The following is a 57,671-nucleotide window of genomic DNA, read 5'->3' on the forward strand; positions in this document are numbered from 1 at the left end:
GTTTATCAATGAGGATACTATAAAAAGCCAATTGAAATGCCAGATTAATTGGTGGCTTTCATTATCATATTACGTAAAGACCTTGCGTACGCCATGGATATTGCAGCATCTTGATAAAAATACCGCTTTTGCGGGCATAGGATATAGCGTAAGAAGCAGTAAGGAAGAAAACGGTAGCATTGTTTTGGGATGTAGTCACATATACAATTCCCAGGGTCAGGGCCTGAAGTATAAGCTATCAAAAGTCGAAGATCAATTGTATTGGGACAAGCAGGAACGCCCACATTTAAGTTATAATGACGCATTTCGTTTCGGTTTGTCTATCAAAGAATTGTTCTTTACGGCGATGAATGAATTACCCAAACGTGTGGTGGTACATAAAAGAACTTACTATACTGATGACGAAATAAATGGATTAAAAGACAGCTTGCTTCACAATGGTGTGCAGGAACTTGATCTTATAGAAATTAACTTCGTGGACGATATTCGGTTTGTAGCCACTAAGATGAAAGACGGCATGCCCGTCGCAGATAATTTTGCGGTACCTCGCGGCACCTGTATGCAGTTTGATGATTATTCTGCTTATTTATGGACACACGGCATTGTAGCGTCTGTGCGGAATCCTAACTATAAGTTTTATTTGGGTGGAAAATATATACCTGGCCCGTTAAAAATCACCAAACATCATGGCAAAAGCAACATCGGAGTTATCGCCAATGAAATACTTGGACTTACGAAGATGAATTGGAATTCATTTGATCTTTATAGCCAACTCCCGGCAACCGTAAACTCGTCTAATGAGATTGCTAGAATTGGTCGGCTATTGTCCAAGCGAGAAGGCATAACTTATGATTATCGATATTTTATATAGTTAATAATTTATCTATTCTCATTTGAACGTTTATTATATTTGCTATAAACCAATCTTGTCATGAATAATAATACGGAGATTATACTTATTCCAAAAGATGCAACTCCCGAGAGGATTGAAACTTCTATAGCAGCTTTTAATCAACCTTTAGCAGATCTGTTGACTCACGTTGGACTACCGACCGAAAATCTATTATCCCCCATTGACGAAAGAAGAAAAGTAATTTTTTCTTTAGAGGCGGCCATCTCGATTTTGCCTGTTGAAGCTCGTGAAAAGGCAGCCTATTTATCCAAATTTACAGTGGCGGTGGCGGTAGGTTTATTTGACGGCGCGATCAATTTCTTATGGGATGAAACAATAAAGGCCTTGCGTTTACTTGTATCTGAATTTGATCTACCTTATTTTCTATTTGTCGCACAATCGGTTAACAGCAAGTATAAATCTTTTACAACAGCTGATGATTTGGAGGGAATCAGTGATCATGACCTGTTAGATATTTGCCGACGGATAGGTTTTATAAATGATATTAATTATAAAAGGCTTGAATACGTTAATTATTTAAGGAATCATGCTAGTGCAGCCCATCCAAATGACAACGCTGTTACTGGGTTTGAGATGGTTAATCTACTGGAAACTTGTTTGAAATATGCTATAACAGCGAAGCCGGATCATTCAGTTATTCAAATCAAACAGCTTTTCAATAACATCCGAACGAAGGAAATTCCAAAGGAAGATTTCGAAGCTATCGGTGATGATCTAATAAAACAACCTCAAGAGCGGCTTGATGATTTTCTCTATTCGATATTCGGCCTTTATATAGATACAAGAACCGAACAACCTGTTAGAAAAAACATTGACCGCCTTACGCCGCATATTTGGGATGCAGTATCTGAAGATATTAAATATAAAATCGGAGCAAAATTCGGGGTTTATCGACTAAATGGTGATGTAGAAAGGAAAGATTTTGTTCAAAAGTTTTTAGAGACAGTTGGAGGACTAAAATATAAAGACGAAGATAGTTTAGCAGGTGAGTTGTTGGAGAAATTACAGAATTTAAAGACTGTGCACTTTGAATGGAATAATTTTTATAATGAATATTCTCATGCAAAGTCAATTGCAAGTTCATTACCAGCAACCGGGCTGCCAGATTCAATCAGAAAGCTATTTGTTAAAGTAATTGTAATTTGCTATGTGGGCAATGGAAAAGGATATAAACAAGGGATAGACGAAAGAGCTGCACCATATTACAATGAATTCATAGAGCGATTTACAATTGCTGAAATAAAAGAATTTCTGGGTTTATTCAAAGATGCCGAATTCGTGACGGATTTTGATTATACAATACCGGATCGACGCCTTCGGAACCTAGTAAAATTCTTTAAAACGAAGACAAGTGACATTTACATTAATCGAATTTTAGACTTGATGCTCTCTTATCCAGCTAAAAAACTGCAAGCGCTTGCAGATGATAAACGTTATCATGAGGCAATGAAATTCATAAAATAAAGGTCATTCTTGCAGTTAAATAAGCATTGTCCTTTTTTTGCCAATGCTAAATTCAAGCCTGCATTTTGAATCATTGCTTCAAAAGCCTCGTTTTCTGTAAGATTACTTAATGTGCAACTTCCTTCCTCATCGAGGGGACCAGAAATAACATCTTCCAGATTGATTTCGTTGGTGTCCAGCAATTCAAATACTGAATAACTACCATCCGATAATTCGACGGCATACATTCCGCGATTATGGTTAAGAATGCAGACGGTTCCTTTGGGCATTGTTAAAAATTATTTGTAATATATTTTATTCGTAAATGTAGTCAAAAATACTTCGAGTTGTGCTAATGGCAGTGAGGTCATCGATATCTAATGTTATTCGAATATCTCAGCCTTCGAATTCCTCCGTTCTCGTCCAAGAATAATTTGGAAAAAGTGTTTAGCGTAAATAGCGATTTAATGAAAATATCCTGCGCTACCTGTCGATAATTATGCTCGGTAAGGCCGAAATAAGTCAACGCCTTCTGACAGTTTTTATTGGACTTACTAAAACGGTGCGCCATCATGCCCGAGCGCAGGTCCTGCAGATTCCGGAGGAAAGTGATCATGTCCGGGATCTGTATTGAGCGAATGTCGAGGAAACGCTCCAGTTTAGCGATACCTTTTTCATTCTCGATCTTTGACAAGCCTTTGACCAACATTTCTTCGTTTAGACTGTCTACCGTTGCTTTGACCAGGATGAGAATCTGCTCGCAGAAGGCCCGCACATTATTCTCTGAAGGTAAATGCAGGGCACTAAAGTGCTGTGGATCGCTGCCAGTCAGTTCTTTATAAAAATGCCAGCCGAATTTCCCGAACCATTTTTTGTTGAAGCGGTGATATTTAGCTTTGAAACGCACGTCTACTGAATCCGAATCTCGCGCCCAGTTACCGAGAACCATCGTATCATAATAAGCCCCACTCATTCCCATACCAGTTTGGGGCGCGATATTATGGTGCTTCCAGTGCAACTGCTCCTTTTGTGGCAGCATGGTTAGGTCGTTAAGAAACACCATCACATAGTCCGTATTATTGTTATCCATCTTGAGACTGATGAAGCTGGACTTAATGTGAAAGCCGTCGACCTCGTATTTCTGTGGATTATCATAATACTTGTTTAGCACTTCCTTTTTGAAATAAACCGGCGTAAAGAATTTATAATCCTCCGAATCGCAACGCACTAGTTTTTCTGTTCCGTCATCATCATAGCCGATAATAAAACTCTCATGCGCGTCCTCGTCAAGGTCGAACCAAAACTTACCACTTTTGGCCGCGTCGAACTTGAGCATCGTCTTCCCAATGATCCAGCTTTGCAGCGGCTTGTCGCCGATTCCGGGCACAACACGAATCAAGTGGTTGTAGTGAAAACTGTTGCTGATAAAATCTTCATCCTTCGGAATAAACGCAGAACCGGCGCCAGCCTCGTCGGTCACGATCATAAAGTCAAAGCATAGGGAAAGATGCATTTTCCTAACAGCCAGGTATTCGTTTAGGAACTTTAACTTGATACGCACCTGTCGCTCGGTCACATGGATTACCTCTTCAGTATCGCCAGAGTCATCAATAAAGTAATAACTGCGCTTCTGTTTGGATGACGCCTGTTCATACAGTTTGAAATAATTTACGAACTCTTGCGAAACATCAACATAACGCTCTTTCACGTGTGTGAACCATTTGGGATAAATGAAAGGCTCCAAGCCCTCTTCTGCAAAACGGAAATACTCAGTCACTTTCCCGCCATCTCTGAAATGTGTGATAACACTGGGATGCCCCTCGCTACCCCAGTGGATGCCCCAGTCTCGGTCCTCCAGGTATTTATTTAAATTATCTGGACTGACTAAACAGCAGTAAATACCAGCCTCTATCTCGCTATCATTGCCACTACGGTAGACCTCGATCCAGCCATTGTTGATAAACCGCTTAGTGATTTCGACATGCTGGGCCCTTAATCTAAATAGCTCTTCATTCATGTTGATAATAGGTATAATCCCCTGTAAGTTTGCAAACCATGTGCGCACCCTAATTGCGTAGCAATAAATTATTTGTCAAAACAGTAATCGCGTGAGGTTGAGCGAGCCGCCCAGTTCATCATCAAATACATTATCGGGAGCCTCAATGGTCTGTTGGGGCAATATGCTAGAAAAGTTTGCAGGTAAACTATTAATATCCACCACGCCTTTCAATTCACGAATAAACGAGTAGAGCAACTTAAAGAGAGTATTCATACGATTTAAGCCCTGCGCTCCTTCACCGAAGACCAGGCGTTCATTCTGACGCCGACTATCTTCGATTCGCCGGAACTCGAACGAAGGCGGGTTAAAATATTCAAAGGGTTCACCAACCAGTTCAAAAGGATCAATGCGTAGTTCCTCGCAAAGCGCTACCACGAGGTAATCTCTTAAACGATCTTCTCGGATATCGTCGACCACTTCATTCCAGACTCTAGCCAGTCGCACTTGCATATATTCTCGCAATATGTTTACTGATTCGATCTCCCCCGAGAGCGCGAATGGCTCCGATGATATCTCGCGTCGGCGTTCGTCAATATAGCAAGACCGGAAAGAATGCTTATCTCCATCGTAAAGGTTCGCATGATTGTTCCCTGCCTCCTGGTCCATTTCCTTTAGGCTCATGAAAGTGGTATAGTAGATCAATGGTTGGGTCAACATCGACATCGCTTGCCGGTCCTTAATACGCGGGAACGCGTAAAGCACTGAGCGATCCGTACAACCATTTTCGATCAAGTAGTTGTTTAATACGCCCAACGCATTGTGCTGATTGCCGGGCTTGCTCGCCGCGGGCTTGCCGTTGTCATTGAAGGAAAATTCAATATGGGGGTTAGGATTATGAACACCTAAGCTGAACATGCTGCCATTGATATGGTTACCTTCGCTATGGGTTCCGCATTTGAATTGAATATAAATGGCCCGTTCATCCGCCGTACTGTCCTGCGGAATAGTAATCTTGGTATCCCAACCGCCGCCGGTACCTTCTTCGCGTGGTGCCAATTTCTCGCTCCATGCTCGGCGTCGCCAGAAACGGGTAATCCCGAAAGGCTGGATGTCAAAGATACGCCGTAGTCGCACCGGGTATAGAAGGCCGAAAGGACTGTCGAACATATTACAAAGTTCCCTGGTGATATTCATTTCCAGCGTCCATTCGTTAAGACTTTTCGGGGCTAATTTAGGAGTTAAGGACATGTGATAAAATTGGTTAAAACGCAATTTACCAATTTGTCGCATTTAATTCGAAGATTCTTTATCCCAGAAAGATAGTAAACCGGACGGTGGACGGTATACAACCACCTCAACAACGAAATGATATTTATTGGTCCTCCAAATATGTTTACTTTCTAAAAGATTAGCGACACCCCGTAGTTTCCCTATTCGGTAGATGTAACTTTCTCTCATTTGCATAGGGCAACTGCGTTTAATTAAAAAATAGCAGATTTAAATATAGGCAAGGATCAATACTATAAGGCAAACCCCGATATGGTTGAGAGCAGCCAATTTTTTAGTTAAAAAAATTGGAGCGAGCGGAAGTTGGGCAGAGCCCAACTTTGCTCGCCGTTTGCGCTGCAAACGGGGTATCGCGCATCCTCCGGGGATGCTTGGACAAGTTAGCGGCTGGTTTAAACAAGTTTTCAGCATTCCACGCGGAATGCCTTTAAAGAGGGACGTATGGCAGATGAAACCATTTATAAAAAGACGATCAAGTATTCCGACGCAACGGATGCTAAGCTGCAAAAGCTGGCCAATGCGGCCGGCTGTACCAAGCGTGAGTTCTTCATCCGGATGGTGGAGTATTTTTATAAAACGAAGAAAGACCCTACGGACATCAGCGACGAGTTGCTGAAAACCACACTGGTTAAAAATCACGATACCTATATCCGCTTTATCCGTGCACAGGAAGAAAAGATTTTGATCCCGGTTAAGCTGGAAGTTGACCGCATGATACAATCCCAAATCAAAATATTGGACTGCTTCAACACACAGATACTCAAGGCCAATACCGACCTGCAAAATAATCAGCAGGCGCAGATCAGCAAGTTTTCAGAAACAGACAAACTATTACAGATCATCGTGGGAAAGCTGGATGCCAAAGAAAGCCTGAAAACTAAATTCCTGCATATTCTGAACTACTATATCAAGATCAGGGATACCTTCAGCTTTACCACCCCTACAAAAGAGAAAGAGGAATTGGCGCAGGCAGCCCGGCAGCAGGTCACTAAAATATAGCGCGATGTTTATCAATATCACCGACAGCGATACAGCGGACAACAAAGGCAGTAGCGGCGCGCTCATTCATTACCTGGATAAAGAAAACAGGCTGGATAGGAATACTGCGCCCGAACTATGGTTCAATGGTGGACAGCAGGCGATTTTTTCTCATGAAGCACAATTGGCGCTCGATCACAATGTGGCTAAATTAAGCCGGGCGGATGCGAAATTTTTCCTGATCAATATCAGCCCCAGCCAAAAAGAGATTGCTTGGCTCAAAGAACAATTTGGCGATAAAGGCGTGGAAGGACAGTTGAAAGCCTATGCGATTAAAGTGATGGATGAGTACGCCGGCAACTTCAAAAGGCCGAGCATTGAAAGCAATCAAGATCTATTGTGGTTCGGTAAGTTGGAGCATTACCGTTATTACAGTCATAAGGATACCGAAGTGAAAAACGGGCTGCAAAAACGCGGTGACCGCAAACCTGGTGAACAAATGCACGTCCAGGTCATCGTCAGCCGCAAGGATATCACCAATTCGATCAAACTCAGCCCTATGAATAACTCGCGGGGCAAAAATACGGAGCATTCCAAAAAGGTTGGTCAGTTCGACCGTTCGGTGTTCAAGCAAATGGGCGAAACCTTGTTTGATAAACAATTTGATTTCGACCGGAGCTTGACGGAGACTTTTAAATACGCCAACTCGCAAAAGAAAGGTACGCTGGAAGAACGGCTGAAAATACGCACAGCTGCTGCAAATGCCCATAAACAGAACCGGCAGACGACCAAAAAACAACAACCTCCATCACAAAGGTTGCAGCCCGCATTCAAACTGATCCTGCCTTCAGGCAAATATCAGCCGGGCGTGGCGCCAAGTATTACCAATAAGAAGAAACGCAGGAAAAAAGGCCAGGAAGCCGATAACGGACTGACCTTATAAAATATCAAAAGACATCATTATGCAAACTGGGGAAGACACACAGGGATTAAGAAAGATCGTCGATTTTACACGACTGATCAGTATTTTTATATTGGCCATTCACTTTTATATCAGCTGTTATAAAGCATTTGAGCAATGGCACTGGACAGCGAATATTACCGATAGGCTGATCGCAAACATTGCCAGGACCGGTTTATTCAATAATTGGTGGAAGCCCAAGTTGGCCGGACTGCTTTGCCTGGCGATCTCCTTAGTGGGTATAAAAGGCAAAAAAGATGAAAAGGTCAATTACAAAAGCATTGTTGCCTATATCAGCAGCGGTTTGCTGGTCTACTGGATCAGTATATTATGTTTTTATCTGCCTGCCAATATCAACTTAATAGCTACCGCCTATATCGTGCTTACCGCTGTAGGTTATTTACTCATGATTACCGGCGGCACCTGGTTATCACGTTTACTAAGGGATAAACTGCACAAAGATATATTCAATACCGAAAATGAAACTTTCCCACAAGAGGAAAGACTACTGGAAAACGAATATTCGGTCAACCTTCCGGCTAAATACCGGCTGAAAGGCAAAACCCGTGATAGTTGGATCAATTTTATCAATCCGTTCCGGGGAATGTTGGTGGCGGGTACACCCGGCGCGGGTAAATCTTATTTTGTGATCAGGCACATTATTGACCAGCACCTCAAAAAGGGATTTTCGATGTTTCTTTATGATTTCAAATTTGATGATTTGACAAAGATCGCGTACAATAAACTGTTACAATACCGGCAGGATTACGCGGTAAAGCCGCAATTTTATATGATCAACTTTGATGATCTGAACCGTTCACACCGCTGTAATCCCCTTGATCCAGTGGGAATGCTCGATATTACAGACGCTGCCGAGGCTAGCGTGACGATTATGTTGGGCCTGAATCGCGAATGGCTCAAAAAACAAGGTGACTTTTTCGTAGAAAGTCCGATAAATTTCTTGACGGCTATTATCTGGTATTTGCGCAAATACCAGAACGGCAAATATTGTACGCTGCCGCACGTAATCGAATTGATGCAGGTAGATTATGACCAGTTGTTTCCGGTTCTAAACACACAGCCAGAGGTACGGGCACTGGTCAATCCATTTATATCTGCCTATAATCGCAACGCGACGCCGCAATTGGAGGGCCAAGTGGCCAGCGCCAAGATCGGTTTGGCTCGTCTGGCTTCGCCTCAGCTGTATTATGTTCTGTCGGGTAATGATTTCACCCTGGATATCAATAATCCGAAAGAACCAAAAATTGTTTGTGTGGGCAACAACCCGCAGAAATTGCAGATTTACGGCGCTGTATTATCACTTTATATTTCCCGAATGATCAAGTTGGTGAACCGGAAGAACCAGTTAAAAAGCAGCTTAATCTTTGATGAATTCCCGACGATTTTCTTCAACAATATGGATGGACTAATTGCCACAGCGCGAAGCAATAAGGTGGCTACCACTTTAGCCGTGCAGGATTTTAGCCAGTTGACTAAAGATTATGGCGCGGAACAAGCGGACGTAATTACTGGTATTGTGGGTAACATTATTAGCGGCCAGGTAACAGGCGATACTGCCAAAAAGCTATCAGAGAACTTTGGAAAGATCGTTCAGAATAAAAACAGCATGACCATTAATAGCAGTGACACTTCGATTTCTAAGGCCACACAGTTAGACTATGCAATCCCGGCTTCTAAGATAGCTTCACTTTCATCGGGTGAGTTTGTGGGCATTGTAGCTGATAACCCTGATCAGAAGATTCAGCTTAAAATGTTTCATAATGCGATACAAAATGATCATGAAGGAATTGCCAAAGAGGAAGCAGCCTACAAACCCATTCCAGTAATCAGTCGGGTTACTGATGAAGATATTATGGAGAACTACCAAAATATCAGGTCAGATATTGAGGATTTGATCAATTGTGAGATAGTCTTATTGGAAGCAAAAGACATATTGACTAAGGCTGAGAAAACAACTGACGAGAACACCCCTACAAGAGTCTTTAAATAAGACTAGCCAAATCATTCAAAAAGTATCAAACGATCAAATAGTAATGTGATCGTTTGATACTTTTTGAAGATTACAAGGGAAGTTTAATCGGGCAATAACAATTTAAACATTAACCGTCTCCAATTTGATGGCCTTGTTATTAGTCAAACGATATTTTACATTTTCGATAATGAGATACATCGCCGGAACGACAAATAAAGTTAACACCATTGAACTGGTCAAACCACCGATGACCACCCAAGCCATGCCACTTTTTATCTCAGCACCCGCTCCACTTGCTATAGCAATAGGCAACATACCTAAGATCATCGCTAATGTGGTCATTAGAATTGGCCTTAAACGCTCTTTCCCTGCTTCCAATAAGGCTTTTTCCACGGGATATCCATCTTTATCTTTGAGTTGATTGGTAAAATCGACAATAAGAATTGCGTTTTTAGACACCAGCCCCAGCAGCATAATCATACCGATGATGGAAAATATGTTTAGTGTCTCCATGGTAAGGGCAAGCGCCAGCAAAGCGCCGATAAGAGCAACAGGGATGGAAAACAATACAACAAACGGATAAATCAGGCTTTCATATAGAGCAACCATGATCAGATACACCAAAAGAATAGCGATGATCAGTGCCAACCCCAGGCTGGCAAAGGCATCGCCCTGATTTTTAATATCACCAAGATATTCTACGGTGATCCCAGGCGGCAAGACAATTGCTCCCGCCTTGGCTTTGATTTCATCCGCTACAGTGCCAGTCGGTCTGCCCGATACATTAGCATTCACAGTGATGGCCCCTAAACGGTCATTTCGTTGAAGGACACTTTCTCCCAATCCTTCCTTTACCTCCGCAAATTGGCTAAGTAAAAAGGATTGGCCGTTATTGCTCGCAAAAGAAAGGTTGCGGACACTATTAATGTTAGAACGATCAGCACGATCCAAGCCGACCATGATCTTATAATCATTACCGGCTTCTTTGTACAGGGTTTTATTATTGCCACTAAAGGCATTTAATAAGGCAGCACCAACCTGGCTTGCATTGATACCTAAAAGGGCCATTTTGTCTCGATTGAGTTTAATCTCAATTTGCGGCTTTTCGTCCTTCACTGACAGTTCGACAAAATTTGTACCTGGTATACTGGCTACTATTTTCTGATACTTTTCGGCTACATCTCGTACCGCTTTTCTGTCCACGCCCTTGATCGCAATCTGTATAGGCGCTGAACTGGCGTTTCCGGTGATTGATGTGGCAGAAGCGGTTACTTTGACGCCTGCTATCGCGCTACTGATCTCCTGTTGTAACAGGAGGCCAAATTCGTCAGCCGTTAAGTTACGTTGGTTTCGGTCAATCAAACTTACCGTTAATTCGGCGCGGTTAGCGTTATTGCCAGTTGCGACAACACCACCGCTTACAAAACCGATACTCGAAAACACTTTACTCACCTCTGGCCGGGCCATGATGATCTTTTCCACCTGCTGCGTGACCATATTTGTTTGATAAAGGGAAGTGGAGGGCTCAAGTTCAAGGTTGACGAGCATTTCGCCCTGGTCAGTTGCAGGAATAAAGGAGCCTCCAATAAAACCTTTTGCCACAAGCATCAGTGAACCTATAATAAGCAGGATCACCGCTGATAACAACCAACGCTTTTTATGTAGCACGACGGCCAGCATTCTGGCATAATTATCTTTCAGCACATCAATCAAGTGTTCAAAGCCGAGGTTAAGACGCCCCCATATTGTATCCTTTTTTAAATGCTCCACGCGGCCAAACCGGCTGGCCAACATTGGCGTAACAGTAAAGGAGACGAAAAGACTCATGAGGGTGGAGAATACCACCACCAGTGAAAACTCCCGAAGGATAGAACCGATTAGGCCACCAGCCAAAGCGAGTGGCAGGAATACTACAACATCCACAAGCGTAATTGCCATCGCTGTAAAACCAATCTCATTTCGGCCATCCAGAGCAGCTTTTCGTCTGTCTGTTCCCATTTCCAAATGCCGGTAAATATTTTCGAGAACTACAATCGAATCATCAACTAAAATACCGACCACCAGCGACATCGCCATTAAAGTCATCAGGTTAAGGGAGAAACCAAGCAGGTACATGGCGATGAATGTGGGGATAATTGACGAAGGTAAAGCCACCATTACAAACATGGAGCTTCTGAAACTATGAAGAAAGGCAAGCATAACCAGGCCAACAATCAGTACCGCAAGCATGAGGTCATCCATTACGGCAGTAGCGGATTTAAGTGTATAAACGGACTGATCGCTCGACACTTGAAATTTTACCCGTAGCGAAGCATACTGATTTTCGAGCCTTGCAAATGCGGCTTTAACTCCTCTACTTACATTGACCGCATTCGCATCTGATTGTTTTATAACCTGTATGCCGATGGATGGCACACCATCAATATGGTTGATAGCGGTTGCTTTGGCCGTAGCATCTACAATTTCAGCAATATCCCGTAAATAAATTGCGCCCCCACCTGGCCGCTGTTCTACTATAAGGTTCCGTAACTGATCAAGTGAGATGACATTAGCGTCTAATTGAATGGAAATCTGTTGCTTCTGCGTCTCAATTTTACCAGCAGGGAATGAACGATTCGCACTGTTAATGGCTTCGCTGACCTGGGTCACATTCAATCCGTAAGTTCGCAACTTTCCCTGGTCGATATTTACCTGAATTTCTCGTTCCTCACCACCGATAATATTAACTTGACCGACACCACTGACGTTTTGCAATACCGGGCGAATGTTCTTATCAACGAGTTCATATAGCACCTTTGGAGCAAGTGTAGCAGTCACACCAGCACGAATAACAGGTGTCTCCTCTAAATTGACCTTGTTGACCACTGGTTTATCGGCATCATCCGGCAGGTCATTTTGTGCTTGGTCAGCTTTACGCTGAATATCACGTTCCGCCTTATCGACATCCGTTCCACTTTTCAGATCCACGGCAATTTGCGACAAACCCTCTTGGGAAGTAGAACTGATCTTTTCAAGCCCCTCTACAGAAGCGAAGGCATCTTCCAACTTTTTGGTGACAGAGGTTTCTACTTCTGCCGCCGAAGCGCCGGCATAAACCGTGTTGACGGAAACAGTCGCTACTTGAATGTTAGGTAACAGTTTATAGTTCAGTTTAGAATAACTGAGCGCGCCGAACAAGAGCAGGACGGTGAAAATTACGATGATAAGTAAGGGCCGTTTAACGGCAACTTCCGCTATGGACATGGTTCTGCGTTTTGGTTTGTAGAATTGTTTTTGTGATCTTCACTTTTAGGTATGTCTGTATAACGATCATTGCCGTAACCAACAGTGCGATGAGTGCGTTCACTACTATTTTCGAATGTTGGCTGGAATAACACATTTATTGAGAGCTTATTTAGAAACACTGACGGCAGTGCCATCTTTCAGATTGATTTGGCCGGACGTCACCACTTCGTCACCCTCGTTTAGTCCGCTGGTGACGACGACCTCACTACCCATTTCGGCACCAGTAGTGATTTTTTTAAGGCGGGCTACTCCATCTCTAACAACATACACTCCCACCATACTCTCGCTTTCCATTAATGCTTCCCGCGGAATGATAAGTAATTGTTGAGATGTCTTCCGCGAAAAATCAACACGGACAAAGGTTCCAGACCGCAAAAGGTTTTTCTGGGACTGATTGATCTGTATTTCCGTCATATAGTTATGTGCTTGGTCTCCCTGCGGACTGATAAATGTAACTCGCCCGTTGAAAACCTTACCCGGATAGACATCTGTAATTATTTTTACCTGCTGACCTTGAACGACCTGATAAACTTCTGCTTCGGTAAGATTAACTCTTACTTTCGCACTCGACAGGTCGACAATCGTCGTGATTTCCGCCCCTGCACTTACATAGACACCTTTTTCGACTGGTTTTGTAGCAATGATGCCGCTGATTGGAGCCCTAATCGATGCATCCGCCAACGCTTTCCTTGCCTGATTAGTTTGATTGACCGCATTTAGATAATCTTGATGAATGTTGTTAACTTGTTCTTGTGTTGCGGCTTTTCCCTGAAATAATTCGGTATAGGTGTCAAGGTCATTACGCAATTTTTTCATGCTGGTTTCCGCTTTTTCGAGTTCCAGTTGCTGTGTAAGGATATCGGTGATTGCAAGAACCTGTCCTTGACTAACCTGTTCTCCCAGGTTAAACCGTACCTGCGATAACGTACCTGACGTAACCGCGAGAGCTTTAGCTTCCTTAAACGAGGTCAGATTACCGGTCTTAACTATATTGATCTGCATCGTCTGCTTCTCAATATGTGCGACCCTTACCGGAATGCGGATAGCGACGACCTTAGCCGGTCGTTCCTTTTCGTCAATTTGTTTTTTATTGGAATGTAACCGTATAGCGATCAAAGCAACAATGCTGATCACAACAAGCAAAAGGATATATTTATTTTTCATGTGCTGCAGGTAAGCCTGTGTAAAATGATTTTAAAGTGCCGCCGGCATTCTCCAACTCAATGCGGGATTGGAAAAGTGTATAAAGCCCATTGAGATAATTATTCTGCGCTTCTTTCAGAGAATTCTGGGCATTAAGCCAGTCTGTGAGGTCTGTCGTACCTTTTTGATATTGAAGATTGGTCGTATTGAACACGGATTTTGCAAGCTCGATATTACGCTGGCTGTTTTCTACATTACTTTGTTCTTTCAATAGTTTTGTACGCGCATTTGCAAACCCCAGCCGGTATTTATCCTCATCAATCTTCAGGTTTTCCTTGGCATTAAGGCTTTTATAAGCGGCCTGTTTGTATTGTGCGCTGCGTTTAAAAAAATCAAATAAGGGAATGGTCAATTTTAGCCCGATTGCTGAATATGGTGAGAGGGTGTTATAGGCAGGGCCGAGTTGGTCGCCAAACCCTACAGCGCCATACTGCGCATAAGCCGTAAGTTTTGGTAATGCCCCAGCTTTTATCCGCTGTTGGTCAATTTCCAGTAATTGGAGATTGATTTGCGATAATCGATAATCTGTACGGTTAACTGCCGAGAAGCTGCTGTTTTCTGTCAGCAATGGAGCAATATTCTGAAATACATTGGCACCAGTGCTATCGACAGCGAAGTTGCTGTCCATTGGATAGCCCATTTCGTATTTTAACTGGTTATTAGCCAGATCGAGATTGCTTTCTGCCACAGCTATTTGCGACCGTGTGTTATTATAGTCTACAGTTACTTTATCCAGGTCCTTTTGTAGTCTCACGCCTTTTTTAACCTGAAATCCGGTTAACTCCATTTGCCGGTTATAGGTATTCAGATTATCATGCAGCATACCCAGTTGCTCTCTGTAAATAAATACCTGCGCATAGGCATTGCTGATATTGTAAATGATCGTTTCATCATTTTTTTGCTGGTTCAGATTTGCCTGCTGCCTGTTGTATTTATTTGCTTTCAGTCCAGTCAGCAATGATTGATCATAAAGGGTTTGATCAAGTCTTGCCACCTGGTTCGCATTAAATTTCTTAGTAAAGGCTACTCGAATATCCTTAGGGCCGAAGATACCCGCAGGAATAACCGTTTCCTGCACCATTAGATTGTTGTCGAGTGTACTGGTGATACCTATGCTGGGCAGATAAGCTGCCAATGCTTCTTTTGCCTTTGCATCGGCGATTAGCTTTTCGTTGGCATAAACAGCGTTACTACGGTTGTTCTTTAACCCATATTCAATACAGGTCTTCAGATCCCAGTTTGACTGGGCCGCAGTCTTAAGCGGCCAAGCCAAAACCAGGAGCCATAAAATTTTATAATTCATTGTGCAGTAAGAATTGAAAAAGCGAAGTGACCGAGCCCTTCAACTATTGTTTTTTTCGTGCAAAAGGATTGAATGAAATACCAATGTTAAAATAGGCTGATGGTTTGACGCTGGCTTCCCAGACAGGGTCGCGGTAAGATCCGTTTCTGTCGAAAGTCCGTGGCGATAAACTGGTCTTTAACCCTCCTTTGAGCGTCAGGATAAAATAGTTATAAAGCAGGTGCTCATAGACAATACCATTATTAAGGTCCACTTGGTTGAACTCAAATGTTTTTCCGCTCTTATCCAAGTTGTACAGGTAAAAGCTGGTCCGGTCAAATTCCGAGCCGATAGAGACCCTCCCTCTCTGAAATACTTGTTTACGAAGAAAGATACTTTTTGGCAATGTGACATCAATAACTAGGTTGTTATCGAAATGATGTTCATAGGTGAAGATTGGTAATGCGGGTAATTGAGAACTTGGGTCGATGTTGACTACAAAGCCAACCGACATTTTGGTTTGTGCATCTGCTTTAAGCATCAGTGTGCCACCGAACAATCCCCGAAAGCGTTCAAACTTTCGATCACTGGCATCCATGCTTGCACTGCCTATTAGCACGGCAGTCTTTCCGAATAACCGGGTTATACGGGTAACATTCAGCGCACCCTGAAAATACTGAAAATTACCATTTAACATGCTGGGCGTTGCGGCCAGTGGCTCATTTAAAGCGCCATCAATCGAGGTCATCCGATAATTCAGTTGGGTTCCGATGATCCAACTGTTCGTTTTTATAAAATTAATGTTGGCGTCCGCCTTGAATTGTGTCCATTTGGTAGTTCGTCCATCCGGCAGTTTAGTACCATCTTGTAGCTTGGAAGTGAAATTATAGGGGCCGGAACCTACAAACTCAAAATTCAAAGTCCGTGCTTCCGCGAATTTATTGGCTGCTGCTGCGATTATTTTTCTGGCAACACTATCTTGGGTTTGGCCAAAAGCTTTGTTGGTGAGTACTAAGGTAGAAATGGCTATTAAAAATTTGCTCGTGATATTCATAATTATTGGATAATCTGTATGCTTGATTCTGAAAAGTCAAAAAGGAGAATGCGGTCAAAAATGGCAAGTACGTCCTGGCGTGTAACCAGTTCTATTAATTGAGGATTGAAGCCCCATGAGTGTTTCCCTACAACAACGAGCCATAATTCGGTTATATCGTCGCAGTCTGGATTTGGGTACACCATAACATTATCTTCGCATTGCGTAGAACTCCAATGGAAAGGCGGCTGGAGATCACAGAAAGCTATACCAATTTTAACTCCTGCATCCTCCATCACATATACTGGGTGCTGGTTCCAATCCGCGATACGCATAGAAGGGCAATAACACTGAACAAAGTGAGCTAAATAAGCCAATTCAGTAAAGTTTCCGCGCAGGCAAACATCCGACACCATCAATGTAGATGACAGTTCTGTTTCCAGTCTTCGGTAGTTTCTTTGATCCATTCCCGTTATCATTTTGATCAAAGAACGTCACTAAAGCAAAAGTGAAATCCGTTTTTATACGAACCCCGTGGCATTTTATACAAAAAGCCAATTTCGCTTCCGATTTTGTATAAGAAAGAAGTGCTTTTGTATAATAATATCCTCTTAGCCTACGTATTATCCTACTTTTGTTGTTGTATAATAACATCTGACATTGAACCAGCCAACTGAAACATTTAAACAAGATAAAGGTATCGACCTGTTGATCGGTGAGCGGTTTCGTCCGTTGCGACATGCAGTATTCCTGCTTGCCTTATTCCTGCTTTTTTTGCGACCAAGCTTCAGGATATTCCGAGTACTATTAAATATGGTCACCTTATTGTCTTTTATTTCGGCTTTGTAGCTATGTTTTACTTTAACATGTATGTACTGGTTCCCAGATTTCTATTCAAAACGCAGTATTTCAAATATTTTCTTCTATTAGTACTCATTGTCGTTTCAACATTGGAATCTCTTTCATTTATAGTGGAGCACTATTTATCAATCTTAGGCCCTGATGGCAAACATGAAATCGAGCAAAACCAAGATGATCGCATAGGGCCCTACGTAGGCAACTTCTTAGCTATCACGCTTATATTATTGAGCACGACTTTCAAGCTTTTCGTCAGGTGGATGAAGGACAAGGAAAGAATAAATGAGCTTAACAACTTAACGCTTCGCATGGAGCTTAATGAGTTGCGTAACCAGATTAATCCGCACTTTTTATTTAACATGCTGAATAACGTAAAGGCGCTGATTCGTATTGACGCAGAAAAAGCTACCGTGGTCATTATGAAGCTGTCAGAGTTTTTGCGGTACCAGTTATACGAGAATAATGAAGGCAAAACCAGCCTGCATTCTGAGTTGCAATTTTTATCTAACCTGGCGGAGCTTGAAAAAATCCGTCGGGACAACCTCACATTCACCATGAATGCAGAAATTCCTAAGGATAGATTAAGCCATATTTTATTGCCCCCCAATCTTTTTACTACTTTTTTGGAAAATGCGATTAAGTATAGTGTAGATATCAACGGAAAGCCCGAAACTATAGAAATTTATCTATCTGTTAAAGATCAGACCCTATGTTTCAAGTGTTGTAATTCCAAAGGTGTAGACATCTGGCCAACAGATGCAAAAAGTAATGGATTGGGCTTGGCCAACATTCAGAGGAGGCTCGAATTGCTTTACGCAGATCTTTTTAAGCTTGATATATCTTCAACGCCAACAGCTTTTTCTGTAAATCTAATAATACCTATATGAATTGTATCATAATAGACGATGAGCCACTTGCAAGGGCAGAAATGGAATCGCTGATTAAAGAGGTGTCGTCCCTTGAAATACTCAAGCAGTTTTCTAACGCTTTTTCAGCCCTGGAGTATCTCAAAGAAAATGATGTCGATTTGCTGTTTGTAGATATTCAAATGCCAGGCCTCAACGGTATAGACTTCGCCGCGAGTGTTCCCAAAAAATCACTGACTATATTTACGACAGCATATCCACAATACGCACTAAAAAGCTATGAACTGGATGCAATAGATTATGTATTAAAGCCTATTGAAAAGTCACGACTAAAGAAGGCAATCAATAAGGCTGAGCTTTTTAAAAAATTACTTTCCAACGAAACGGTGAAAAGTACTATAGAAGAGGGTACTGGTGATTTTCTTTTTATTAAATCCGAACGTAGGGTTCATAAAGTATATTTTGATGAGCTATTATATGTTGAGGGATTGAAGGATTACGTCGTGATCTTTACAGAGTCTCAAAAGCTCATAACTGCAATGAATTTAAAGAATATGCATCAGCGGCTTCCAATAGGACGTTATATCCGTGTTAGTAAGTCTTTCGTCGTGAATATAAGTCGTGTAACTTCATTTGATAATCATGCAGTTTATATAGGTGATAAAGAAGTTCCCTTGGGAGAAACTTTCAGGGAAGAGTTTATAAAAGTTTATACCGGTAATTCAATGTGATCGTATTGATTATTTAAAAAGTATTGAATATAAGTTATCAATCAGATCATGTAAAATAATTCATGTTTTGTACCTAAATCTTCAACTATGAAAAAAGCCGAAGCAGCTGACAAAGCTCTGATTATAGAAATTTTAAGCCGATCATTTGAAAACAACCAAAGCGTTAATTATATAGTAAAGCAAGATTCAAGTCGGATAAATGCAATAAGAGCACTCATGGATTATTCATTTGAGATGTGTTCACTTTTCGGTGATGTATGGTTATCTGATAACCATCAAGCTTGCGCGCTCGTCCTTTATCCCCAAAACAAGCGCGCTACATTTAAAGCTATCCTACTTGATGTGAAGTTGATCATAAAGGCCATAGGCTTATTAGGTATTAAGAAAACACTTAACCGTGAAAGTAAAATCAAAGCCAAACAACCAAAAGAACCCATGGCCTACCTTTGGTTCATCGGCGTTGAACCCAACCAACAGCATAAGGGACTTGGGAGCAAATTATTGCAGGAAATAACGAACGATGCCACAGCAAAACAGTTACCCGTATATCTTGAAACATCGACTATAAAGAACTTGCCCTGGTATGAACGTTTTGGATTCATAGTTTATAGTCGTCTGGAACTAAGCTATAATCTTTTTTTCTTAAACGCGAGGCCGACATTTAATTTTTATCATGTTAGTATTCGGCACGCAGGTACACATCGTTACCTTTATTTTTATTTTACTGGAAGCGAGTATGTTGGTTTTTCAGGCCGCCCTTTATTTTTTGCGGCCCCAAGAACTCAACCGGTTATTATATCTGCTACTGCTTTTTTTGATGCTATTTTACAATATCACTGGTGGCCTGTTCCCGGACCCGTCAATTAAAATGATTCCGGTTAACATACAGGAAATGATCGCCTATGGTAGTGGTTTTTTAATGGCTTCTTATTTTCCCTATTACTTTTACCAGGCGTTTAATTTAAAACAATTGCGCTGGCATGCATTATACGGAGTCCCCCTGTTTCTCTTCCTACCTTACCTCATTTTCTTTGTGATCGTTTATTCGATTAATGGTAATCTCAATGTGGATATCCGTTATGGCATGATCGTTCCATTTGCCTATGCACTTGTTTTGTTATGGGTTATGTTCAAGGCAATTCATTATCAAAACCGTGAGTTAAAAAATAAGAAGCAATATCTCGATGAACTATTCATGTACCTAGCTGTCAGCCCCTGGGCTGCACTGGCTTTCTTTGGATTAGTCGAGGAAAGCCAGTTATTCGAGGTATTGTGTACAAACACGGGTATTGTTGCTATTACCTTTATTTATTTCCGTAAAATGATTAGCCATGAACATGATGAACATAGGGCTTTTCAAGAAGCCGTTTTAAAACTACGTAACCGGCAGGATGATTTTGAACAACAAGCCAAATCATACGGTTATTCACGGCGCGAAACTGAAATTGTGTTATTACTCTGTCAAGGCTTGACCTATAAAGCCATTGGCGATCGGCTATTTATTTCTGAAAATACGGTTGATAACACCGTACAAAAAATTTATTCAAAGACCGGTGTCAAAAGCAAGTTGGAGCTGATAAGGAAGCTCGGGTTTTGACCTTACCATTGCATAGTGACATCACCCTATCCTTAAAAAAGGGGTTTCTGCACTATTCCTGAATTTATTACCTCGTTTCATATTTGCATTAATCATTGGTTAAAAAATCAAACGATACAGATAATCCCCCTACATGATATTCTGCCGGAGTAATAGTTGTCGCCAGTAAACAGGCTAAGGCAGAGCTTTCTTAATAATTTACTTATGATACAGGAAATTAGCACTCGGCTACTCCGCCAGTTAGAAGATGATCTGGAAAAAGCCTATTTCCAGACAAAAGACCCATTTCAGCGTTGGACGACCTCATTAAAGCTCATCCGCGACGCACTGAAAAAACTCAAAGTCCATTTTGACGATCATCCCTTTAAAGACAAAACAGAGGAAATCCCTTTCTTTAAACACATCAAGCCTGCTTTTTATCATTGGAATATTTACTACACAGAACTCTATGAGATCGAAAGTCATCTGCCCAAAGGCGATGTATCTAAACAGATCGATTTTCTGGAACTAGAACTGCTATATATTGCCAGATTTTTTCGGCAATACGCGTTCATTTACCAATATTATAAACTCAATGCCGACGAACTGGATAACATCTATTTTATCCGAGGGGCCGAATCTCAAAATATTTTGCTGCCGAACGTCCCTGATCTCGACCCGGAGTTTTCCACGAGTTGTGATTACCTCTTCTCTAAATTCAAGGCTTATGAAAGCCTGCGGGACTGGCTAATTGAAAAGATCATGATGCTCAGGAAGAATCCGGCTATCCCTTTTGAACCGGGTTCTGAAGCCGGTGAGTTGCACTGGACAGGAGATACGATCAACTTAGCCGAGATCGGCATCGGTATTCACCAAACGGTGCAGGTGAACAATGGCTCCGCCAGCATTGCCGACATCTTTCGGGCGTTGGAAGAAATTTTTCACGTCAATCTTGGCATTCCATCAAAACGGGTTTCTGAATTGCGACGCCGGAAGCGGCTCGACCGTACCCAATATATCGGAGAAATGCGTGATAGCATTGAGCGCAAGTTCGACAAGGAGAACGAATATGATCCTAACAAGGGAAATAAAGGGAAAATTCGTGATTAGATAAATTTATAAATAATTAATAATCAGAGATGTGCTAATATTTCAGCGGTATACCTGAATGACCCACTTAAGTTTTTGGTAGCGATGAAATTTTGCTTTTGAAAATCCGGCGCAATGTCGCGCCGGACAAAAGCGAAATATTATGGTATTCAAATCATTCACATGGCAGGAGTTTTTGATCACTGCCTTAGTGCTTGCAAGCATTTGGTATTTCATCGTCTTACCGCTGCTTTACCGGTACCAGTTAAAAAATTGGTTAGGTAGTCGGAAAGGTAAGCCTGATTTAAGGCCAGTTATGCGTGAGTGGCACGAAGAGCTCGATGATGAGCCGGGACTGGAAGAGGATGAGGGGGTGATCGGCAAATCTAAGTTGCCTGAAGGCATGTCCAGGCTGGATATGAATATGTTCGGCTTTGTACAAGATGTGCATGAAGAAGTTGACGGCCGTGAATTGCAACAAAGCTTGGTGCCCGATGTGATTGAGGAATTGAAAAGAATCTTTCATATTCTCGAAAGAGAGCAAGGTGGTAAAGATGATTTCATCTCCTTGTTCGAGCTGGTTAAAGCAAAGTATACCGCCATCCGTGATACACCTAGTGAGCGGGCATTGAATGAGTACATCCGTGACAACGCCCTGTTTCCCATATCGGACGAAGAGTTAACTAACCTCTGGAAATAACCCTCTGATTATTTAAACATGAAATCATTATTTAAAATAGCATTTCAAAATGTCTGCGCCTGGATCGCAACATATCGCTCATTACCTGTTGAAAAGAAACGCATTGCACTGACCAAGACACTAATGTTTTTGGTCGGTTGGTTGACGATCAACTATTGTTTTGCGCAGGACGGCAACTCCGGTATTAATTCAGCAACCACCCAAGTCAAAGGCTATTTCGATAGTGGCTGTAATTTGATGTACGCTATCGGTGCCGTGGTCGGTATTATTGGGGCAATCAAGGTGTTCAACAAATGGAATGCTGGTGAGCCCGATACGAACAAGGTAGCTGCCGCCTGGTTCGGGTCCTGCGTATTCTTGGTGGTGGTAGCAACTGTACTTAAATCATTCTTTGGGCTATGAGTATCTACCGGATCAACAAAGGCGTATCAAAACCAATTGTATTTCGCGGGTTGAAAGCACAGTACATCGCTTATCTGGCTATTGGTTTAGTCGGGTTGCTGATCAGCTTTGCCGTTCTATATATATGTGGCGTAAGCCTTTGGATTATCCTGCTGCTAATATTGGGTTTAGGCAGCGGCTTATTTGTTTCGGTGTTTCGCCTCAGCCACAGGTTTGGTGAACATGGACTAACCAAATATTTTGCAAAAAAACAGCTACCGGAGTTCATCCAATACCGTTCCAGGAAACTATTTATCAATCTTAATTCAAATAAACATGGAAATCACCCTTGAAAAAATACTGCCATTGAGCAAGGTGGAAAATGGCGCGATCTTGTCGGCACATGGTGATATCTCTATTGGTTACGAGATTGACTTGCCGGAAATATTTACGCTGTCGGATCGAGACTATGAAGTATATCACCAGGCTTGGGTAAAGGCAATCCGTTTATTGCCGGTCGGTTCTATTTTTCATAAACAAGATTGGTGGCTGGAAAGTAGTTTTAATGCAGATTTTGAAAAGGCTGGCAATAGCTTTCTTTCACGAGCCAGCGAACGTTTCTTTAATGAGCGGGAATGCCTCGAACACCGCTGCTACATCTTTTTAACACAAAAACCAAAGGATCGCAAACTGGCCTCATCGGCCTACAGCAACGTGTTGCGCAAAAGCATTGTACCACAACAAACAGTTAACCCGATTTTATTTAAAGATTTTTTAGATAGTGCCGGACAATTCGAGCGGGTACTTTCGGATAGCGGTTATGTAAAATTGATTCGTCTGTCTGATGATGAATTAGCAGGAAGCCAAGGGCAGGCTGGTGTCATAGAACGCTACCTGATGTTGCAAGGTAAGGAGGAACCACCTTTAGTGCAGGATATTTATATCAAGGATGAACTTAAGATTGGTAACAATCATTGCGAACTGTATACGCTTTCCGATGTGGAAGATTTGCCGCCTTTATGCGGCAGCCGCATAAACTATGATAAATACTCAACTGACCGTACGAAATTCAGTATCGGTTTTGCTTCGCCGCTGGGAAGCCTATTGGCTTGTAACCACATTTTGAATCAATACCTTTTTATTGAAGACGGACAAAAGACAATTAAACGTTTAGAAGCCAAGAAGCTACGTCTGCAATCCCTTTCAGGCTATAGCCGAGAAAATGCTATTAGCCGAGATGCTGTCAATGATTTTCTTAACGAGGCTATCGCGGAGCAGCGTTTACCAATCAAGGCACATTTTAACGTATTGGCCTGGTCAAATGATATGGCAAAAGTACGCGAGCTGAAAAATTTGGTGGGTTCGGCAATGGCACAAATGGATGCCACGGCAAAACAGGAAACCGCTGGCGCAGCGCAGATTTGGTTTGCCGGAATGCCGGGAAATGAGGCCGATTTTCCAATGAATGATACGTTCGACACGTTCATCGAGCAGGCGGCTTGCTTTTTTAATATGGAAAGCAATTACCGCGACAGTATCAGCCCCTTTGGTATCCGTTTAGGTGACCGCTTAACAGGTAAGCCGGTGCATGTAGATATTTCAGACGAGCCGATGAGGCTGGGTTTTACTACCAATCGTAACAAATTCATCTTAGGCCCTTCTGGTTCAGGGAAATCATTTTTTACTAATCACCTGGTTCGCTCTTACTATGAACAGGGCGCGCACGTAGTGTTGGTCGATGTTGGCCATAGCTACAAGGGCTTATGCGAACTCGTAGACGGTTACTACTTCACTTATTCGGACGCATCACCGATCAGTTTTAACCCGTTCTACCTGACCGATGACGATGTGCTGGATACCGAAAAGAAAGAGAGTATCAAGACATTGCTTTTAGCTCTCTGGAAAAAGGATGATGAGCATTTTAAACGTTCGGAATATGTGGCGCTATCGAATGCGTTGACCGGCTATTTCGATCATCTTTCTTTGCACCCCGACATCTTTCCCTGCTTTAATACTTTCTACGAATACTTGATGGAAGTGTACCTACAAGTACTGGAAGACGGTAAGGTAAAGGAAAAAGATTTCGATGTGGCCAATTTCCTGTTCGTGCTCAATCCTTACTACCGGGGCGGTGAATTTGATTATCTATTGAACGCTACCGAAAACCTTGACCTGCTGCACGAACGATTTATTGTCTTTGAAATTGATGCTATCAAGGACCACCCGATCTTGTTTCCGGTAGTGACGCTCATCTTAATGGAAATGTTTATCAGCAAGATGCGTAAGCTCAAGGGTATTCGTAAACTGTTGCTGATCGAGGAATGCTGGAAAGCGATTGCCAAAGACGGGATGGCCGAATACATTAAATATTTGTTCAAAACGGTTCGTAAATTCTTTGGCGAGGCTATCGTGGTTACGCAGGAAGTGGAGGACATCATCTCATCGCCCATCGTTAAGCAGGCCATTATCAATAACTCCGATTGCAAGATATTGCTCGATCAGAGTAAGTACCAGAACAAATTCGATGCGATACAGGAGTTGTTGGGTCTGACCGAAAAGGAAAAAGCGCAAATACTCTCGATGAACCGGGCCAATGACCCGAAACGGAAATATAAAGAGGTTTTTATCAGTTTGGGCGGCCAGTACTCCAAAGTTTACCGAACCGAGGTGAGCCTGATGGAATACCTGGCCTATACCACCGAAGAGACCGAAAAGGTAAAAGTTCAGCAATACGCGAAAAAGTATGGCAGCATTCAAAAAGGTATCGCGATGCTGGCTATTGAGTTAACCACTAAAAATTAACTAAAATGAAGCAGTATTTCAAATTTTTCATGTTATGCGGCATAGCTTTTATAGCGGCCTGTCATAGTAAGAGTGCAAAAGTTCAATTATTCATCGATGGGATTTATGTCAACCATGCACAGAGTGAATATAGTATTGCAGATGATACACTGGTGTTCACCCATACGGATAATCAGCATTACCTCATCAAACGCAATACTGGCTACCAAGCCATTCGGAACGGTAAGCTGTTATCTAAAAAGCATAAACTTGAAAAGGTCGAGGGCGATTATGATAGTGCTACGGAACTACTCAACGAGACGAATACAGGACGAGTGTTCCGCTTTGACCCGGATAAGGGTATTTTAATGCTGAAACAGGCCGTTTATCGCAAGATCAACTAACAGAATTATTCATCACACAAAAATATTGAGGTGCCGCATCAAGTGGCGCTAAAGGAGGTTATTGTGTCCAAGCTTTTAAAATTTATGAAAACCTATATGGTGATTCTGCCGCTCTCTTCAGCTACCATACTGGTCTCTCTGCCTCAAGGTGCCGATGCGCAATTTGTTGTCGGCTCGGTCATTTCTTCGACCGTGGGCAGGGTGATCAGGGCCATAGACCTGGAAGTGCAGCGATTGCAAAATCAAACGATCTGGCTCCAAAATGCACAAAAGGCGTTGGAAAACCAGTTATCCAAACTGAAGCTAGCGGAAATATCCGACCAGACCCAAAAACAAAAAGATCTTTTTGATAACTATTACAAGGAGCTGCAAACGGTCAAATCGGTGATTGCCTACTACGAGCGCGTCAAGGATATGACGGAAAAGCAGGCTGCATTGGTGAGCCAGTACAACCACGCCTGGAATCTGCTTAAAACAGATTCCCATTTTTCAGCGGATGAGCTTTCCTATATGCAAAAGGTGTACTCCGGCATACTGGAGGAGAGCGTTAAAAACCTGGATGAGATATTGGTGGTTATCAACTCTTTTAAAACGCAGATGACCGATGCCAAGCGGCTGCAACTGATCGACAAGGCTGCAGACCGGGTGGATACGAATTGCATCGACCTCAAAACGTTCAACAATCAGAACTACACGCTTAGTATACAGCGAGCTAATAGCGAGAACGAGGTATTTACTTTAAAGAAGTATTATGGCATCGATTAACCGAAAAATATTAAGTGGTTGGCTGATCTGCTTTAGTTTTTGTGCTTTTAGCTTTCACGATGCTAACGCGCAAACTTTTGCCGAATGGTTTCAGCAAAAGAAAACGCAGATCAAATACCTGACCGAACAGATCGCGGCGCTTGAGCAATATAGTAGTTATGTGAAGCAAGGCTACCGAATCGCGCAGAGCGGTTGGGGCGGCGTCAGCAATTGGCTGAAAGGTGAATTTAATTTGCATTCAACCTATTATAATTCGCTAAGAACGGTTAACCTGGTCATTAAAAATGATCCGAAGGCAGACAGCATCATTACTTATGCTCAACGTATTCCGCTGCAATTTGACCTCATGGATAGCTTATCCGCAATAGATGATGATACCCGGAACTATATCGGCAAAGTAAAAGCGGCGGTATTGCTTGAAACTGACAAAGACTTATCCGAATTGCAATTGGTGATGACCGACGGCAAACTGGAGATGAGCGATGATGAGCGTATCGAACGGTTAGATGGTATTTATCAGCGTGTCCGGGATAAGTTGGGATTTAGCATGGCCTTTTGCAATGGCGCGCGTATGCTCATTATCCAGCGCAATAACTCATTGAATGATTTAAACACTTTAAGGCGCCTATATGAAATTAATTAAAAAACTCATTGGGCTGGTTTGCTTCCTACTTTGCGCTTTCAGCTTTAGGCATGCCGCCGCCCAGGTGTCTACAGGGCAGGATATGCAACAATTGCTATATGACATTGAGAAGCTGACACAGTTCAAGGCCATTCTATCCGATATGCAGCAGGGCTATAGTATACTGACCCAAGGCTATCAGCAGGTAAAAAGTTTAGCCCAAGGTAATTTCAACCTGCATTCGGTATTTCTCAATGGCTTATTAGCAGTCAATCCCGAAGTAGCTAAATATGCGCGTGTGGCAGATATTATTACTGATGAGGCCAGCATTATTACCGAGTACAAAAAGGCTTATTGGCAATTTCAGAACAGCGGCGGATTTAATGCCGATGAACTGGCTTATCTGTCGCGGGTCTATGCGCAGCTCACGAATGCAGCACTAAATGATGTGAACGAACTGGCCAACATCATCACCGCCTCGAAATTACGCATGAGTGATGATGAAAGACTGTCGGCCATCGACCGTATCTACGCGGCAAGCAGTGATAAATTGAGCTTCCTAAGAGATTTTAATCGGCGCACAAATGTGCTGTTGCTGCAAAGGCAAGCCGAACAAAATGAGGTCAATAACTTAAAATCCCTCTACCCATGAAAAAGTACATCTATATCAGTGGGGCGGCTATGGTATTACTATTGCTACCCGCTTTAAGCCAAGCACAGGATATCACCACCAGTTTGAATGGGATGCAGCCGGTATTGAATAAGGTTTATGACCAGATGATACCGCTGTGCAGTAACCTGATCGATGCGGGCCGTGGTATCGCTGGTTTTGCTGCATTATGGTGTATAGCTTCCCGAGTTTGGAAACAAATCGCGCGTGCCGAAGCAATTGACTTTTATCCACTATTGCGCCCGTTCGCTCTGGGTATGGCTATTCTAATGTTTCCGGCAGTTATAGCACTCATGAACGGCATTATGCAGCCCATTGTTTCTGCGACTGGCGCAATGGTGACCAATTCGGACAACAGCATCGCATTGCTGCTCAAACAAAAGGAAGATGCCATCAAGCATAGTTCCAGTTATCAAATGTATATCGGCGATGACGGGAACGGCGACCGGCAGACCTGGTACAAATACACGCATCCCGATGATCCAAATGATCAGAACGAGGGTACTTTCTCCGGTTTAGGCAATGATGTGAAATTCTGGATGGATAAACAGGCCTATAACTTTAAGAACAATATCAAGCAATGGATGTCAGAAGTCTTACAGGTATTGTATGCGGCGGCGATTCTTTGTATCAATGTGATTCGGACGTTTTACCTGATTGTGTTGGCAATACTCGGCCCACTGGTATTTGGCTTTGCCGTTTTCGACGGCTTGCAGCACACGCTGACACAATGGATCGCCAGGTACATCAATATCTTTTTATGGCTGCCGATTGCGAACATCTTCGGCTCGATCATCGGGCAGGTGCAGCAAGAAATGATCAAGCTGGACATTTCGCAAATTCAAAGTTCAGGCGATACTTTCTTTAGTCAGGCCGATTTAGCTTATCTCATATTTCTCTGCATTGGTATTGTCGGGTACTTCTCCGTGCCGAGTGTCGCCAATTACGTGATCCATGCACATGGCGGAAATGGATTACTCAATAATGTCACCCGGCTAACACAAAGCGTCACCACTACCACAGTTAATGCCGGTGTCACTGGCGCGGGTATAGCGGGTGAGCGTTTTGAGCAGGCCCGCAGCAATATCCTGAATGCACCCGCTGATTTTATGGAGGGTTACCGGGGGAGCGGAAGCAATCATCAAAAAAATAAACTGGAGGGTAAGTGATGGCGTTTACACATTTCAAAAATATAGACACGGCTTTTAAACATGTGAGGCTGTTCAGCTTTTTGCTGATCGCAGCGAATGTGCTGATCTGCGGGTTCTGCATTTATAAAAGTTATGATATAGTTGACCGTGCGCAGAACCGGGTACACATCCTGTATAACGGCAAGGTACTGGCAGCTTTTGCCTCGGGTCGGAAAACCAATTTGCCAGTGGAGCTACGCGATCATATCAAAACCTTTCACGAGGACTTCTTTACGCTGGTACCGGATGATAAGCAGATCGCGGTGAACATCGATCAGGCACTTTACCTGGCAGATAACAGCGCAAAGACAGCTTATGATAACTTGAAGGAGGCCGGTTATTTCAATAACCTGGTTTCGGCCAATATCAATCAGCAGATCAAAGTAGACAGCATTCAGCTCGATCTCAATCATTATCCCTACGGATTTACCTGTTACGCTACAGAGAAACTGGTCAGGAGTACTTCGACGACGACCCGCAGGCTGATTACACAGGGTAAGGTCAGCGATCTGAAAACGGAGACGGATAATAATCCGCACGGCTTCCTGATCCAGCAGTGGCAAATCCTGCAAAACAATGATGAACAGGTTAAAGCAAATCAGCCATGAGGTTATTTAAAAGAAGAATTAACCACGACAGTCAGCCTGCGGAATGGTTGGTAGACCTACGGAGTGGTTTGGATAAACGGCAGCGAAAAATGGCGAAATTCTTAGGGCGCCGAACACAATACTGGAACCGGAGTTCCTGGCTGACTGCGCTGGCGCTGTTTATCCTACTCTTCGGCGGTTGCTGTCTGCTCTTGTGTATTAAAGCATTCATTCATTTCTAACAAACGACATTTTATGACAACACCAGAAAAAAGAAAACTCATCATGCTGTTGGTGATGCCGGTGTTCGTGTTCTTGTTTTCTGCTTTGGGCTTTTACGCCCTGGGCGGCGGACGAGGCTCGACTACAGCACAATCGGCAGCAACGCAGCCCGGCATCAATACGGCCTTACCGGGTGCACAACTGCAAAAGGGAGACCCAACGGATAAATTGAGTGCCTATGACCGGGCGCAGCGCGATAGTGCAGCGGACAGATCGCATTCGGCAGCCGGAGCCTTTGCGGCATTGGGCTGGGATACAGCGAAATTTAATAAACCGGCCGGTTCGGCTGAAGCAAACGAGGTCAAAATCAACGAACGCTTGGCGGCTATAAACCGGCAAATCAGCCAACCGCCGCAGCAGGTTAAGCAGCTAACGAACACTGGTAGTTCGGATAACAGCCAAACCGAACAATTGAAGCAATTGGAAAAATTGCTGAAGGAAAAACAAAATGAGGCTAATGCGCCCGATCCGCAGATGGCGCAACTAAGTGGTATGCTGGATAAGATCAAAGAAATTCAAAATCCGGGTTTGGTTTCGGACAAACTGAAAAGGGAAGCTGCAAATAAAAAATCGGACAGCGCTTTTAAGGCGATACCAGCAATTATCGATGGCAATCAGAAAATATTGACTGGAGGCGTCGTGCGGTTATTGCTGGCGGATACCGTGCGCATTGATGGTATGCTATTGCAAAAAGGTCAATCATTGTCAGGTTCATGCTCGATCACCAATCAGAGGCTGCTACTGGAAATCAAAAACATTCGTTTAGGCACTTCGATCATCCCCGTAAATCTCACCGTGTTTTCGCTGGACGGCATGGCGGGCATAGCGGCGCCTGAAGCGGAACTCAGCGAGGCCGCCGGGCAGGGGACAAACGGTGCGCTGGAAAGCATGCAATTCCTGTCAGCGGACTACTCGCTCGGTACACAAGCGGCGACGGCGGGTATCTCGGCGGCAAAAGGATTACTCGGCAAGAAAGCGCGACGCATACGGGTGAAACTGCATGGCGGCCAGCAGGTGCTGTTGAGGGTCAATAAATCTTAGTCATGCAACTGGAAACGAAATACGCCGGGGAGATCATTGCCATGCTGGAGGAGGCGCAGGATGTAGGCATCAATCATGTGGTGTTTCCACTGGTGCCAACGGCAGCGGAACTGAAGCCGCAGCATTTCGTGTTTTTCGACACGTTGGGTTATGCGATGGAATACCTGGAATCGAAAGCGCCGTACTATGAGCCGCGTGGGCCAGGGCAAATGCATGAGATACATTACCGGCGTGTCGATGCTTTGCTCGACAGAACTGAAACAAGCCAATTCATTAAAAAACGTAAAAGATATGAATTACAACAATCTGGAGAATCTAAAGGAAGAATTGACCAAACTGGGATTTGGTAAGAAAGTCGCGGAAGACATGCAAAAGCAAATGGAACGCGGTGTAAGTGATTTTACGATACATGATCGTGTGCTGGGTAACAAAGGGCAGATCGATATGACGCTGAGCTTTAAGCAATCGGGCCAATCCGAAAATTATTACCTGAATAAGTACGATGTGCGCCTGCTAAATGGTAAGCCATTGGCCGAGGGTGAAAAATACATGGTTATTCGCCCGAACGAAAAGGAACCCGGCAAAAACGATGTAAAGTCTTTTGATAAGGTTGAGGACGCTTTAACTTTCTTTAAGGCGCAGTTTGGCGACGCGGTATTGGCTATCGGTAAAGACCCTGCCCATAAAACCGAACTGGCGAAAATGCAAGAAGGCAACGTGAATTATATCGAAAAGGACTTTAATCGCACTTACCGCAACCCGGGTATCAGCCAAACTATTTACGTGGAACGCGGTAAGGGATTTACCGCCGAACAGTCGGCCAATATGATCCAGGGGCGGGCGGTATTTCGTGATGATTTGTTAAAGTTGGGTGGCGAACCCTACCAGGCTTGGGTTAAATTAGATCTGGATAGTCAGAAAGATCGCCACCATAATTTCCAGACATTACAATATCATGTGCCAACCTATGGCTTTATCCTGGAAAACACGCTGAACAAGTTCAATATTAAAGAGCTGAATGATGAAAAGCAACATGAACAATTGATCAAATCTGTCGAAAACGGTAACCGCCCGCTGGTAACCGTGAGCAAGGATGGCCAGGAAAGTAAGCTGTACATGGAAGTTTCACCGCGTTATAGCCAACTGAATTTCTTCCGTGAGGACGGTAAACCGGAAAAACGCGAACAGTTCCTGAAGGAGCCGGCCAAAGATCATAAGCTGGAAGTGAGCAAGGATAAGAGTCAAGCCAAAACCCAAGAACAGGGCATGGCAGTTTAAGTGGCTTGTTTATCTTTGCTGCCTTATTTATTGAAAAACATTTATTTACATCATTATTAATTTAAATTTAAAAGACTATGGAAAAATTAGCAGAACTGAAAGCGTTGGTAGAAACCGCCGAAAAAGAAGGTGCAGCCTTTTACGAGAAAAATAACAAAGCGGCCGGTACTCGTCTGCGCAATGCTTTACAGCAGATCAAAGTTGTGGCCACAGACCTGCGTAAAGACGTAACGGAAAAGAAAAACGCAGCGAAATAAATAACAAATCACGCTTAACAAATTTGGGAAAGCCCTGCTGTGAACCGGCAGGGCTTTGTTATTTTTAATGTGTTGTCGCTGGTATAATTTCTTGAGAAGATGGACTTTTCGACTGATTCTCCGCCCAATGTAAAAATACGGGCCGCCAGTGGGTGATATCTACAACCCGTAGATCATCGTCAAGCCAACGCGACCTTGAAGATGTGAAATAGTCTTCCTTCGTATCATGACAGATACTTTCCATTACCTCGATAGCGGGTACCATTGTTGCTACGCCGGCTTCATATATTTTTCGTTCCAGACCTTCTATATCAATTGCCCATTTTAAGCCCTTTTCTGGATCAATATCAAATTGATAAGAAGATTTAACCACCGTCCTCTTTGGATACAACACACCATCAAACTGAATAAGTTCCGAGATGATAGGCAGCTTCCCCTGGGCTGGGAAATGCTCCAAGTAGCGTTTTTGCGTTACCAACCACTCAGTAAACGCATGTTCATTCTCTGGAAATGGCATATTTAACTTCAGCCAGTCTAACAGCATATTAATTTGGCCGTAGGAGGAAATTTGTATAATTCTGTCCGACAATGTGATGCCGATAGTAAGAGATATATTAAAATCAATATTTTTCCTAATCATGGCCTCAAATAAGTTGATTAGTGCTTGCACTGAATTATTTAGAAGTTGTTGTGCTTCAGGGCCCGCATGCATAATTAACGGAATGTTCCAATAATTATCTGGACTTTTAATCAATAGTACTTCTTCTGGGATATTTATGTTGTCGCCAATCTTCATCAACGACTTTTTAAACTCCAGGAAATAGTAATCGATGCAGCGATAGGATTTTACATCGTCAGAAATGATATCGAAGGAATCGACGTATCTGCCTTGGCGGTCCGTGTTCCGTGGGTTAAATAACGATACCATTAAACGCAATCCATCGGCAGCTTCGATCTTATAAGGGAAAAGATGCTGCTCTAATGTTAATGGCTCCTCTTCGGCAGGTTTTAACGCTTCGTATTCTTTTTTAAGTCCGAAATACTCATAGATGATCGGATTTCCTCTTAGGAATAATGTAACTAACAATTTCCATTTACTAAGTGCCAACGGGCCATTAATCTTAAAGAGCTTGGTATAGACCGATTGTTTACCGTAGCCCTTTATATCTTTATCCAGCCGGTCAAGCATTTCATAAACGTCGTAAGACCTTATCGCCGCATCAAAATGCTCGAAGCCTCCTTTGGTTTTGTCATAGACTGTATGTATATATCGGCAATGATAATGGTCATTATCCAGTGGCGAACTATCATCTTGAAGTTCTTCCATTTGAAAAGAAAACTTTTGACCAGGTTTATCCCATTCCCATAAAAATTCGCTGCGGCTGAATTCATAATAAGCTCTTTCATTAGGATCACAAATATGTACCGACACGCCTTCTTTAATCGAAGTTATATCGTCATTGTAGGTCGGGCCCCATTGATATTCGAGTTCCATATAAGGACGGAATGAGGGAGCATAACCCAACTGATCCTCGTCGATTCTAAGATAAAGATCAAGCTCTGTATTGTTTCTCAGCGATATCAATTCATCTAAAAATGCAGCATTCAAAGTATTATGAATTGACTCAGATCGTCTGAAAAAATGATGAGCGAAAACAACCAGTTCGGAATATTTATTCTTAAAAATTCCTTGTCCTAAATATTCAAAATGATCGAATAAAACTTTAAAGGGAACAAGATTGTCACGATAAGTTTTTTCGAACAGAAACGGGTATAGCAATTTGGCTATACCTGATTTATTTGCCGTTAAACAATTGATATGTGTGACTTTGCAACCAGTAATATTATTAAGTTCAAGCAGTTTGCTGAATGGTTCAAGAAATTCTTTGGAACTCTCAAAATACTTGTTAGTTCTAAAGATAGCATGGTTTTCTAGCACTAAAGCTTTTTCCTCATCTGTTACGGGTATGTGCTGCAGTGCGAGCAGTCTGGTCAAATGTGGCTCCAGATACAAAGCAAAGGGTTTTGCCCAACCCATGGGTTTATGCTGATTATGCGCAAAAAGCATTGGCATGCCTTCCTTAAATCGATCTTTCAAAGCCATTTCAAGAGCGGTTATCCATATCCGATAACCATAACGATCAACGGAATCAGTACTAAGAACGGCGAGATTGGTTTCCATAATAAGGCTTAATAGTGGTTGACAAGATACTGATTTTACAGTTTGCAAATCTCAAATAACGTCAGCGGTTCCAGCCGCTCCGTAAACTTCGCCGCTTCGCCGCATTTTGGGCAACATGGCCACGTTCCTCGGCCATATTGCCTGTTGTTGTTTTCATGCTTTACTAAGCGCTTTTTAGGTTATCCAAATTTCCCCCTCTGGCTTTTTCGCAAGCAAATTTCTGAACGTCGTGCTGCCTGCCAAGACCTGGCCCTGCGGGTTTGCTGGAAAAAATCTCCATCCCCTGCGCTGCGCTCCGGGGTAGTATTTTTTCCGCAAAGTCTTGTCCTGCAGCCCGCCGTGTTCAGGTGAGGGTGCTTACAAAAAGCCAGCGAGGCGTATGCCGAGCGGCTTGATTGAAAAGCATAACGGATATGGACACACGGAATAGCAGAGCGCCCCCGGCCTGACGGAACAGCAAGACCGCCGACCATCACAGGGATTAAGAATTGAATTAAGTAAAAACCATTTAAAAATTAGAAGTCATGGAAACCAAAGAAGTAAAAGCAACAACCTCAACCGCAAACAACAACGATAAAAAACAAACTCCTGCCGCCGCTAATATGCGCCCCAACGTCGCAGGTAAAGATAAAAACGATGAAACTACAGCTAAAAATACCGCACAAGCCGCAACCGCTACGGCGTCCCAAACTGCCGCGCCTGCGGCCGGCCTTGCCGCTTCGCCTGCAAAAGCCGAAGCAACTGAACCCATGAAAGCTGCCGAGCCGACCAAAAAAGAATTAAAGGCGGAGTTACAAGAAACCCAAACACGGGGTTTGGAAGATACTGTAAAATTAGTGGAGCAATTGGGTAAGAAGATTGCACAAAAGAACAAGCTGTTTAACACCGTTTCCAATCTGGACACCTTTGTCGTTACGCAAAATGACGACAAAGACGATGCCACGGCAGACAGCAAATTCCTGCGCTGTGAACTGGTGATTTCGGACGATGATAATAACGAGTTCGTAACAAAAAATCCTTACATCATTTCCCGCGTGGTGGATATGGTGAAACAGCTTTGCATTGAAAAATTGGCCGAGGTTGAAGCCACTATCGTTATTCCTTAAACAGCAATAGCCCTGTGCCTTTATGGCATGGGGATTTTTTATTTACTAAAATTTACAGGTATGCTACAGCTATTTATAGAACTGACCAACCAAATTTTTTGGGAGGGTTATGCGGAACAACTGGCGAAAGAGAACCCCGCAGTTTTCCAACGGGAACTGGCGGATTTTGTGGACTGCTATAATTCGTAAGGCTATGGAAGATACCATTTTTTTATTGGTCAAAGCGACCATACAGACCAGCCACCTACAGGTACATGATGCCATCACGGAAATACAGCGTAAGGCAACCTGCACAATCAGCGACACCCGCAAGGTGAAAATTAAAAAACTTGAATTCATGGATTATAAACTCAAATCTTAAAGTCATGGCACATAATCTCAATTATAACGAACAGGCTGGAAAACATAGTTTTTTCAGCGTAAAGGAAAAAGCATGGCACGGCCTGGGGCAGATCATTAGCCAATACCCAACGAGCGCAGAAGCGATACAACACGCCTGTTTAGATTACACGGTAGAAAAAAGGCCTTTGTTTACTTATGATACTGCAAACTACATAGGCAATACAGAAGATGGTATCATTATACCCGAAATTGAAGTGCCTGACTTCTTCGCTACAGTTCGCACCGATACCGAGCAGCCGTTGGGCGTGGTCGGTAAAGATTACGAGGTGATACAAAACGTGGATACATTCAGCTTTTTTGATAGCATTGTAGGCGGCAAAGGCGGCATTATGTACGAAACTGCCGGGGCTTTAGGTAAAGGCGAACGTATTTTTGTTACCGCCAAGCTACCCGATTATATCAAAGTCGGGCGCAACGATTGTATTGAAAAATACTTATTTCTGAATGCTTCGCATGACGGAACAGGGAGTATTTATATTGCTTTTACGCCTGTTCGCATTGTTTGCCAAAATACACTCAATGCCGCCATGCGTAACCATGTCAACCATGTAAAAATCAGGCATACCGCCAGCGCTTCCGATAAACTGAAAGAAGCGCACAAGATGCTTGGCATTACCAATCAGCTATCAACGGAACTGGAGGCGATTTTTAACCGCTGGTCACGGGTACGCATTACCGACCCTGAATTAAAGAAGCTGATACAATTAGCCATGTGCCCGAATAAGGAAACCCACGAAAAGTTAACCACCGGCAAACATGCGGAATTATCGAGCCAATTTAACAACATGGTCAGCAGTGTGTTTGATTATGCAATGACTGCACCGTCTCAGCAAGAGAGCACCGCTAAGGGTACACTATTCGGTGCCTATAATGCCGTAACGGGCTACTTTCAAAACGTCCGTAATTTCAGGGACGAGGAAAGCAAATTCAAATCCATCATGGGCGGTACAGGGTTGCAACGCAACCAAACTGCATTTGACCTGTGTGCCGATTTTGCCAAGCACGGCGCAAGCAGCTTAAACTAATAGATGGGGCAGTAATGCCCCTTTATTTAAATTAAAAAAATCATGAAAACGATAGATCAATTAACCAATGTCGAAAAAGCTAAAATCATTTTCGACCTGTTCAGGTCTGAAATGCCTGACTTTTTGGAATATGTTAACACTATAGCGGAAAAAATTGCCAGTAGCGAACAAGAAATGATTGCTAACTGGAATAATCCGTTTTTGAGTTATCAGCAATGGCTGAACCTGTCTTATCAGGTTACAGGAGTTATTAAACGTTATGCTAATGGGTTGACTAAAAGTGCTAACGTGTTTTCAGAACAGTTATTTGGTGGTTACTTAGCTATATTCAGCAACCATTGTTTAGAACAGTATGGTTTAAACAAGGCTAAATCACCACGCTTTGCGCTGGCCATACAATTGTTTTATCTGCCAGCTAAAGAGATTGAACAGCAAAGCTATAAATACTTGGTACTGGAAATGCACGGCGGGCCTGAATATGCTGCAATCTGCACGGATGAGGATGGCAACACGCTGGTTTTTGATAGTCGCGAGGATGCTGAAAAAGAAGCGGCAGATTGTCAGGACGGCTTAGTCGTCGAAATATAGCCTGAAAGGCCGGGTCGCCCGCTGCTGCTCCGCAGCAGACGGGCGTTGCTGTCGCAAGTAAAGTCCTTCGATGCTTTCTACTTCTCCCGCTATTATTTTGACACTTACGATAAGTATCAATTTCATCTTAGGGATACCGCTCGTTTTCTCTGAAATATCACTTACAACCTTGCAATCTTGATGGTTGATAAACTTCATTTATGGAACAAAAATCAGCTATAACTTGCACTGAAACTATAGATAAAAAGAATTCTGAAAATGAGGATTTTAGCAATAATTTCCGTAAATTATTAGCTGAAATTGTCTTGGAAATTATTATAAAAAGGAGAAAAAATGGACGCCATTGGGTATATAAGAATAAGTAAAAAGGATCAGTCCGTTCACTCTATCGAGTATCAGGAAAAGAACATCAGGGATTATTGTGAGTATAATCATATTGCGCTCAACTCCATTTTTGTTGATGATGGTGCATCCAGCTTTACATTTGACAGGCCGGATTACAAAGCGTTAGAAAAATTCATCAAAGAACACCGTGGTAAAGTAAAATATCTTATTGTACTTGACCATGACCGCTTCAGTCGCAACTTGCCCGAAGCATTACAGAAAATAGAGCAGTTAGAAAAGACTCACGGTATTAAGGTAGTGGCAACCAGCGAGCCATTAGACATAGACACGTCCGACCCTTCCGTATTCCTTCTCAGGGCATTTAAATACCTTATCGCCAACCAGGAATTGCTAACCATACGTAGAAGGGCAAAGATGAGTGCGAGGCATGCACAGGAATCAGGGCGTTATCTGAACAAAGCGCCTTATGGCTATCTGAATGGCAGGGGGAAAGATGGCAAAATGGTTTTGATGATTGACGAGAACGAAAGCCTACATCATTCAAAAAATATTCAGGGATTATCTCGCGGGCGTTCCTCGTTATCTGATACATCAGGAGTTAAAAAATATAGGTTTTCCACAAAGCGGAAACGGAGCTATCTTTCGGATTTTGACAAATCCCCTATATGCTGGCTTAGTTAGAGTTGTAGCCCATGGGAAAAATCCAGAAAAGATTGTAAAGGGTATCCATGATCCCATCATTTCCGAAACGCAATATTGGCGGGTTCAAGACATGTTGGGTATCACCAAACGGGCGATGAAAAGCCATCCCAAAGCAGAATTCCCACTTAAGGGGATTTTACAAAGTCCTTGTTGCGGTTATAGTATGACAGCGGGCTGGTGTAAAGGCAAAAAGAAATACTACCTGTATTATCGTTGTATAAAGCATACCAGTACCAATATTTCAGGTACACTTTTACATGAGCAATTCAACAAACTTTTGATCAATATGAGTTTTTCGCAGGAACTGATTGATGAAATTGTCGATGATGTTAAAAGCGGCTTAAATGGAATGCAATCCGTTAGGGATAAGGAACTGGCCGATGTCGATAAGCAGTTGGGCTTGCTGTCAGAAAAAATGGAAAATGCCGAACAAAAAGTAATGGATGATACAATCAATGCCGATACCTATAAAAAATGGAATAAAAGGTTCACAGCGGAAAAAGCTCAATTAATGGCTCGTAAAGAAGAATTGGAAGATAGTTTAGAAGATTTTATCAATCAGGAACTATTAGTTTTGCCTTATCTGCTAAACCTGCCTCACATTTTTGAGGAAGCGACAATCAACCAGCAGCATGCTATTTTAAGGGAGGTGTTCAAACAAGGTCTCACGTTTAAAGAAGGTATATTTAGAACACCTCAGCTACATCCAGACTTCACACACAATAGGCTGAAATTAAAACAATTAGGGCTGCTCATTGATGAACAGCCCTATGATGATTTAGATAAAATCTCGTATTGCGGAGAGTTAGGGATTCGAACCCCAGGAACCTTTCACAGTTCAACAGTTTTCAAGACTGCCGCAATCGACCACTCTGCCAACTCTCCGGGCGCAAAAGTACAAATCTGAACCGAATTGCCAAATCTGAATTGGTACTTTAAGCACAGGTTAAGCAAATGTTATAACGAAGTGTCTGTTTATCAGGTTATTATAATTGATTTTTTTGCAATTAATCATTTTACGTTCAGAAATTCACCTCGATGTTCGTATAATCAAGTTTAATAATCCTGCAGATCATGTTCAAATCTTCTTATACTTTCAAATAGCATGGCAAATCCATCGGCCATTTGACGAAACAAGCGCTCGTCAATGCTGTATTTAATTGAGCCGCGTAAACCATGAGTCTTTAAAATACCCATCCGTTTTAATTCGGCAATGTGCTTGGTTATTGTTTCTTGGTTAAATGGGATGCTATATAAACTTTCTTTGGGCACTAAATTGCCGTTAGCTATAATAATACGAACAATGGCAATCCTGACCGGCAACGCAAGGGCTTTGGCAAAATTAGCCAGTTCGTTATCGGTATTTGAAAATTTTAAGTTGAAATAAGGCATAACTTGTATACACGATTTTTAAATAAATTAATAATACAGCGTTAATCGCTGTAAATGCAGGTATTAAGAAAACATTGTAAAAGGTACTGGCAGGTGAGAAGCTGATAACTCAGATTTTCCAGGTACAGGTAATGGAAAAAATGTTAGCAGCGTAAAAAACCTTGTGAGACCGAAATCTACTTTGAGTGTCATATTGTGATATGAGCCGGAACGGGCATAACTCACAGGTACGAATTAACCTGAATTGATTATTTAATGCAGTTAAGGTTTTGCCGAAAATGACCCGGGGGCGGGATAAAAAGAGAACAGGTGCCGATTTGCTGTTATTTGCACTCGAAATAACCGGATCGTTTTGTTTTACCGTTCCGTTGTTAAGCGTTAAATACTTTCCTGTTTTAGCATGACCTGCAATTTTGGGACATCGTGTAACATGCAAACACGAAAAAAGAAATATCCTATTGCTATAAATAAGCATAGTATTCTTTTACCTAATGTTTCTGTCCCCATGCATCATAATTTTCCAATTCAAATCTATGCGCCTAGTATTAATAGTATGTTGTTAAACGATTAAAATAATATTAAGTCAATTGATGTTTTAATTTGCAATTTTGTATATTTAGACATAAACCAAAATGCTTTAACCCTTATAAGTAAAATGATGTGTTTGCTATGGGCAGATATGTTAAAATATTATTCCCTTGTTTGATACTTTTAAGTACAGTTAATTTGTTTGCTCAAAATAACAGTAGGATTTGTTTTGCTTTTTATGATGGTACATTTAATGCCGATGCTTTAACTATTAGGGATACCACAGGCGGACTATCGGTAAATAACATACAAAGCTTTTATATCAATGTTGATGCCGGTAATTATAAACCTCTACTTGATGCATTGTTGAGTTATAAACAAGATCACCAGCTTAATGACTGGCTGTATTACCAGCTCGTGCGTAAAACTGCCCAGCAGATAAGTCCTAAAGAAAAAAATTACAGTAGGTATACCTTGTATAAATGGTTCCTGATGGTTAAATCGGGCTATGATGCACGATTGGCGCTGGCCGGAAAAAAATCATTTTTTATGTCTACAACAATGAGGATGTATCAGATATTCCTTCTTATACGGTTAATGATAAAAAGTACATGTGTCTTAACATTCATGACTACCCGGGTACCGATCTTACAATACAACCTGCTATTCCTGTTGATATCAATGTGCCCGGTGCAATAAACTCATTTTCATATAAGGTTACGAGCATGCCTGATTTTACGCCTGCGGACTATGTTGAAAAGGACCTGCAGTTTACATATCGGCATAAGGCATACTATTTCAAGATTAAGCTTAACCCGCTGATTGATTCCATTTTCAGGAATTATCCGGTTGTCGATTTTGAATATTACTTCAATATTCCCCTAAGTAAAGAAACTTATGGATCGCTGATTCCTTTGCTAAAGAAAAATGTGGACGGCATGAGTATCAAAAAAGGCGTTGATTACCTGATGCATTTTACGCGATATGCCTTTTTATATGAAAATGATGATATGAATTTTGGCCGGGAGAAACGGTTGAGCCCCGAAGAAACGCTGTTTGCCCAATACAGCGACTGCGACGATCGTGCCGCGTTATTTTTTTACCTTGTTAAAGAAATATACAATTTGCCGATGATAGCGGTGTTATATCCAACTCATATAACTATGGCAGTGCAGTTTGATAAACCGATGGGGAAACCCGTGCTTTATAAAGGAAAAGCTTATTCCTTTTGTGAGCCTACGCCACAACCGCGTGATCTGAAGATAGGACAGGTATCTGCCTCGCTTAAACAGGTACCTTATAAGGTTGTGTATGAATATAACCCATAAATTAACAAGGCAGATCAGGTCTGCTGGTCCGCCTTGTTAATAGCACTGAGCATATTTTCAAACTCGGCTGTATATCTGTTCCAGGTTGGCCAGTTTACATCATACAACGATTTTTTACCATCAATTGCAACAGTGATCAGCTTGGCATCCATCAATTCTTTTAAATGATGGGATACCGTTGGCTGCGCTAAAGGGAGTATTTCAACTATTTCGCCGCAGGTAAAATGCTTGTGCTGTGCCAAAATGCGCATAATAGCGATTCTTGCAGGGTGCGAAAGCGCCTTTGCTACCATTGATATGTCCTGATCTGTTGCGGCAAACTCAGTCTTTTTATGATTAGCCATGTTTAAATATGAGTTACAAATATATAATTCATATTTAAACATGAACAACTCTCGGCCCAAGCCTTCATCCAATCTTCATAAGGTTGCATACGCTGATATTGCTCAACTGTAAATACGCTTTAAAATGAGCAAGATAGAGCAAGAGGTGTTAATTATAGGTTAATTCACATTTTAATTAAAAACCTTTGCGATAGGTTTTTCGTAAAACGTAACTATTAATAAATATGGGATAACTATGCACTTGCGGGATGTCTTTAAAACACCACGGAAATTTTTTTACTGCTTTTGATAAATCTTTTCTTTTGTGCTAGCAACGCCCTCGCTTCTTATACCTTTGCCTGGGATGGCAGTTCATCAACGGATTGGAATACTACGGCGAATTGGACTATTTCCGGCTCGGGAAGTGGAACAGCCACTTATCCGGGAAGTGGGGGCAGAACCGATGACATTGTTCAGTTTGGGGTAACCGGATCAATATATACCAATCAGCCGGTATTGGCTACAAGTGTAACAGTTGGCTCCATTACATTTGGAAGTATTCAATACATTTCCACTTACGTACTAAGCGGCACAACATTAACGGGAACCGTTTTAACTGTTAACGGCGCCACACTCACCGTAGCGGGAGATATTACCCAAAACTATAATTCAAGCACTTCAGGCACAAGCATTTTTAATGATATCAGGGGAACGGGAACTGTAACCTGCACCAACTTACAGTTTGGCAGCACTGCTTCTGTAACAACCTCATCCTTTTCGTTTTTAATCCTTGAAGCATCTGCTTTTACAGTAAGCAATAACGTTAATATTAATTTAAACGTTAGACAAATAAATGGCAGCGGTATCAGGCTTGAAGGAGGCACGATGACCATAAACGGGCAGATCAATTTTACCAACCGGGGCGTGACGGCCAGAAATTCAGGTTACTTTACGGTCAATGCCCGTACATCGTATAAAGTAACAAACACGAATACGAATCCCACATTAGTATTGGCTAATACGAGTGCTATTGGTACATTAGTTACCCCGTATTCTTCAGCAAACTTTTATGGCGACCATAACCCGGGTGGTAAGGCAACGGTCAGGTATACCGGCTCAAATCCTTTAATTTATACTACAGCCACACTTGGGTTTGGTCCTGGTGGTGGCGTAGTTAACACTAACGCTTCAACTGATCCTATTTATGATAACCTGGTGATCCAGGGGACGGGGACAGCGGTTATAGGTGGATCTGCAAGTACGGGGCAGACGAGTTATCTTAACGTCGATTCTACGCTTACGACAAACTCAAACGTCTCCTTTTCAAACCCCACAAATACTACCACTACTATAGGTGCAGCCGGATCAACAGCGGCCACGTGGACGAGATAATTCGGCAGCAACCATTACCGGTGGTACGGGATCAATTGATATAAACGGAACACTTAGCAATGCAGGTACCATGAATATGGGTACGGGTGCTTTAAATATCTCGCGTAATTACACAAATACAGGTACGTTCACGCCTAATCCATCCGCGCTGATATCATTTGACGGTACAACCCAAACCCTTACAGACGCAACTGCCACGGGAACAAATTTTTACAATGTTACCTTCACCACAGGCGGAACAAAAACAATGGCCTCAGGAAGTACATTTACCGTCGCGCCAACTTATACATTAAATGTTAACTCATCGTCAACGCTTGCGGTAGGCAATGTCACATCGACCACAACGGCGCTTACCATACTATCCACCGCTGCAGGCGATGCAAGTATCGGCAGTCTTTCAGCAGGCGCCATTACGGGCAGTATCAATGTTCAACGTTATGTGAAAGGTACATTGCGTCGCTATATGCTAATGTCATCGCCGGTACTTAATACAACATCAACATTTTTAACAACCGGTTCGCTTAGCACCTATAATCTTTTACCGCTTATCGCTACAACGTACATTACCGGTCCAGGGGGTACAACAAATGGATTTGATGATGCTACAGCTACCGGCAACAGCCCTTCGGTATTTGTTTATGATGAAAACGCACCGGTTACTTCGGATGTAAATCAGGTATTGAATAATGAATACAAGCCTTTTAGCTCAACAAGCCAGGGTTTGCCACCTGCAAACGGTTTTTTATACTATTTCAGAGGGAGCAGGAGTGTAGCAAACCCCTTTGTAAGGCCTTTTCCGGCAACAGATAATGCTACGCTAAACTTTTTTGGAACTGTTATTAAAGGTACGGGGGCCAGCAATGCAACATTAACGGCCAATATTGTGAATTTTCCATCTACACCGCCAACTTATTATACCGCTACCGCGGTGAGTGCCCCGGCTACCTTGTCTTATCACACGTCAACACCGACTGTTAAACAAGGTTTAAACCTTATTGGTAATCCATATGCCTCGGTAATAGATCTGCATACCCTTTACACTGTAAACACTACTAATAAATTTTATTATATGCTGGTAAAAGATGCCAGTACCGGAACCAATAGCTCGTCAACCAAATTCGCGTTGTATGATGCCAGTACCGGATCTATTGGCACAGGAGCAAGCCGCTACGCTTTATCAGGGCAGGGATTTTTTACCGTTGCAACCTCTGCTTCAGCTATTAAGTTTGATGAAACAATGAAGGTAGCATACTCAAATTATAGCGGAGCGCTTCCATCAACCCCTGTATTTAATGTTGTTGGCAGCCCTTCAAAAAACATTACGGCTTCATTTGCAGCAAGCCCGGCTACCAATAATGTTGAAAGCAGTATTCCTCGTCTAACTATGAACCTGGTACAAGACGCTATTGTTCATAACTCTACCGACATCAATTTTGATGAAAACGCTACCGACAAGTTTGTGCCCGGTGAAGATGCGCCCTACTATCGGCCATCGGGGCAGGTTGATTTGTTTTACTCGTTAAGCAGCGATTCGGTAGGGTGTTTTGCTAATTACACAGGTAACCTCGAAAAATTAAAACGTGTGAATCTCATCGTTACTTTCTCTAATTATGGTACTTATAAACTCACCTCACCTGTAAAAAAGAACATTGACGAAAGATATTCCATCTATCTGAAAGATAAATATACCAATGATTCACTCGATGTTGTAAATAACGCCGAGTACGCATTTAAGGTTGATGCAAATCCGGCAAGCTATGCTCATGACAGGTTTTATCTTAAAATTGGTATCGTACCGGGACACGATTATCGCTTGCTGAGCTTTAACGGTAAAAAAGTAGCCGAAGGAATATCCCTTAATTGGGAAACTGATAACGAAAGTAATTTTACCAAATTCGCTGTTCAAAAAAGTGCTGACGGGGGCAAAACGTTTTTGACTATAGATAGCCTGCAGTCAACAGCTACCGGTAAGTATAGCTACACTGACCAAACTCCAGGCAGTGGCCAGATCGTTTATAGGCTTAGCCAAAACCTGGTAACCGGCGAAACTAAATTATCTGATAATCTAAATTTTGAAATACGGCCGGGCCCCGGTGTAAGTAAATTCCTGGTATATCCAACTGTGGTTTCGGCCAGTACAGTAAATATAAAGTTAGAACAAACATCTTCAAAACCTGTTAGGATAAGTATAGTTAGCCCTTCGGGCGCTATTGTCAGAAAGCTATCGGCTACTGGTACTAATACCTTTCAGGAAAATGTTAATAGTTTAGGCCGGGGACTTTACATAGTAGTTGCAGTTAATGAAAGCACAGGAGACAGGATTGGGAGCGGAATGTTTTTTAAACAATAACAGTATGTACGTATTATCTATAATTACATCAAAATGGAAAACAGTATTAGCTGTTATTATAATCAATTTGCTTACAGTATCCTTGAGTTATGCAGATCCGGGAGATGGCCTTTGCGATGGTAATGATGGCGGACCTGATGGTTGCCCGCTTGATACCTGGGTATGGATATTAATTTTAGTTGCGTTATTTTTTACCGTGCGGCATTTAAGGTTGAATAACCAATCCAAAGCTTCATCATAACTTCGGTTTAAATGATTTTTATTTACTGATAAAGTATATTTATCAGTAAATAAATTCACTCCAGGGTTAATGTTGAAGTTTTAAGCTCAATGGGTTAGGATAATTGTCGCTTTGGTCTTCAGCCACATTGTCAAGACATTTAAAATCTTTTTCAATAAGCAGGTACATTTGGTTGTTGTTGCTTTCGTAACCAACACGATCGGTGCTCGCCCATTCAACGGCCATCGCGGCTGGCATATACATAATTATGGTGTTATCGCTGAACCCGGCAGTTAAAAATTCAGTTGCAGAGCGTTGCAATGCATATTTAAATACTTGTGAACCAAAATTGGTGCTTTCTTCCAGATAGCCGTCCCTGTTAAAGTTTTGCACGTCTGTTTTGGTGAGGCGATAACGCAGTGAGTTTCCTTTTATCCTGATCTTCATTTCCTTAATTTTTTACGTTAACAACATCACCTATAATAATAATAGCGGGGTAAGTAAGCTGATTATCTGCCGCGATAGCTTCAAGGTCGCTTACTTTTCCTTTTGCAGATTTTTGTTGGGGCAATGAAGCATGCTGTATAATAGCTGCCGGTATATCCCCTTTGCCAGCTTTTATATAGGCTGATGCTATTTCTGCCAGCTTTTTCATCCCCATATATATAACAACTGTTGCGTTACTGTGCATGGCGCAGGTTAAATCGGCAGATAGGCTGCCGTCTTTTTTGGTGCCGGTAACCATCCAAACGCTTTCGCTCACTTGTCGGTGGGTTAGGGGAATGTCTTCCAGCCCGGAGGCCTGCATGCTGGTTACACCCGGTATGTAATGTGTGGTGATACCATGTGCACGTGCATAAATGATTTCTTCAAACCCGCGGCCAAATATAAACGGATCGCCTCCCTTTAACCTTACCACGTTACCTTTAGTAAATGCGTAGTGTTTTATCAGTTCATGAATTGTTTCCTGCGGTGTATAATCACCATAAGGTTGCTTGCCAACGTATACCTTTTCACAATCATCCCGGCTTATCGCCAGTAACTCTTTGTTAGCCAGGTTGTCATATAATATCACATTTGCCTGCTGTAATACCTTAAATCCCTTGATAGTCATCAAATCTGGGTCTCCTGGACCTGCTCCAAGTACAAAAAGTTCAGGATTTTGTATTTGTTTTTGCATTTTATTAAATTAGTGATTAAAAAATAGACTTTTAAGCCTTTATATTTTGGTGATTTTGTTAAAATAGCAAAATCAGTTTAAAAAATCTGTTTAAATAATGATGTAAATTATATTAATAGCACTAATTTATGAATTTAAACGTCAATAATCATGATTTATTTAACAAAAAATTGAAATTAAATTTTTATTTGATGCTTTTTTGAGTTATAATTGTAATATAAATGAAATCAAGGTCGCAGTTGATTCATTTTTAGTTTGAAAATTGCTTTAACATTTAAAAATTTCGATATGTCAAAACCAACCATCATTGTTGTTGGTAACGGTATGGTAGGTTATAAGTTTTGCGAAAAACTTTTAGCCAGATCAACACAGTTCCAAATAATTGTTTTTGGCGAAGAGCCGCGTCACGCTTATGACAGGGTGCATCTTAGTGAATATTTTAACGGCAAGACTGCTGATGATCTTTCGTTATCCACTTTATCGTGGTATTCAGATAATGGCATCGCGCTGCATTTGGATGACCCCATCCAGGAAATCAATCGCACCGAAAAAACAATCCACTCTTTAAAAGGCATTACACTTAAATATGATTACCTGGTTTTAGCAACCGGCTCATCGGCTTTTGTACCTGATATTCCGGGTATTGAAAAGGAAGGTGTGTTCGTGTATCGCACCATTGAAGACCTGGAGTTGATCAAGGCCTGCGCTGTTAATGCAAAATCAGGGGCTGTAATGGGTGGCGGCTTGCTGGGGCTGGAAGCTGCTAAGGCTTTAATAGATCTTGGCATTTCTGAAACGCATGTCATCGAATTTGCACCGCGCCTGATGCCGCGTCAGATAGACTCTGCAGGGAGTAATATGTTGCAAATGAAATTGAGCCAGCTGGGGTTGCATATCCACCTTAATAAAAGCACTGCTGCTATTACCGGCGATAAAAAAATCCACTCATTAAAATTTAATGATGATAGCCAGCTTGCTGTAGATATGCTGGTTATTTCGGCCGGTATTCGCCCGCGCGATGAGCTGGCTAAATTGGCGGGTTTGCATGTAGGTACACGTGGCGGTATTGTGGTGAACGAAAAAATGCAAACCAGTGATGAATGTATTTATGCTATTGGTGAATGTGCTTTATACGAAGGTATGATATATGGCCTCGTTGCACCCGGCTATGAGATGGCTGATATTGTAGCAGCTCATTTAACTGAGGCTGATAAGAGTTTTTATGGCTATGATATGAGCACCAAACTAAAGTTGATTGGTGTTGATGTGGCCAGTTTTGGTGATGCCTTTATTACTGAACCTGATTGCCGTACCATTTTGTTTGAGGACACGCATAAGGGGATTTATAAGCGCATTAACATTACAAACGATGGCAAGAACCTTTTAGGTGGTATTTTAATCGGCGATGCAGATGCTTATAATATGCTGCTGCAAACCGTTAATAATAAAATAGTACTGCCGCCGGATCCTGAAGATCTGATATTAGGATCAAGGGGAGGTGAAGCTAATGCAGGGGCAGGTGTAATGAGTTTGCCTGATGATGCGCTGATCTGCTCATGCGAGGCGGTTACCAAAGGTGCAATCTGTTCGGCTGTAAATGAGGGTGGTGTGACTGGTATTGATGGCATGAAAAAATGCACCAAGGCGGGTACAGGCTGCGGCGGTTGCGTACCATTGGTAAAAGATTTGATTGCCGGCACCATGAAGGCAAATGGTCAGTATATTAAAAATGTTATTTGTGAGCATTTTGATTACTCGCGCCAGGAATTGTTTGACCTTGTTAAAATAAACGGGCTGAAAAACTACGATCTGGTACTTGATCATTATGGCAAGGGCGATGGCTGTGAGGTTTGCAAGCCGGTTGTTGCCAGTATTTTATCCAGCTTATGGAATGATGTTATTGTAAAGCAGGAAGCAATACAGGATAGCAATGATCGTTTTTTAGCCAATATTCAAAAGGGGGTACTTATTCTGTTGTGCCGCGTATTCCGGGTGGTGAAATTACGCCTGATAAATTGATCGTGATTGGCCAGGTTGCTAAAAGATACGGGTTGTATACTAAAATAACCGGAGGGCAACGCATTGATATGTTTGGTGCGCACCTGAGCGATCTTCCTTTAATTTGGGAAGAGCTTATTGATGCCGGTTTTGAAAGTGGGCATGCTTACGGCAAGGCACTCCGTACTGTAAAAAGCTGTGTAGGCAGTACCTGGTGCAGGTTTGGCCTGCATGATAGTGTGACTTTCGCCATCGAGGTGGAGGATAGATATAAGGGGATCCGCGCGCCGCATAAAATTAAAGGTGGTGTAAGCGGTTGTGTTAGGGAGTGTGCCGAAGCGCAATCAAAAGATTTTGGAATTATAGCCACGGAGAAAGGTTGGAATTTATATGTGTGTGGCAATGGTGGCTCAAAGCCTCAGCACGCCCAGTTGTTGGCTACAGATATTGATAAGGAGACTGTAGTTAAATATCTCGACAGGTTCCTGATGTTTTATATAAAAACAGCCGATCAGTTAACCCGGACAGCAACCTGGCTTAATAAACTCGACGGTGGCATGAGCTATCTTAAAAATGTAATAGTAAATGACAGTCTTGGATTGGGCGAGCAGTTGGAAGAGGAAATGCAGGCATTGGTAAATACTTACCATTGCGAGTGGAAAGAAGCTATAAATAACCCTTCAATGCGCAAGCGCTTCGCTCATTTTATAAATGCGCCTGATGAAAAAGATCCTCATGCTCAATTTGAGCCAATGCGTGAACAGGTTCGCGCTAAGGAATGGTAGGTTTTATTAGGAAATCCCGAGTTTTTAGTTCAAAGTTAGATTGATCATTATTAAAAAGAAAACACAATGGAAGCAACAATAGCAACCCAATGGATCATGGCCTGTTATGTTGATGATGTGCCCGAAAATGGCGGATCATGTATTAAGCACGGTGATGAACAGATAGCAATATTTAATTTTACACGTCGCAATGAATGGTATGCTACGCAAAATCTTTGTCCGCATAAGCAGCAAATGGCAATATCGCGTGGCATGATCGGCAGTGCCGGCGAAAGCTGCGAGCCAAAAGTAGCTTGTCCTTTTCATAAAAAAACATTTTCGCTGCTTACAGGTGAGTGTCTGGGTGAAGAGGAATTGGTGATAAAAACTTATCCGGTAAAAATAGCCGATGGAAAAGTTTTTGTCGGAGTTGATTAAATGTTAGTGTATTTAGGCGGAAAATAGAACGAAATTTACATTAAGCGCCGTTGCCGAAAGGGGTAATGGCGCTTTTTTTGTGTTTTTGTTTAAAATTTTGGTGTATTTAATACACCAAGGCATTGGTTAATAAAGTCATGTTCGTTTTTGCTGTCTTATTTTGAATTTATTTTTCGAATTTTTAGAGTTTAAAGCAAATTTAAATGGCGTTATATCGATGTATGTGATTTTTTATAGTGATTTTATTTTGTTTAAATGGTTTTAATTTTGTTTTTGCGATGGTTTATTGATTTTTTATCTATTAATAAATTGTTAAAAATGCATTTCATCTGTTTTTGATCGTTTGTAATTTGAGTTTTTATCAAAAAATATAGTTTTTAATGATTTTAATCATAAAAATTCATTTTAAAAATCAATTATTTGTACGCAATCATTAAATAAGTTATATTTATCATAATTAAACAGATAAATAAATCAAAAAAGATTGAGCCTATGGTAAAAATCAAAAATTCATAAAAAAGCCCTGCCGGGAGGTCGCATTCCCAGACAGGGTTAAATAGTTTTTAATCGCTTTAACAAATAAAAAACCAATTCAAATGTACAAAAATGTATCTAATCAATACACTATTGGAAAAATTCTATTAATTATATCATGTTTCGTTTCTTATAATGCTTCTGCGCAGCTGTCTTTGACAGGGCAGATCAAAACAAGGGGCGAATTACGTGATGGTTATGGAACTTTAGAACCGGTAGGTAACAAAAACGCGGCCTTTGTGTCACAACGAACGCGGCTCACCTTTAATTACAAAAGCAGCAAGCTTATTTTTCAAACATCCGTACAGGATGTAAGGCTTTGGGGCCAGGATGCCTCAACTATTACTATCAACGATGGCAGCCGGCTAAGCCTTCACGAAGCCTGGGCCGAGCTGATCCTCTCCAACAAAAAAGACACTTCCTTTAAAAAATCACCTGTCGATTATTTCGCCATAAAAGCTGGTCGCCAGGAAATTAGCTATGACGATGAACGCTTGCTTGGTGCTACCGACTGGATTCAGCAGGCCCGCAGGCACGACGCCATCGTATTAAAACTTCTTCAATCAGGCTGGCAGGTTGATCTCGGCGCAGCATTCAATCAGAGTTCTGATGCTATTAATTATAACGGTACCTATTATACACCGGCCAATGTGCCCGCTACGGTAAAGGATAGCAAAGGTAATTTGGCTAATACCCCTGCCGGGCTTATCCCGCTGGTTAATGCATCGGGCGTTAGTGCCAAAAATGGCAATCTTTCATTTTTAAATCCTCCCGGTACTAATGGGCAAAACCAAAACTATAAAGCACTTGAATACCTCTACTTTGCTAAAAAATTTAATAAAACAAAGGTAACCGGCCTTTTCCTTGCCGATCAATTTGCCAAATACAAGCTCGATTCGGTAAAAAACGTATCAGGCGAAGATGTTGGTTATATATATGGCCGCCGGTTTAATCAACCAGGAGTTAATACCCGTTATACAACCGGGCTGCTTGTTAATCCCGTTTTCGGTAGCAAAGATGAATGGGCTGCTACAGCTGGATTTTATTACCAGGGAGGTCATGATCGCGACGGTGCTGAATTAAGTGCTTACACTTATACCGGGTCTTTATCATACAAAAGCAGTAACATGGCTTACACAGCCGGATGGGATTACCTGTCAGGAAATGATGCGCTGTCCTCTTCAAAAACCAATCACAGGTTTGACCCATTGTATGGTACCCCGCATAAGTTCTGGGGCTATATGGACTATTTTTATGCAGGCACCGGATCCCCAACCGGCGGCTTGAGCAACCCTTACGTTAAAATCAAATATCTTTCAGATAATAAGCGTTTTAGCGTTGATTTGGCTAATCATTACTTTCTGTTGGCTAAAGATCAGAAAGGAACAAACGGGCAACCTATCGACAAATATTTGGGTACTGAATTTGACCTCACCAACAGCTATAAACTTAACAAATTCACCGCTGTTGATCTGGGCTTATCCTACATGGCAGCAACTCACAGCATGGAGTATGCTAAAGGTTTAACGCCGGATAGCAGCAAACTGCACCCGTTTTGGGCGTACCTGCAGCTTAATATCAAACCTGAGTTTTTAAATAAGTAATGTAGGCTAAAAGCTTAAGGCTAAAAGCCGAAAGCGAGAAATGTTAAAAAATCAAAGTACAAACAAACAGCTTTTAGCCTTAGGCTTTGAGCTTTAAGCTTAAAAAATGGAAAAACAACTTACCAAACTCAACATATTTTCATTGAAGGGTGTACAAATGCGCACCTTTCACATTACCTGGCTCATGTTTTTTGTTTGCTTTTTTGGCTGGTTCGGACTGGCGCCATTAATGCCAACCATCCGTGCCGAATTACATTTGAGTAAAGGACAAGTGGGTAACACCATCATTGCATCTGTAGCTGCAACAATTATTGCCCGCCTTATTATAGGTAAACTTTGTGATACCTGGGGGCCGCGCAAAACAGCCGTTAGGTTATTAATAATAGGGTCCTTACCTGTATTTCTTGTGGGTCTGGCGCATGATTACACATCTTTCTTATTGTTTCGGTTGGCAATCGGTGTAATAGGTTCATCGTTTGTAATTACCCAGTTCCACACTTCTATGATGTTTGCGCCTAATATAAAAGGTACAGCCAACGCGGTAACCGGTGGTTGGGGTAACCTTGGCGGTGGTGTAACCAATATGGTGATGCCTTTAATATTTGCTGCTATAGTAGGGGCTGGTTTTACCAAGGCCGAAGCCTGGCGGTATGCCATGATAGTTCCGGGTGTAATGATGCTGATAATAGCATTCGTATACTGGAAATTTACCAAAGACACGCCTAACGGTAACTATGATGAAGTAGGTTATGCCAAAACCAACCCATCAAAAACCGATTGGTCGATATTGGCCGACTGGCGTGTTTGGGCACTTACACTGGCTTATGCTATGTGTTTTGGTATGGAGATCACTTTTGATAATGTAGCTTCTCTGCATTTTGTAGATACTTTTCATTTGTCGCAAAGTTCGGCCGGTTTTTGGGCAGGTATTTTTGGCTTCATGAACATTTTTGCCCGTGCATTAGGCGGCATTGTATCTGACAAAGTTGGTGGCAAATTCGGAATGCGGGGCAAGGGCTTATTGCTTGCCGGCGTACTGCTGCTGGAAGGCATTGGTCTTGTTCTGTTTGCAAATTCGGGCAACCTTACAATGGCTATTATTTCCATGCTCTCGTTTGCACTGTTCCTCAAAATGTCAAATGGTGCTACTTATGGTATAGTTCCGTTTATCAATAGTAAAAATGTTGGGATGGTAAGCGGTATAGTAGGTGCAGGCGGTAACCTTGGGGGATGTTGTTTGGGTTTCTTTTCAAGTCCGAACATATCACTTATATACAGGCATTTACTTACATCGGTATAACTGTTATGGTGATTTCCGTGATTGTGCTGATCACCCGTTTTCAAAAACAGGCTGAAGCTCAAACAGCAGATGAACCTGCTTTGGCTTTATAAGCTTAAAGCAAAAGGCCGAAAGCGAAAAGCAGAAGGCTGAATAAATAGAAAAGAAATCATATGAAAGCTTTAGGCTTTAAGCCTTAAGCTTTCGGCTTAAAGAAAAGCTTTTAGCTTAAAAGAAATGTTGAACAAACGCCCTCAAAATACATTTAAAAGTACTTGCTGCTACTGCGGAGTAGGATGCGGCGTGGTAATTAATAAAGAAAAAAATGGCAGTATAACGCTTGAGGGTGATAAGGACTATCCTGTAAATAAAGGCATGTTGTGCAGTAAAGGGCTTAACCTGCATTACACAGCTAATGATAAAACCGACAGGCTGCTGTACCCTCAAATGCGTTATAACAAAAGCATGCCCCTGCAAAGGGTAAGCTGGGACGACGCATTGGAGCGCACAGCAGCCATTTTTAAAACGTTCATTGATAAATACGGGCCGGATTCGGTTGCATTTTATGCCTCAGGCCAGTGCCTTACTGAAGAATATTATGTTGTCAATAAGTTAATTAAAGGTTTTATTGGCAGTAATAATATAGATACTAATTCGCGTTTGTGTATGAGCAGCGCGGTTGCCGCGTATAAAATTGCTTTAGGCGAGGATACTGTACCTGTTTGTTATGACGATATTGAACTGGCCGATTGCTTTTATGTTACCGGAGCTAACCCAGCCTGGTGCCATCCTATTTTATGGCGAAGGGTTGAAGCGCATAAAGCCGCAAATCCCGATGTGAAAATCATTGTTGTTGACCCCCGGGTTACGGATACCTGCAGCAATGCCGATCTGCACCTGCAGTTAAACCCGGGTACCGATATCACCCTTAACCACGCTATTGGCAGGGTATTGATAGAGAATGGGGATATCGATATTGATTTTGTAAACAATCATGCTGATGGTTTTGAGCAGTACAGCAAATTGGTATTTGAACGTACCCTTGCTGAATCATCTGCAATTTGCGGTGTAACTGAAAACGACATCCGGCTTGCTGCCAGTTATATAGGCGATGCAAAAGGTTTTATAACGATGTGGACAATGGGGCTAAATCAAAGCGCTGTTGGGGTAAATAAAAATTTAAGCCTCCTGAATCTTAATTTGATAACGGGCCATATTGGTAAGCCGGGATCTGGCCCATTATCGCTAACGGGGCAACCAAATGCTATGGGCGGGCGCGAAGTGGGAGGGCTTGCTAATCTTTTACCGGCGCATCGTATTTTAACTAACCCGGCAGACAGGGCGGAGGTGCAGAAGTTTTGGGGAGGTATAGAGATAGCCGCAAAACCTGGTCTTACCGCAACGGAGATGTTTGAGGCATTAAATGATGGCCGCCTTAAAGCCATCTGGATCATGTGTACCAACCCCTTAACCAGCTTGCCAAACGTACGCCTTGCCGAAGAGGCTTTGAAAAAAGCAAAGTTTGTAGTGGTTCAGGAGATTAGTAATAAGCCCGAAACATTGGCTTATGCCGATGTGATCCTCCCCGCAGCAGCCTGGGCCGAAAAGGAGGGTACTATGACCAATTCTGAAAGGCGGATCAGTTATTTGAGTAAAGTACTTGACCCCCAGGCGAGGCTATGCCGGATAGCGAGATCATTTGCCGTTTTGCTCAAAAAATGGGGTATAAAGGCTTCGACTTCAAAAATGCCGCAGAAATTTATACCGAGCATGCTAAACTAACAGGGAAAACCAATATTGATATCAGCGGGCTCACGCACGAAACCATCATACAACAACGATCAATACAATGGCCTTATAAAAAACGTAATGCGATACCAGGGACACCTCGCTTGTTTACCGACAAGCAATTTTATACCGAAACACGTAACGCTAAGATAAGCGCGGTACCGGATGCGCATACCAGCGAGGTTCCTGACGGCGACTATCCTTTTATTCTCACTACCGGCCGTATCCGCGATCAATGGCATACCATGAGCAAAACCGGTAAGGTGAATAAGCTTAATCAGCATATTAAAGAGTCATTTATCGAAATCAATCCTGTTGATGCTGAAGCTTTGGAGATCAGGGAAGGCGATGTTACTATTATCACATCCCGGAGGGGTGAAGTGCGGGTAAAAGCCCGGATTACCGAACAGATAAAACAGGGTGTTGTTTTTGTGCCGATGCATTGGGGCAAGATACTAAACAATGATCTCCACCGCATTAACAATGTTACTAATGACGCACTTGATCCGATATCAAAAGAGCCGGATTTTAAGTATTGCGCAGTAAAGATTCAAAAGTATAAAAAGCCTTTTCAAAGAATTGTGGTTGTTGGCGCCGGTGCCGGTGCGCACGGCTTCGTGCGGTCATACCGGGAGTTGAACAAAGATGATGAGATCATCATTTTTAGCAAAGAAGATCATCCTTTTTACAACCGCGTTATGCTGCCAGATTATATCAGCGGCGAGCAACGCTGGGAGCAACTGGTAAAAATGACGGATGAGGAAGAACCCGAACTTAAAATAAGGTTATTACGTGGCGTAAGTGTCGAGAAAATAGACCGTGTTAACAAATATGTGCTGGATAGCCGGGGTGTAAAAACTTATTACGATGTATTGCTGCTGGCTACCGGCAGCCGGGCGGCAATTCCTAAAAACGTTCCATCGTTGACAGGGATCTTCAGTATGCGTAGCCGCAATGATGCTGATAACTTTAAAAAGCATGTTCCCAAAAATGGTCACGTAGTAATAGTCGGAGGTGGTTTATTGGGATTGGAGATGGCGGCTTCCTTGCGTGAAATAGGGATTACTATCACCATTATTCAACGTACATCAAGATTTTTAAACCGCCAGTTGGATGAGTTGGGCAGCAGGCTCTTGCACGAAGAAATGGTTGATCAAGGTTGCGACATTTTCTATGATGATGAAGTGCAGTTGTTTTATGGGCGTAGTAAGCTTACCGGCATCGGCTTAAAAAGCGGACGGAAAATAGATTGCGATGCCATGATTCTTGCCATTGGTACTACGCCAAATCTTGAAATAGCAAAAGATTGCGGCCTTGAAATTAAGCGCGGCGTAATTGTAAACGAACGTTTGCTTACCAGCGATCCGAGCATATACGCCATTGGCGAAATAGCAGAGTTTAACGGCACATTATATGGTATAACCGCTGCTGCGGAACAACAAGCTGCTGTAGTTGCAGGCTATATGAACGGCGACATAGCCAGTTATTACAAGGGCAGCCTGTTTATGAATATCATCAAAATTCATGGCTTTGATTTGTGCAGTATCGGTTTATCTGATTGCCCGAATGAAAAAGACTATGAAGAAATAGTGTTTATAGATAAGGCAAAGCGTTATTATAAAAAATGCATTATTCACCAGGACAGGTTGGTGGGCACCATTTTAATTGGAGATAAAGGCGAGTTTCAGGAATTCAGAGAGCTGATAGCAAACAAAACCGAGCTTAGCGATAAGCGCCTTAAACTGCTT

At 42.3% G+C, this 57,671-nt stretch carries 53 protein-coding genes, 1 tRNA gene and 2 pseudogenes (2 of these 56 running past the window's edge); 42 read left to right on the forward strand and 14 right to left on the reverse strand.

The genetic code is table 11. The features are described from left to right. Together ACQ86K_RS12810 and ACQ86K_RS12815 are read left to right on the forward strand one after the other, a co-directional pair. Positions 1-871: the final stretch of a hypothetical protein gene (locus ACQ86K_RS12810; protein WP_431200486.1), read on the forward strand. The gene continues 1,613 nt to the left of window position 1, outside the view; the window shows 871 of its 2,484 coding nt (coding positions 1,614-2,484); the start codon falls outside the window, past its left edge; it ends in the stop codon at positions 869-871. Between the two features lie 60 nt (positions 872-931). Next, positions 932-2,377 carry a hypothetical protein gene (locus ACQ86K_RS12815; RefSeq protein ID WP_091170680.1) on the forward strand — a complete coding sequence of 482 codons (1,446 nt, stop codon included), beginning with the start codon at positions 932-934 and terminating at the stop codon, positions 2,375-2,377. On the opposite strand, the gene ACQ86K_RS12820 is transcribed toward ACQ86K_RS12815, so the two are convergent. The 3 genes from ACQ86K_RS12820 to ACQ86K_RS12830 form a co-directional block, all read right to left on the reverse strand. Beyond that, entirely contained in the window at positions 2,350-2,646 is a 297-nt protein-coding gene (locus ACQ86K_RS12820) for a hypothetical protein (RefSeq protein WP_431200487.1), read from the reverse strand. The genes ACQ86K_RS12815 and ACQ86K_RS12820 overlap by 28 nt on opposite strands. Positions 2,647-2,723: 77 nt before the next feature. After that, the gene (locus ACQ86K_RS12825) at positions 2,724-4,373 is read right to left on the reverse strand and encodes a hypothetical protein (protein WP_431200488.1); all 1,650 of its coding nucleotides are present in this window, start codon (positions 4,371-4,373) and stop codon (positions 2,724-2,726) included. 75 nt (positions 4,374-4,448) lie between these two features. Further along, the gene (locus ACQ86K_RS12830) at positions 4,449-5,549 is read right to left on the reverse strand and encodes a hypothetical protein (protein WP_431200489.1); all 1,101 of its coding nucleotides are present in this window, start codon (positions 5,547-5,549) and stop codon (positions 4,449-4,451) included. Positions 5,550-6,083: 534 nt separating this feature from the next. On the opposite strand from ACQ86K_RS12830, the gene ACQ86K_RS12835 reads away from it, so the two are divergent. Genes ACQ86K_RS12835 through mobC form a run of 3 tightly spaced genes read left to right on the forward strand, consistent with a single transcriptional unit; the run spans position 6,084 to position 9,592 of the window. Beyond that, entirely contained in the window at positions 6,084-6,641 is a 558-nt protein-coding gene (locus tag ACQ86K_RS12835) for a BfmA/BtgA family mobilization protein (RefSeq protein ID WP_091170694.1), read from the forward strand. 4 nt (positions 6,642-6,645) lie between these two features. After that, positions 6,646-7,563 carry a DUF5712 family protein gene (locus tag ACQ86K_RS12840; protein ID WP_091170698.1) on the forward strand — a complete coding sequence of 306 codons (918 nt, stop codon included), beginning with the start codon at positions 6,646-6,648 and terminating at the stop codon, positions 7,561-7,563. Between the two features lie 19 nt (positions 7,564-7,582). Continuing rightward, positions 7,583-9,592, forward strand: coding sequence for a conjugal transfer protein MobC (mobC, locus tag ACQ86K_RS12845; protein WP_431200490.1), 2,010 nt, complete (start codon positions 7,583-7,585; stop codon positions 9,590-9,592). 102 nt (positions 9,593-9,694) lie between these two features. On the opposite strand, the gene ACQ86K_RS12850 is transcribed toward mobC, so the two are convergent. The 5 genes from ACQ86K_RS12850 to ACQ86K_RS12870 all read right to left on the reverse strand — a co-directional run bounded on the left by ACQ86K_RS12850 (position 9,695) and on the right by ACQ86K_RS12870 (position 16,844). Further along, on the reverse strand, positions 9,695-12,817 hold the full coding sequence (locus tag ACQ86K_RS12850; protein ID WP_091170704.1) for an efflux RND transporter permease subunit: 3,123 nt from the start codon (positions 12,815-12,817) through the stop codon (positions 9,695-9,697). Positions 12,818-12,964: 147 nt separating this feature from the next. Next, entirely contained in the window at positions 12,965-14,023 is a 1,059-nt protein-coding gene (locus ACQ86K_RS12855) for an efflux RND transporter periplasmic adaptor subunit (RefSeq protein WP_091170707.1), read from the reverse strand. Continuing rightward, positions 14,013-15,365: a TolC family protein gene (locus ACQ86K_RS12860; protein ID WP_091170710.1), complete on the reverse strand. Its 1,353-nt coding sequence runs from the start codon at positions 15,363-15,365 to the stop codon at positions 14,013-14,015. The genes ACQ86K_RS12855 and ACQ86K_RS12860 overlap by 11 nt, the downstream gene beginning before the upstream one ends. Before the next feature lie 43 nt (positions 15,366-15,408). Further along, positions 15,409-16,398 (reverse strand): hypothetical protein, encoded by a 990-nt coding sequence (locus ACQ86K_RS12865; RefSeq protein ID WP_091170712.1) that lies wholly within the window; start codon positions 16,396-16,398, stop codon positions 15,409-15,411. A 2-nt stretch (positions 16,399-16,400) separates the two neighbouring features. Then, on the reverse strand, positions 16,401-16,844 hold the full coding sequence (locus ACQ86K_RS12870; RefSeq protein WP_143020814.1) for a hypothetical protein: 444 nt from the start codon (positions 16,842-16,844) through the stop codon (positions 16,401-16,403). Between the two features lie 483 nt (positions 16,845-17,327). Between ACQ86K_RS12870 and ACQ86K_RS12875 the strand changes: the two genes are divergently transcribed. The 19 genes from ACQ86K_RS12875 (at position 17,328) to ACQ86K_RS12965 (ending at position 32,455) form a co-directional block, all read left to right on the forward strand. After that, positions 17,328-18,122: a sensor histidine kinase gene (locus ACQ86K_RS12875; protein WP_431200491.1), complete on the forward strand. Its 795-nt coding sequence runs from the start codon at positions 17,328-17,330 to the stop codon at positions 18,120-18,122. Beyond that, positions 18,119-18,832 carry a LytR/AlgR family response regulator transcription factor gene (locus ACQ86K_RS12880; protein ID WP_091170726.1) on the forward strand — a complete coding sequence of 238 codons (714 nt, stop codon included), beginning with the start codon at positions 18,119-18,121 and terminating at the stop codon, positions 18,830-18,832. The genes ACQ86K_RS12875 and ACQ86K_RS12880 overlap by 4 nt, the downstream gene beginning before the upstream one ends. Before the next feature lie 87 nt (positions 18,833-18,919). Beyond that, positions 18,920-19,699, forward strand: a complete 780-nt coding sequence (locus ACQ86K_RS12885; protein ID WP_431200492.1) for a GNAT family N-acetyltransferase — start codon at positions 18,920-18,922, stop codon at positions 19,697-19,699. A gap of 25 nt (positions 19,700-19,724) precedes the next feature. After that, a complete protein-coding gene (locus tag ACQ86K_RS12890) occupies positions 19,725-20,429 on the forward strand; it encodes a LuxR C-terminal-related transcriptional regulator (protein WP_431200493.1) in 705 nt (234 codons plus the stop codon). Between the two features lie 204 nt (positions 20,430-20,633). Continuing rightward, the gene (locus ACQ86K_RS12895; protein WP_091170736.1) at positions 20,634-21,518 is read left to right on the forward strand and encodes an RteC domain-containing protein; all 885 of its coding nucleotides are present in this window, start codon (positions 20,634-20,636) and stop codon (positions 21,516-21,518) included. 142 nt (positions 21,519-21,660) lie between these two features. Beyond that, positions 21,661-22,197: a hypothetical protein gene (locus tag ACQ86K_RS12900; RefSeq protein ID WP_091170740.1), complete on the forward strand. Its 537-nt coding sequence runs from the start codon at positions 21,661-21,663 to the stop codon at positions 22,195-22,197. A 123-nt stretch (positions 22,198-22,320) separates the two neighbouring features. Then, entirely contained in the window at positions 22,321-22,599 is a 279-nt protein-coding gene (locus ACQ86K_RS12905; RefSeq protein ID WP_091170979.1) for a DUF4134 domain-containing protein, read from the forward strand. Continuing rightward, complete coding sequence (locus tag ACQ86K_RS12910; RefSeq protein ID WP_091170743.1) at positions 22,596-22,931, forward strand: DUF4133 domain-containing protein; 336 nt, start codon at positions 22,596-22,598, stop codon at positions 22,929-22,931. The genes ACQ86K_RS12905 and ACQ86K_RS12910 overlap by 4 nt, the downstream gene beginning before the upstream one ends. Continuing rightward, positions 22,915-25,380, forward strand: coding sequence for a TraG family conjugative transposon ATPase (locus ACQ86K_RS12915; protein ID WP_431200494.1), 2,466 nt, complete (start codon positions 22,915-22,917; stop codon positions 25,378-25,380). The genes ACQ86K_RS12910 and ACQ86K_RS12915 overlap by 17 nt, the downstream gene beginning before the upstream one ends. Positions 25,381-25,385: 5 nt before the next feature. Further along, positions 25,386-25,763: a hypothetical protein gene (locus ACQ86K_RS12920; RefSeq protein WP_091170749.1), complete on the forward strand. Its 378-nt coding sequence runs from the start codon at positions 25,386-25,388 to the stop codon at positions 25,761-25,763. An 84-nt stretch (positions 25,764-25,847) separates the two neighbouring features. Further along, positions 25,848-26,528 (forward strand): conjugal transfer protein TraI, encoded by a 681-nt coding sequence (locus tag ACQ86K_RS12925; RefSeq protein WP_091170755.1) that lies wholly within the window; start codon positions 25,848-25,850, stop codon positions 26,526-26,528. After that, complete coding sequence (locus ACQ86K_RS12930; protein WP_091170758.1) at positions 26,515-27,171, forward strand: hypothetical protein; 657 nt, start codon at positions 26,515-26,517, stop codon at positions 27,169-27,171. Before ACQ86K_RS12925 ends, ACQ86K_RS12930 begins: the two co-directional genes overlap by 14 nt. Beyond that, complete coding sequence (locus ACQ86K_RS12935; protein WP_091170760.1) at positions 27,158-27,802, forward strand: hypothetical protein; 645 nt, start codon at positions 27,158-27,160, stop codon at positions 27,800-27,802. Before ACQ86K_RS12930 ends, ACQ86K_RS12935 begins: the two co-directional genes overlap by 14 nt. Continuing rightward, complete coding sequence (traJ, locus tag ACQ86K_RS12940) at positions 27,799-28,989, forward strand: conjugative transposon protein TraJ (RefSeq protein ID WP_091170765.1); 1,191 nt, start codon at positions 27,799-27,801, stop codon at positions 28,987-28,989. Before ACQ86K_RS12935 ends, traJ begins: the two co-directional genes overlap by 4 nt. Then, positions 28,989-29,618: a conjugative transposon protein TraK gene (gene traK, locus ACQ86K_RS12945; protein WP_091170769.1), complete on the forward strand. Its 630-nt coding sequence runs from the start codon at positions 28,989-28,991 to the stop codon at positions 29,616-29,618. Before traJ ends, traK begins: the two co-directional genes overlap by 1 nt. 234 nt (positions 29,619-29,852) lie before the next feature. Continuing rightward, the gene (gene traM / locus ACQ86K_RS12950; RefSeq protein WP_431200495.1) at positions 29,853-30,920 is read left to right on the forward strand and encodes a conjugative transposon protein TraM; all 1,068 of its coding nucleotides are present in this window, start codon (positions 29,853-29,855) and stop codon (positions 30,918-30,920) included. Between the two features lie 2 nt (positions 30,921-30,922). Further along, positions 30,923-31,270, forward strand: coding sequence for a hypothetical protein (locus tag ACQ86K_RS12955; protein ID WP_431200496.1), 348 nt, complete (start codon positions 30,923-30,925; stop codon positions 31,268-31,270). Next, entirely contained in the window at positions 31,212-32,198 is a 987-nt protein-coding gene (locus ACQ86K_RS12960) for a hypothetical protein (RefSeq protein ID WP_431200497.1), read from the forward strand. The genes ACQ86K_RS12955 and ACQ86K_RS12960 overlap by 59 nt, the downstream gene beginning before the upstream one ends. A 77-nt stretch (positions 32,199-32,275) precedes the next feature. Beyond that, the gene (locus tag ACQ86K_RS12965) at positions 32,276-32,455 is read left to right on the forward strand and encodes a histone H1 (RefSeq protein ID WP_091170778.1); all 180 of its coding nucleotides are present in this window, start codon (positions 32,276-32,278) and stop codon (positions 32,453-32,455) included. A gap of 64 nt (positions 32,456-32,519) precedes the next feature. Here the strand turns inward: ACQ86K_RS12965 and ACQ86K_RS12970 are convergent, their stop codons facing one another. Further along, on the reverse strand, positions 32,520-34,637 hold the full coding sequence (locus ACQ86K_RS12970; RefSeq protein ID WP_091170781.1) for a hypothetical protein: 2,118 nt from the start codon (positions 34,635-34,637) through the stop codon (positions 32,520-32,522). Between the two features lie 524 nt (positions 34,638-35,161). Between ACQ86K_RS12970 and ACQ86K_RS12975 the strand changes: the two genes are divergently transcribed. The 6 genes and pseudogenes from ACQ86K_RS12975 to ACQ86K_RS13000 all read left to right on the forward strand — a co-directional run. After that, the gene (locus ACQ86K_RS12975; protein WP_091170786.1) at positions 35,162-35,743 is read left to right on the forward strand and encodes a hypothetical protein; all 582 of its coding nucleotides are present in this window, start codon (positions 35,162-35,164) and stop codon (positions 35,741-35,743) included. Between the two features lie 193 nt (positions 35,744-35,936). Further along, on the forward strand, positions 35,937-36,104 hold the full coding sequence (locus tag ACQ86K_RS12980) for a hypothetical protein (protein ID WP_176844505.1): 168 nt from the start codon (positions 35,937-35,939) through the stop codon (positions 36,102-36,104). Positions 36,105-36,108: 4 nt separating this feature from the next. Further along, entirely contained in the window at positions 36,109-37,170 is a 1,062-nt protein-coding gene (locus ACQ86K_RS12985) for a DUF932 domain-containing protein (RefSeq protein WP_091170789.1), read from the forward strand. Between the two features lie 42 nt (positions 37,171-37,212). Beyond that, positions 37,213-37,758 (forward strand): hypothetical protein, encoded by a 546-nt coding sequence (locus ACQ86K_RS12990; protein ID WP_091170793.1) that lies wholly within the window; start codon positions 37,213-37,215, stop codon positions 37,756-37,758. 333 nt (positions 37,759-38,091) lie between these two features. Next, positions 38,092-38,541: pseudogene (locus ACQ86K_RS12995) on the forward strand (recombinase family protein); the annotation flags it as partial. A gap of 76 nt (positions 38,542-38,617) precedes the next feature. Further along, positions 38,618-38,821 (forward strand): annotated as a pseudogene (locus ACQ86K_RS13000) (recombinase family protein); the annotation flags it as partial. Positions 38,822-39,603: 782 nt separating this feature from the next. Here ACQ86K_RS13000 and ACQ86K_RS13005 read toward each other — a convergent pair. Next, a tRNA-Ser gene (locus ACQ86K_RS13005) sits at positions 39,604-39,690 on the reverse strand. A 171-nt stretch (positions 39,691-39,861) separates the two neighbouring features. Then, entirely contained in the window at positions 39,862-40,197 is a 336-nt protein-coding gene (locus ACQ86K_RS13010) for a hypothetical protein (protein WP_091170798.1), read from the reverse strand. Positions 40,198-40,923: 726 nt separating this feature from the next. Here ACQ86K_RS13010 and ACQ86K_RS13015 point away from each other — a divergent pair. Further along, the gene (locus ACQ86K_RS13015; RefSeq protein WP_431200498.1) at positions 40,924-41,424 is read left to right on the forward strand and encodes a hypothetical protein; all 501 of its coding nucleotides are present in this window, start codon (positions 40,924-40,926) and stop codon (positions 41,422-41,424) included. Positions 41,425-41,450: 26 nt separating this feature from the next. Continuing rightward, positions 41,451-42,053: a hypothetical protein gene (locus ACQ86K_RS13020; protein ID WP_431200499.1), complete on the forward strand. Its 603-nt coding sequence runs from the start codon at positions 41,451-41,453 to the stop codon at positions 42,051-42,053. Positions 42,054-42,067: 14 nt separating this feature from the next. Here the strand turns inward: ACQ86K_RS13020 and ACQ86K_RS13025 are convergent, their stop codons facing one another. After that, on the reverse strand, positions 42,068-42,397 hold the full coding sequence (locus ACQ86K_RS13025; protein WP_091170804.1) for an ArsR/SmtB family transcription factor: 330 nt from the start codon (positions 42,395-42,397) through the stop codon (positions 42,068-42,070). Positions 42,398-42,682: 285 nt separating this feature from the next. Between ACQ86K_RS13025 and ACQ86K_RS13030 the strand changes: the two genes are divergently transcribed. From ACQ86K_RS13030 to ACQ86K_RS13040, 3 genes are read left to right on the forward strand one after another with little or no spacing between them, the layout of a single operon-like run. Then, positions 42,683-43,768: a hypothetical protein gene (locus ACQ86K_RS13030; RefSeq protein WP_431200500.1), complete on the forward strand. Its 1,086-nt coding sequence runs from the start codon at positions 42,683-42,685 to the stop codon at positions 43,766-43,768. Then, on the forward strand, positions 43,731-46,118 hold the full coding sequence (locus ACQ86K_RS13035) for a hypothetical protein (RefSeq protein ID WP_431200501.1): 2,388 nt from the start codon (positions 43,731-43,733) through the stop codon (positions 46,116-46,118). Before ACQ86K_RS13030 ends, ACQ86K_RS13035 begins: the two co-directional genes overlap by 38 nt. Positions 46,119-46,122: 4 nt before the next feature. Next, complete coding sequence (locus ACQ86K_RS13040; protein WP_091170812.1) at positions 46,123-46,359, forward strand: hypothetical protein; 237 nt, start codon at positions 46,123-46,125, stop codon at positions 46,357-46,359. Between the two features lie 66 nt (positions 46,360-46,425). On the opposite strand, the gene ACQ86K_RS13045 is transcribed toward ACQ86K_RS13040, so the two are convergent. Then, the gene (locus tag ACQ86K_RS13045; RefSeq protein ID WP_091170817.1) at positions 46,426-46,785 is read right to left on the reverse strand and encodes a DUF7009 family protein; all 360 of its coding nucleotides are present in this window, start codon (positions 46,783-46,785) and stop codon (positions 46,426-46,428) included. Positions 46,786-46,789: 4 nt separating this feature from the next. Continuing rightward, on the reverse strand, positions 46,790-47,518 hold the full coding sequence (gene cobA / locus ACQ86K_RS13050; RefSeq protein WP_091170819.1) for a uroporphyrinogen-III C-methyltransferase: 729 nt from the start codon (positions 47,516-47,518) through the stop codon (positions 46,790-46,792). Positions 47,519-47,806: 288 nt separating this feature from the next. Between cobA and nirB the strand changes: the two genes are divergently transcribed. From nirB to ACQ86K_RS13085, 7 genes are all read left to right on the forward strand, one after another. Further along, complete coding sequence (gene nirB, locus ACQ86K_RS13055) at positions 47,807-49,537, forward strand: nitrite reductase large subunit NirB (RefSeq protein ID WP_431200502.1); 1,731 nt, start codon at positions 47,807-47,809, stop codon at positions 49,535-49,537. Beyond that, complete coding sequence (locus ACQ86K_RS13060) at positions 49,495-50,301, forward strand: hypothetical protein (protein WP_431200503.1); 807 nt, start codon at positions 49,495-49,497, stop codon at positions 50,299-50,301. Before nirB ends, ACQ86K_RS13060 begins: the two co-directional genes overlap by 43 nt. 66 nt (positions 50,302-50,367) lie before the next feature. Beyond that, positions 50,368-50,718, forward strand: a complete 351-nt coding sequence (nirD, locus tag ACQ86K_RS13065) for a nitrite reductase small subunit NirD (protein ID WP_090525796.1) — start codon at positions 50,368-50,370, stop codon at positions 50,716-50,718. Positions 50,719-51,407: 689 nt separating this feature from the next. Next, positions 51,408-52,856, forward strand: a complete 1,449-nt coding sequence (locus ACQ86K_RS13070) for an alginate export family protein (protein WP_431200504.1) — start codon at positions 51,408-51,410, stop codon at positions 52,854-52,856. Positions 52,857-52,962: 106 nt separating this feature from the next. After that, positions 52,963-54,156, forward strand: a complete 1,194-nt coding sequence (locus tag ACQ86K_RS13075) for an MFS transporter (protein WP_431200505.1) — start codon at positions 52,963-52,965, stop codon at positions 54,154-54,156. 216 nt (positions 54,157-54,372) lie between these two features. Continuing rightward, complete coding sequence (locus ACQ86K_RS13080; RefSeq protein WP_431200506.1) at positions 54,373-55,917, forward strand: molybdopterin-dependent oxidoreductase; 1,545 nt, start codon at positions 54,373-54,375, stop codon at positions 55,915-55,917. Beyond that, positions 55,815-57,671: the 5' portion of an FAD-dependent oxidoreductase gene (locus tag ACQ86K_RS13085; RefSeq protein WP_431200507.1), read on the forward strand. It continues 216 nt past the right edge of the window; the window shows 1,857 of its 2,073 coding nt (coding positions 1-1,857); the start codon lies at positions 55,815-55,817; the stop codon falls past the right edge of the window. The genes ACQ86K_RS13080 and ACQ86K_RS13085 overlap by 103 nt, the downstream gene beginning before the upstream one ends.

Source organism: Mucilaginibacter sp. P19, from assembly GCF_050632265.1.
GTDB classification, from domain to species: Bacteria; Bacteroidota; Bacteroidia; order Sphingobacteriales; family Sphingobacteriaceae; genus Mucilaginibacter; species Mucilaginibacter gossypii.

Excerpts from the sequence above, each read along its gene's own strand:
- ACQ86K_RS12815 (WP_091170680.1), top strand. The coding sequence starts at position 932 with ATGAATAATAATACGGAGATTATACTTATTCCAAAAGATGCAACTCCC.
- ACQ86K_RS12820 (WP_431200487.1), bottom strand. The coding sequence starts at position 2,646 with ATGCCCAAAGGAACCGTCTGCATTCTTAACCATAATCGCGGAATGTAT.
- ACQ86K_RS12825 (WP_431200488.1), bottom strand. The coding sequence starts at position 4,373 with ATGAATGAAGAGCTATTTAGATTAAGGGCCCAGCATGTCGAAATCACT.
- ACQ86K_RS12830 (WP_431200489.1), bottom strand. The coding sequence starts at position 5,549 with ATGAATATCACCAGGGAACTTTGTAATATGTTCGACAGTCCTTTCGGC.
- ACQ86K_RS12835 (WP_091170694.1), top strand. The coding sequence starts at position 6,084 with ATGGCAGATGAAACCATTTATAAAAAGACGATCAAGTATTCCGACGCA.
- ACQ86K_RS12840 (WP_091170698.1), top strand. The coding sequence starts at position 6,646 with ATGTTTATCAATATCACCGACAGCGATACAGCGGACAACAAAGGCAGT.
- mobC (WP_431200490.1), top strand. The coding sequence starts at position 7,583 with ATGCAAACTGGGGAAGACACACAGGGATTAAGAAAGATCGTCGATTTT.
- ACQ86K_RS12850 (WP_091170704.1), bottom strand. The coding sequence starts at position 12,817 with ATGTCCATAGCGGAAGTTGCCGTTAAACGGCCCTTACTTATCATCGTA.
- ACQ86K_RS12855 (WP_091170707.1), bottom strand. The coding sequence starts at position 14,023 with ATGAAAAATAAATATATCCTTTTGCTTGTTGTGATCAGCATTGTTGCT.
- ACQ86K_RS12860 (WP_091170710.1), bottom strand. The coding sequence starts at position 15,365 with ATGAATTATAAAATTTTATGGCTCCTGGTTTTGGCTTGGCCGCTTAAG.
- ACQ86K_RS12865 (WP_091170712.1), bottom strand. The coding sequence starts at position 16,398 with ATGAATATCACGAGCAAATTTTTAATAGCCATTTCTACCTTAGTACTC.
- ACQ86K_RS12870 (WP_143020814.1), bottom strand. The coding sequence starts at position 16,844 with ATGGATCAAAGAAACTACCGAAGACTGGAAACAGAACTGTCATCTACA.
- ACQ86K_RS12880 (WP_091170726.1), top strand. The coding sequence starts at position 18,119 with ATGAATTGTATCATAATAGACGATGAGCCACTTGCAAGGGCAGAAATG.
- ACQ86K_RS12885 (WP_431200492.1), top strand. The coding sequence starts at position 18,920 with ATGAAAAAAGCCGAAGCAGCTGACAAAGCTCTGATTATAGAAATTTTA.
- ACQ86K_RS12890 (WP_431200493.1), top strand. The coding sequence starts at position 19,725 with ATGATCGCCTATGGTAGTGGTTTTTTAATGGCTTCTTATTTTCCCTAT.
- ACQ86K_RS12895 (WP_091170736.1), top strand. The coding sequence starts at position 20,634 with ATGATACAGGAAATTAGCACTCGGCTACTCCGCCAGTTAGAAGATGAT.
- ACQ86K_RS12900 (WP_091170740.1), top strand. The coding sequence starts at position 21,661 with ATGGTATTCAAATCATTCACATGGCAGGAGTTTTTGATCACTGCCTTA.
- ACQ86K_RS12905 (WP_091170979.1), top strand. The coding sequence starts at position 22,321 with ATGTTTTTGGTCGGTTGGTTGACGATCAACTATTGTTTTGCGCAGGAC.
- ACQ86K_RS12910 (WP_091170743.1), top strand. The coding sequence starts at position 22,596 with ATGAGTATCTACCGGATCAACAAAGGCGTATCAAAACCAATTGTATTT.
- ACQ86K_RS12915 (WP_431200494.1), top strand. The coding sequence starts at position 22,915 with ATGGAAATCACCCTTGAAAAAATACTGCCATTGAGCAAGGTGGAAAAT.
- ACQ86K_RS12920 (WP_091170749.1), top strand. The coding sequence starts at position 25,386 with ATGAAGCAGTATTTCAAATTTTTCATGTTATGCGGCATAGCTTTTATA.
- ACQ86K_RS12925 (WP_091170755.1), top strand. The coding sequence starts at position 25,848 with ATGAAAACCTATATGGTGATTCTGCCGCTCTCTTCAGCTACCATACTG.
- ACQ86K_RS12930 (WP_091170758.1), top strand. The coding sequence starts at position 26,515 with ATGGCATCGATTAACCGAAAAATATTAAGTGGTTGGCTGATCTGCTTT.
- ACQ86K_RS12935 (WP_091170760.1), top strand. The coding sequence starts at position 27,158 with ATGAAATTAATTAAAAAACTCATTGGGCTGGTTTGCTTCCTACTTTGC.
- traJ (WP_091170765.1), top strand. The coding sequence starts at position 27,799 with ATGAAAAAGTACATCTATATCAGTGGGGCGGCTATGGTATTACTATTG.
- traK (WP_091170769.1), top strand. The coding sequence starts at position 28,989 with ATGGCGTTTACACATTTCAAAAATATAGACACGGCTTTTAAACATGTG.
- traM (WP_431200495.1), top strand. The coding sequence starts at position 29,853 with ATGACAACACCAGAAAAAAGAAAACTCATCATGCTGTTGGTGATGCCG.
- ACQ86K_RS12955 (WP_431200496.1), top strand. The coding sequence starts at position 30,923 with ATGCAACTGGAAACGAAATACGCCGGGGAGATCATTGCCATGCTGGAG.
- ACQ86K_RS12960 (WP_431200497.1), top strand. The coding sequence starts at position 31,212 with ATGAATTACAACAATCTGGAGAATCTAAAGGAAGAATTGACCAAACTG.
- ACQ86K_RS12965 (WP_091170778.1), top strand. The coding sequence starts at position 32,276 with ATGGAAAAATTAGCAGAACTGAAAGCGTTGGTAGAAACCGCCGAAAAA.
- ACQ86K_RS12970 (WP_091170781.1), bottom strand. The coding sequence starts at position 34,637 with ATGGAAACCAATCTCGCCGTTCTTAGTACTGATTCCGTTGATCGTTAT.
- ACQ86K_RS12975 (WP_091170786.1), top strand. The coding sequence starts at position 35,162 with ATGGAAACCAAAGAAGTAAAAGCAACAACCTCAACCGCAAACAACAAC.
- ACQ86K_RS12980 (WP_176844505.1), top strand. The coding sequence starts at position 35,937 with ATGGAAGATACCATTTTTTTATTGGTCAAAGCGACCATACAGACCAGC.
- ACQ86K_RS12985 (WP_091170789.1), top strand. The coding sequence starts at position 36,109 with ATGGCACATAATCTCAATTATAACGAACAGGCTGGAAAACATAGTTTT.
- ACQ86K_RS12990 (WP_091170793.1), top strand. The coding sequence starts at position 37,213 with ATGAAAACGATAGATCAATTAACCAATGTCGAAAAAGCTAAAATCATT.
- ACQ86K_RS13010 (WP_091170798.1), bottom strand. The coding sequence starts at position 40,197 with ATGCCTTATTTCAACTTAAAATTTTCAAATACCGATAACGAACTGGCT.
- ACQ86K_RS13020 (WP_431200499.1), top strand. The coding sequence starts at position 41,451 with ATGCCTGATTTTACGCCTGCGGACTATGTTGAAAAGGACCTGCAGTTT.
- ACQ86K_RS13025 (WP_091170804.1), bottom strand. The coding sequence starts at position 42,397 with ATGGCTAATCATAAAAAGACTGAGTTTGCCGCAACAGATCAGGACATA.
- ACQ86K_RS13040 (WP_091170812.1), top strand. The coding sequence starts at position 46,123 with ATGTACGTATTATCTATAATTACATCAAAATGGAAAACAGTATTAGCT.
- ACQ86K_RS13045 (WP_091170817.1), bottom strand. The coding sequence starts at position 46,785 with ATGAAGATCAGGATAAAAGGAAACTCACTGCGTTATCGCCTCACCAAA.
- cobA (WP_091170819.1), bottom strand. The coding sequence starts at position 47,518 with ATGCAAAAACAAATACAAAATCCTGAACTTTTTGTACTTGGAGCAGGT.
- nirB (WP_431200502.1), top strand. The coding sequence starts at position 47,807 with ATGTCAAAACCAACCATCATTGTTGTTGGTAACGGTATGGTAGGTTAT.
- nirD (WP_090525796.1), top strand. The coding sequence starts at position 50,368 with ATGGAAGCAACAATAGCAACCCAATGGATCATGGCCTGTTATGTTGAT.
- ACQ86K_RS13075 (WP_431200505.1), top strand. The coding sequence starts at position 52,963 with ATGGAAAAACAACTTACCAAACTCAACATATTTTCATTGAAGGGTGTA.
- ACQ86K_RS13080 (WP_431200506.1), top strand. The coding sequence starts at position 54,373 with ATGTTGAACAAACGCCCTCAAAATACATTTAAAAGTACTTGCTGCTAC.